The organism is Mangrovicoccus sp. HB161399, assembly GCF_013184745.1.
Lineage (GTDB): Bacteria > Pseudomonadota > Alphaproteobacteria > Rhodobacterales > Rhodobacteraceae > Mangrovicoccus.
This window is the reverse complement of sequence record NZ_JAATVU010000034.1, coordinates 1-53426: the sequence shown is the minus strand read 5'-3', so window position 1 is coordinate 53426 and position 53426 is coordinate 1. Positions and strand designations below refer to the sequence as shown.

At 67.1% G+C, this 53426-nt stretch carries 61 protein-coding genes and 1 tRNA gene (1 of these 62 running past the window's edge); 44 read left to right on the top strand and 18 right to left on the bottom strand.

What is annotated here, in order from left to right; translation table 11 throughout:
- A protein-coding gene (secY, locus tag HCC78_RS18580) for a preprotein translocase subunit SecY (RefSeq protein ID WP_172330292.1) crosses the window boundary here: on the top strand, positions 1-715 show its 3' portion. Its footprint begins 641 nt before the window's first position; 715 of the gene's 1356 nt are visible here — the last part of the coding sequence; its start codon lies beyond the left edge, outside the window; the stop codon is at positions 713-715.
- The gene (locus HCC78_RS18575; RefSeq protein ID WP_172330291.1) at positions 712-1293 is read left to right on the top strand and encodes an adenylate kinase; all 582 of its coding nucleotides are present in this window, start codon (positions 712-714) and stop codon (positions 1291-1293) included. The genes secY and HCC78_RS18575 overlap by 4 nt, the downstream gene beginning before the upstream one ends.
- Before the next feature lie 60 nt (positions 1294-1353).
- Here HCC78_RS18575 and HCC78_RS18570 read toward each other — a convergent pair whose 3' ends face one another.
- Positions 1354-1602: a DUF2798 domain-containing protein gene (locus HCC78_RS18570; protein ID WP_371743860.1), complete on the bottom strand. Its 249-nt coding sequence runs from the start codon at positions 1600-1602 to the stop codon at positions 1354-1356.
- A gap of 488 nt (positions 1603-2090) precedes the next feature.
- On the opposite strand from HCC78_RS18570, the gene rpsM reads away from it, so the two are divergent.
- From rpsM to HCC78_RS18495, 15 genes are all read left to right on the top strand, one after another.
- Positions 2091-2459, top strand: coding sequence for a 30S ribosomal protein S13 (gene rpsM / locus HCC78_RS18565; RefSeq protein ID WP_172330290.1), 369 nt, complete (start codon positions 2091-2093; stop codon positions 2457-2459).
- A gap of 15 nt (positions 2460-2474) precedes the next feature.
- A complete protein-coding gene (gene rpsK / locus HCC78_RS18560) occupies positions 2475-2870 on the top strand; it encodes a 30S ribosomal protein S11 (RefSeq protein ID WP_138469806.1) in 396 nt (131 codons plus the stop codon).
- Between the two features lie 116 nt (positions 2871-2986).
- A complete protein-coding gene (locus tag HCC78_RS18555) occupies positions 2987-4003 on the top strand; it encodes a DNA-directed RNA polymerase subunit alpha (RefSeq protein ID WP_172330289.1) in 1017 nt (338 codons plus the stop codon).
- A 142-nt stretch (positions 4004-4145) separates the two neighbouring features.
- Entirely contained in the window at positions 4146-4565 is a 420-nt protein-coding gene (gene rplQ, locus HCC78_RS18550) for a 50S ribosomal protein L17 (protein WP_172330288.1), read from the top strand.
- Positions 4566-4706: 141 nt separating this feature from the next.
- Positions 4707-6035, top strand: a complete 1329-nt coding sequence (locus HCC78_RS18545) for a replication-associated recombination protein A (protein WP_172330287.1) — start codon at positions 4707-4709, stop codon at positions 6033-6035.
- Between the two features lie 31 nt (positions 6036-6066).
- Positions 6067-6444 (top strand): fluoride efflux transporter CrcB, encoded by a 378-nt coding sequence (crcB, locus tag HCC78_RS18540; protein ID WP_172330286.1) that lies wholly within the window; start codon positions 6067-6069, stop codon positions 6442-6444.
- On the top strand, positions 6441-7490 hold the full coding sequence (locus tag HCC78_RS18535; protein WP_172330285.1) for an RluA family pseudouridine synthase: 1050 nt from the start codon (positions 6441-6443) through the stop codon (positions 7488-7490). Before crcB ends, HCC78_RS18535 begins: the two co-directional genes overlap by 4 nt.
- Positions 7487-8164 carry an HAD-IA family hydrolase gene (locus HCC78_RS18530; protein ID WP_172330284.1) on the top strand — a complete coding sequence of 226 codons (678 nt, stop codon included), beginning with the start codon at positions 7487-7489 and terminating at the stop codon, positions 8162-8164. The genes HCC78_RS18535 and HCC78_RS18530 overlap by 4 nt, the downstream gene beginning before the upstream one ends.
- A gap of 1 nt (position 8165) precedes the next feature.
- The gene (locus HCC78_RS18525; protein ID WP_172330283.1) at positions 8166-8879 is read left to right on the top strand and encodes an ATP12 family chaperone protein; all 714 of its coding nucleotides are present in this window, start codon (positions 8166-8168) and stop codon (positions 8877-8879) included.
- Between the two features lie 431 nt (positions 8880-9310).
- Positions 9311-10327, top strand: a complete 1017-nt coding sequence (locus HCC78_RS18520; RefSeq protein WP_172330282.1) for an amino acid ABC transporter substrate-binding protein — start codon at positions 9311-9313, stop codon at positions 10325-10327.
- 83 nt (positions 10328-10410) lie between these two features.
- Positions 10411-11664 carry an amino acid ABC transporter permease gene (locus tag HCC78_RS18515; protein WP_172330281.1) on the top strand — a complete coding sequence of 418 codons (1254 nt, stop codon included), beginning with the start codon at positions 10411-10413 and terminating at the stop codon, positions 11662-11664.
- A gap of 1 nt (position 11665) precedes the next feature.
- Complete coding sequence (locus HCC78_RS18510; RefSeq protein ID WP_172330280.1) at positions 11666-12964, top strand: amino acid ABC transporter permease; 1299 nt, start codon at positions 11666-11668, stop codon at positions 12962-12964.
- A gap of 9 nt (positions 12965-12973) precedes the next feature.
- Positions 12974-13756 (top strand): amino acid ABC transporter ATP-binding protein, encoded by a 783-nt coding sequence (locus HCC78_RS18505; protein ID WP_305848694.1) that lies wholly within the window; start codon positions 12974-12976, stop codon positions 13754-13756.
- A gap of 115 nt (positions 13757-13871) precedes the next feature.
- A complete protein-coding gene (locus HCC78_RS18500) occupies positions 13872-14234 on the top strand; it encodes a hypothetical protein (protein WP_172330279.1) in 363 nt (120 codons plus the stop codon).
- Between the two features lie 170 nt (positions 14235-14404).
- Positions 14405-14776, top strand: coding sequence for a 2Fe-2S iron-sulfur cluster binding domain-containing protein (locus HCC78_RS18495; protein ID WP_172330278.1), 372 nt, complete (start codon positions 14405-14407; stop codon positions 14774-14776).
- Between the two features lie 24 nt (positions 14777-14800).
- On the opposite strand, the gene HCC78_RS18490 is transcribed toward HCC78_RS18495, so the two are convergent.
- Both HCC78_RS18490 and argB read right to left on the bottom strand, forming a co-directional pair.
- Positions 14801-15304: a histidine phosphatase family protein gene (locus tag HCC78_RS18490; RefSeq protein ID WP_172330277.1), complete on the bottom strand. Its 504-nt coding sequence runs from the start codon at positions 15302-15304 to the stop codon at positions 14801-14803.
- Between the two features lie 34 nt (positions 15305-15338).
- Positions 15339-16205, bottom strand: a complete 867-nt coding sequence (gene argB, locus HCC78_RS18485) for an acetylglutamate kinase (RefSeq protein ID WP_172330276.1) — start codon at positions 16203-16205, stop codon at positions 15339-15341.
- A gap of 116 nt (positions 16206-16321) precedes the next feature.
- Between argB and HCC78_RS18480 the strand changes: the two genes are divergently transcribed.
- From HCC78_RS18480 to HCC78_RS18470, 3 genes are all read left to right on the top strand, one after another.
- On the top strand, positions 16322-17053 hold the full coding sequence (locus HCC78_RS18480) for an SDR family oxidoreductase (protein WP_172330275.1): 732 nt from the start codon (positions 16322-16324) through the stop codon (positions 17051-17053).
- A 96-nt stretch (positions 17054-17149) separates the two neighbouring features.
- Complete coding sequence (locus HCC78_RS18475) at positions 17150-17926, top strand: mannosyl-3-phosphoglycerate phosphatase (protein ID WP_172330311.1); 777 nt, start codon at positions 17150-17152, stop codon at positions 17924-17926.
- A gap of 1 nt (position 17927) precedes the next feature.
- A complete protein-coding gene (locus tag HCC78_RS18470) occupies positions 17928-19166 on the top strand; it encodes a glycosyl transferase (RefSeq protein WP_172330274.1) in 1239 nt (412 codons plus the stop codon).
- Between the two features lie 54 nt (positions 19167-19220).
- Here the strand turns inward: HCC78_RS18470 and yihA are convergent, their stop codons facing one another.
- The 9 genes from yihA to rpmH all read right to left on the bottom strand — a co-directional run bounded on the left by yihA (position 19221) and on the right by rpmH (position 27041).
- The gene (gene yihA, locus HCC78_RS18465) at positions 19221-19877 is read right to left on the bottom strand and encodes a ribosome biogenesis GTP-binding protein YihA/YsxC (RefSeq protein ID WP_172330273.1); all 657 of its coding nucleotides are present in this window, start codon (positions 19875-19877) and stop codon (positions 19221-19223) included.
- Positions 19874-20515, bottom strand: coding sequence for a CatB-related O-acetyltransferase (locus HCC78_RS18460; RefSeq protein WP_172330272.1), 642 nt, complete (start codon positions 20513-20515; stop codon positions 19874-19876). The genes yihA and HCC78_RS18460 overlap by 4 nt, the downstream gene beginning before the upstream one ends.
- A complete protein-coding gene (locus tag HCC78_RS18455) occupies positions 20512-21252 on the bottom strand; it encodes an MOSC domain-containing protein (protein WP_172330271.1) in 741 nt (246 codons plus the stop codon). Before HCC78_RS18455 ends, HCC78_RS18460 begins: the two co-directional genes overlap by 4 nt.
- Positions 21249-23069 (bottom strand): membrane protein insertase YidC, encoded by a 1821-nt coding sequence (yidC, locus tag HCC78_RS18450; protein WP_172330270.1) that lies wholly within the window; start codon positions 23067-23069, stop codon positions 21249-21251. Before yidC ends, HCC78_RS18455 begins: the two co-directional genes overlap by 4 nt.
- A 673-nt stretch (positions 23070-23742) precedes the next feature.
- Entirely contained in the window at positions 23743-25278 is a 1536-nt protein-coding gene (locus HCC78_RS18445; protein ID WP_172330269.1) for a bifunctional diguanylate cyclase/phosphodiesterase, read from the bottom strand.
- 51 nt (positions 25279-25329) lie between these two features.
- Entirely contained in the window at positions 25330-26214 is an 885-nt protein-coding gene (gene ttcA / locus HCC78_RS18440; protein ID WP_172330268.1) for a tRNA 2-thiocytidine(32) synthetase TtcA, read from the bottom strand.
- A 63-nt stretch (positions 26215-26277) separates the two neighbouring features.
- On the bottom strand, positions 26278-26499 hold the full coding sequence (yidD, locus tag HCC78_RS18435; protein ID WP_172330267.1) for a membrane protein insertion efficiency factor YidD: 222 nt from the start codon (positions 26497-26499) through the stop codon (positions 26278-26280).
- Positions 26496-26885 carry a ribonuclease P protein component gene (gene rnpA / locus HCC78_RS18430; RefSeq protein ID WP_172330266.1) on the bottom strand — a complete coding sequence of 130 codons (390 nt, stop codon included), beginning with the start codon at positions 26883-26885 and terminating at the stop codon, positions 26496-26498. The genes yidD and rnpA overlap by 4 nt, the downstream gene beginning before the upstream one ends.
- 21 nt (positions 26886-26906) lie before the next feature.
- Positions 26907-27041, bottom strand: coding sequence for a 50S ribosomal protein L34 (gene rpmH, locus HCC78_RS18425; RefSeq protein ID WP_108258245.1), 135 nt, complete (start codon positions 27039-27041; stop codon positions 26907-26909).
- A 243-nt stretch (positions 27042-27284) separates the two neighbouring features.
- On the opposite strand from rpmH, the gene HCC78_RS18420 reads away from it, so the two are divergent.
- The 4 genes from HCC78_RS18420 to HCC78_RS18405 all read left to right on the top strand — a co-directional run bounded on the left by HCC78_RS18420 (position 27285) and on the right by HCC78_RS18405 (position 30957).
- Positions 27285-28010, top strand: coding sequence for a VTT domain-containing protein (locus tag HCC78_RS18420; RefSeq protein WP_172330265.1), 726 nt, complete (start codon positions 27285-27287; stop codon positions 28008-28010).
- Positions 28010-29416, top strand: coding sequence for an NAD(P)/FAD-dependent oxidoreductase (locus HCC78_RS18415; protein ID WP_172330264.1), 1407 nt, complete (start codon positions 28010-28012; stop codon positions 29414-29416). The genes HCC78_RS18420 and HCC78_RS18415 overlap by 1 nt, the downstream gene beginning before the upstream one ends.
- A 7-nt stretch (positions 29417-29423) precedes the next feature.
- A complete protein-coding gene (locus HCC78_RS18410; RefSeq protein ID WP_172330263.1) occupies positions 29424-30830 on the top strand; it encodes a HAMP domain-containing sensor histidine kinase in 1407 nt (468 codons plus the stop codon).
- A 50-nt stretch (positions 30831-30880) separates the two neighbouring features.
- Positions 30881-30957, top strand: a tRNA-Arg gene (locus tag HCC78_RS18405).
- On the opposite strand, the gene HCC78_RS18400 is transcribed toward HCC78_RS18405, so the two are convergent.
- The 3 genes from HCC78_RS18400 to HCC78_RS18390 form a co-directional block, all read right to left on the bottom strand.
- Complete coding sequence (locus HCC78_RS18400; protein ID WP_172330262.1) at positions 30920-32311, bottom strand: recombinase zinc beta ribbon domain-containing protein; 1392 nt, start codon at positions 32309-32311, stop codon at positions 30920-30922. The two genes, HCC78_RS18405 and HCC78_RS18400, sit on opposite strands and share 38 nt — an antisense overlap.
- Positions 32312-32416: 105 nt before the next feature.
- Entirely contained in the window at positions 32417-32659 is a 243-nt protein-coding gene (locus HCC78_RS33240; protein WP_216671218.1) for a hypothetical protein, read from the bottom strand.
- A gap of 412 nt (positions 32660-33071) precedes the next feature.
- A complete protein-coding gene (locus tag HCC78_RS18390) occupies positions 33072-34412 on the bottom strand; it encodes a FliI/YscN family ATPase (protein WP_172330261.1) in 1341 nt (446 codons plus the stop codon).
- Positions 34413-34495: 83 nt separating this feature from the next.
- On the opposite strand from HCC78_RS18390, the gene HCC78_RS18385 reads away from it, so the two are divergent.
- From HCC78_RS18385 to HCC78_RS18305, 17 genes are all read left to right on the top strand, one after another.
- Positions 34496-34888, top strand: coding sequence for a FlgB family protein (locus HCC78_RS18385; RefSeq protein WP_172330260.1), 393 nt, complete (start codon positions 34496-34498; stop codon positions 34886-34888).
- A gap of 2 nt (positions 34889-34890) precedes the next feature.
- Positions 34891-35280 carry a flagellar basal body rod protein FlgC gene (flgC, locus tag HCC78_RS18380; RefSeq protein ID WP_172330259.1) on the top strand — a complete coding sequence of 130 codons (390 nt, stop codon included), beginning with the start codon at positions 34891-34893 and terminating at the stop codon, positions 35278-35280.
- Positions 35281-35303: 23 nt separating this feature from the next.
- Entirely contained in the window at positions 35304-35597 is a 294-nt protein-coding gene (gene fliE, locus HCC78_RS18375) for a flagellar hook-basal body complex protein FliE (RefSeq protein ID WP_172330258.1), read from the top strand.
- A 1-nt stretch (position 35598) separates the two neighbouring features.
- The gene (locus tag HCC78_RS18370) at positions 35599-35865 is read left to right on the top strand and encodes a flagellar biosynthetic protein FliQ (protein ID WP_172330257.1); all 267 of its coding nucleotides are present in this window, start codon (positions 35599-35601) and stop codon (positions 35863-35865) included.
- Position 35866: 1 nt separating this feature from the next.
- On the top strand, positions 35867-36583 hold the full coding sequence (locus tag HCC78_RS18365; RefSeq protein WP_172330256.1) for a flagellar hook-basal body complex protein: 717 nt from the start codon (positions 35867-35869) through the stop codon (positions 36581-36583).
- 11 nt (positions 36584-36594) lie between these two features.
- Complete coding sequence (gene flgG, locus HCC78_RS18360; protein ID WP_172330255.1) at positions 36595-37380, top strand: flagellar basal-body rod protein FlgG; 786 nt, start codon at positions 36595-36597, stop codon at positions 37378-37380.
- Between the two features lie 4 nt (positions 37381-37384).
- Complete coding sequence (gene flgA / locus HCC78_RS18355; protein WP_172330254.1) at positions 37385-37825, top strand: flagellar basal body P-ring formation chaperone FlgA; 441 nt, start codon at positions 37385-37387, stop codon at positions 37823-37825.
- On the top strand, positions 37822-38565 hold the full coding sequence (gene flgH / locus HCC78_RS18350; RefSeq protein ID WP_172330253.1) for a flagellar basal body L-ring protein FlgH: 744 nt from the start codon (positions 37822-37824) through the stop codon (positions 38563-38565). The genes flgA and flgH overlap by 4 nt, the downstream gene beginning before the upstream one ends.
- Before the next feature lie 9 nt (positions 38566-38574).
- Complete coding sequence (locus HCC78_RS18345) at positions 38575-39066, top strand: flagellar basal body-associated FliL family protein (protein WP_172330252.1); 492 nt, start codon at positions 38575-38577, stop codon at positions 39064-39066.
- Positions 39067-39091: 25 nt separating this feature from the next.
- The gene (gene flhA, locus HCC78_RS18340; protein ID WP_172330310.1) at positions 39092-41212 is read left to right on the top strand and encodes a flagellar biosynthesis protein FlhA; all 2121 of its coding nucleotides are present in this window, start codon (positions 39092-39094) and stop codon (positions 41210-41212) included.
- Entirely contained in the window at positions 41209-41970 is a 762-nt protein-coding gene (locus tag HCC78_RS18335; protein ID WP_172330251.1) for a flagellar biosynthetic protein FliR, read from the top strand. Before flhA ends, HCC78_RS18335 begins: the two co-directional genes overlap by 4 nt.
- Entirely contained in the window at positions 41970-43067 is a 1098-nt protein-coding gene (locus tag HCC78_RS18330) for a flagellar biosynthesis protein FlhB (RefSeq protein ID WP_172330250.1), read from the top strand. Before HCC78_RS18335 ends, HCC78_RS18330 begins: the two co-directional genes overlap by 1 nt.
- Positions 43054-43425: a hypothetical protein gene (locus HCC78_RS18325; RefSeq protein ID WP_172330249.1), complete on the top strand. Its 372-nt coding sequence runs from the start codon at positions 43054-43056 to the stop codon at positions 43423-43425. Before HCC78_RS18330 ends, HCC78_RS18325 begins: the two co-directional genes overlap by 14 nt.
- Positions 43426-43491: 66 nt before the next feature.
- Positions 43492-44268, top strand: coding sequence for a glucose 1-dehydrogenase (locus HCC78_RS18320; protein ID WP_172330248.1), 777 nt, complete (start codon positions 43492-43494; stop codon positions 44266-44268).
- A 130-nt stretch (positions 44269-44398) separates the two neighbouring features.
- Positions 44399-45724 (top strand): histidinol dehydrogenase, encoded by a 1326-nt coding sequence (gene hisD / locus HCC78_RS18315; protein WP_172330247.1) that lies wholly within the window; start codon positions 44399-44401, stop codon positions 45722-45724.
- Between the two features lie 3 nt (positions 45725-45727).
- Positions 45728-46714: a zinc-binding dehydrogenase gene (locus HCC78_RS18310; protein WP_172330246.1), complete on the top strand. Its 987-nt coding sequence runs from the start codon at positions 45728-45730 to the stop codon at positions 46712-46714.
- Positions 46715-46868: 154 nt separating this feature from the next.
- Entirely contained in the window at positions 46869-48029 is a 1161-nt protein-coding gene (locus HCC78_RS18305) for an alpha-hydroxy acid oxidase (protein ID WP_172330245.1), read from the top strand.
- A 15-nt stretch (positions 48030-48044) separates the two neighbouring features.
- On the opposite strand, the gene HCC78_RS18300 is transcribed toward HCC78_RS18305, so the two are convergent.
- From HCC78_RS18300 to HCC78_RS18290, 3 genes are all read right to left on the bottom strand, one after another.
- Entirely contained in the window at positions 48045-48299 is a 255-nt protein-coding gene (locus tag HCC78_RS18300) for a YjhX family toxin (RefSeq protein ID WP_172330244.1), read from the bottom strand.
- Positions 48300-48518: 219 nt separating this feature from the next.
- Entirely contained in the window at positions 48519-49040 is a 522-nt protein-coding gene (locus HCC78_RS18295) for a nucleoside 2-deoxyribosyltransferase (RefSeq protein ID WP_172330243.1), read from the bottom strand.
- A gap of 81 nt (positions 49041-49121) precedes the next feature.
- Positions 49122-49616 carry a fasciclin domain-containing protein gene (locus tag HCC78_RS18290; protein WP_172330242.1) on the bottom strand — a complete coding sequence of 165 codons (495 nt, stop codon included), beginning with the start codon at positions 49614-49616 and terminating at the stop codon, positions 49122-49124.
- A 355-nt stretch (positions 49617-49971) separates the two neighbouring features.
- Between HCC78_RS18290 and HCC78_RS18285 the strand changes: the two genes are divergently transcribed.
- The 3 genes from HCC78_RS18285 to msrQ all read left to right on the top strand — a co-directional run bounded on the left by HCC78_RS18285 (position 49972) and on the right by msrQ (position 53156).
- Positions 49972-51471, top strand: coding sequence for an FMN-binding glutamate synthase family protein (locus tag HCC78_RS18285; RefSeq protein ID WP_172330241.1), 1500 nt, complete (start codon positions 49972-49974; stop codon positions 51469-51471).
- Between the two features lie 163 nt (positions 51472-51634).
- Positions 51635-52555 carry a protein-methionine-sulfoxide reductase catalytic subunit MsrP gene (msrP, locus tag HCC78_RS18280; protein ID WP_172330240.1) on the top strand — a complete coding sequence of 307 codons (921 nt, stop codon included), beginning with the start codon at positions 51635-51637 and terminating at the stop codon, positions 52553-52555.
- Between the two features lie 31 nt (positions 52556-52586).
- A complete protein-coding gene (gene msrQ, locus HCC78_RS18275) occupies positions 52587-53156 on the top strand; it encodes a protein-methionine-sulfoxide reductase heme-binding subunit MsrQ (RefSeq protein ID WP_253949245.1) in 570 nt (189 codons plus the stop codon).
- Positions 53157-53426 lie beyond the last annotated feature (270 nt).

Sequence of the window (53426 nt, the reverse complement as noted above, 5' to 3'; positions counted from 1 at the left end):
CGTCAGCCCCGGCACGATCTTCCTGGTGATCGCGATGATCGTCGTCACGATCGGCTTCGTGGTCTTCATGGAGCGGGCGCTGCGCAAGGTGCACATCCAGTACCCGCGCCGCCAGGTCGGGATGAAGATGTATGACGGCGGCTCCAGCCACCTGCCGATCAAGGTGAACCCGGCAGGCGTCATCCCGGCGATCTTCGCCTCGTCGCTGCTTCTGCTGCCGACCACGCTGGCGACCTTCTCGGGCTCCCAGACAGGTCCGGTGATGTCGACGATCCTGGCCTATTTCGGTCCCGGCCAGCCGCTGTATTTACTCTTTTTTACAGCGATGATCGTTTTCTTCACTTACTTTTACACGCAGAATGTGGCATTCAAGACCGAAGATGTTGCGGACAACCTGAAGAATCAGGGTGGCTTCGTTCCGGGGATTCGGCCCGGAAAGCGGACCGCGGAATATCTTGACTACGTGGTCGTGCGACTTCTTGTCCTCGGATCCGCGTATTTGGCGCTTGTTTGCCTCCTTCCCGAAGTCATGCGGTCGCAGTTGAGCATTCCCTTCTACTTTGGGGGGACTTCCGTCCTTATTGTCGTCTCCGTTACGATGGACACGATCCAGCAGGTCCAGTCGCACCTTCTGGCGCACCAGTACGAAGGCCTGATCGAGAAGTCACAGCTCCGGGGAAAGAGGCGGAGCAAAAAAGGGACGAGACGCAAATGAACATCATCCTTCTTGGACCGCCGGGCGCGGGCAAGGGCACCCAGGCCCAGCGGCTGATTGACAGCCAGGGCATGGTCCAGCTTTCCACCGGCGACATGCTGCGCGCCGCCGTGAAGGCCGGGACCGAAATCGGCCTCAAGGCCAAGGCGGTCATGGATGCCGGCGACCTGGTCTCGGACGAGATCGTCATCGGCGTCGTGTCGGAGCGTCTTGACCAGGATGACGTCCAGGCGTCGAACGGCGTGATCTTCGACGGTTTCCCGCGGACTTCGGCCCAGGCCGAGGCGCTGGACAAGCTGCTGGCCGACAAGGGCATGAGCCTCGACGCCGTGGTCGAGATGCAGGTCCCGGACGAGCTGCTCGTCGGCCGCATCGAGAAGCGCGCCGCCGAGAGCGGCGGCACCCGCGCCGACGACAATGCCGAGACCCTGAAGAAGCGCCTGGTGAACTACCACAAGGACACCGCACCGCTGGTCGACTACTACCGCGGCACCGGCAAGCTGAAGACCGTCAATGGCGACCAGGCCATGGACGAGGTCACGGCCGCCATTCTGGGCGCACTGTCCGTCTCGGCCTGACGCGGCTCCGCAGGAACAGGATCAAGGGCCCTCCGGGGCCCTTTTTTTCATGGCCGCGGGTCAGAGCCGGAAGGTCAGGCGCCCGAAGGCCCGCATCGCCAGCCCGGCGAGCCGGAAGGCCAGCGGGCCGACGCCCAGCGAAAGCACGAACGCGACGGGCCAGGCGAGGGCGAAGCGCTGCATCCAGGCCGCGATCCAGCCGTCGCCGAAGCGCATTGGCAGGGCGGTGAAAATGCCGGTCATCAGGAAGGCCATCATCGTCGAGATGAAGACTTGGGCGGTGATCAGGGTGGCTTTCGTCGGTGGCACGTCAGGTCCTCGGGCAGGGGGCATGGCGGGCACGCGCCGCCGGGCCCCGGTTGGGGTGGGCAGCCGCGGGATCGACATCGCGTCTAGCTCCCGCCGAGGCGGGGGACCGGGATAACCGGACCGGTCCAACGTTTTCCGACTGCTGCCGGGGTAGTCGAACCGTCCGGTTCGGTCAAGCCTGCCGCCGCCGGCCGCGGTCCGGGGCCGGAAATCTCCGGTTTGCGTCGCAGCTTGTTTTGTGACACACTCTCCGGGTCGCCGGGCCCCATGCCCGACAGATCCCACAACTGGGCGGGGTGTCGCAGATCGACCCTTGACCTAGCCTGCGATTCTCCATAATTCACGCCATCTCAACTGAGAATCGGCTGCCGCATTGCGCCCCGGCGCAGCGGATTCGCCGAAGATCGCCGCGCTGCCTGCCTCCTGGCGGGTTTGCGTTGTGAAAAAAGGTTCTGGAACTACGGAACCGCAACGAAAGGAAGAACCACGTGGCACGTATCGCCGGCGTCAACATCCCCACGGCCAAGCGCGTTCCGATCGCGCTGACCTATATCCACGGCATTGGCCCGCATGTCGCTCAGCAGATCTGCGAAGCCGTCAAGATCGACGTGACCCGTCGCGTCAACGAACTCTCCGACGAGGAAGTTCTGGCCATCCGCGAACATATCGACGCGAACTTCACTGTCGAAGGCGACCTGCGCCGCGAAGTGCAGATGAACGTCAAGCGCCTGATGGACCTCGGCTGCTACCGCGGCCTGCGCCATCGCCGCAACCTCCCCGTGCGCGGTCAGCGCACCCACACCAACGCCCGCACCCGCAAGGGCCCGGCGAAGCCGATCGCCGGCAAGAAGAAGTAAGGGGAGACCGGAAACATGGCACGTGATACCCGCCGCAATGCCGGCAAGAAAAAAGAGCGCAAGAACATCGCCGCAGGCGTTGCTCATGTGAACTCGTCGTTCAACAACACCAAGATCCTGATCTCCGACGTGCAGGGCAACGCGATCTCCTGGTCGTCCGCCGGCACGATGGGCTTCAAGGGCTCGCGGAAGTCGACCCCCTATGCCGCCCAGATGGCTGCAGAGGATGCAGGCCGCAAGGCCCAGGAGCATGGCGTCAAGACCCTCGAGGTCGAGGTCCAGGGCCCCGGTTCCGGACGTGAATCCGCACTGCGCGCCCTCGCCGCAGTCGGCTTCAACATCACCTCGATCCGCGACGTGACCCCGATCGCGCATAACGGCTGCCGCCCGCCCAAGCGCCGCCGCGTCTGACCGATTTCGACAAGCTTTGAACCGGCGGCATCCGGCCGCCGGTTCGATCCGTTCACAACCTCGGGTGTCGCGGGCCTTTGGACATGGGGCAGGCGGCGAGCATGGAGGCCACAGGCATGATCCAGAAAAACTGGCAGGAGCTCATCAAACCGATGCAGCTCGACGTTAAGCCGGGAAACGATCCCACGCGCCAGGCGACCCTTGTCGCCGAACCTCTGGAACGCGGCTTCGGCCTGACGCTCGGCAACGCGCTGCGCCGGGTCCTGATGTCCTCGCTGCAGGGTGCGGCCATCACCACTGTCCAGATTGACAACGTGCTGCACGAGTTCTCCTCGGTGGCGGGCGTCCGCGAGGACGTGACCGACATCGTGCTGAACCTCAAGGGCGTCGCGATTAAGATGGATGTCGAAGGTCCGAAGCGGATCACCATCCAGGCCCGCGGCCCTGGTGCAGTGACCGCCGGCGAGATTTCCGAATCCGCAGGCATCGAGGTCCTGAACCGCGACCACATCATCTGCCATCTCGATGACGGCGCCGATCTCTACATGGAGATGACGGTCGATATCGGGAAGGGATACGTCGCGGCCGACAAGAACCGTCCCGAGGACGCCCCGATCGGCCTGATCCCGATCGACGCGATCTTCTCGCCGGTCAAGAAGGTCTCCTACGACGTCCAGCCGACCCGCGAGGGCCAGGTGCTGGATTACGACAAGCTGACCATGAAGATCGAGACCGACGGCTCGGTCACCCCCGAGGATGCCGTGGCCTTCGCCGCGCGCATCCTCCAGGACCAGCTGCAGATCTTCGTCAACTTCGACGAGCCGGAAGCGGCCCGCGCCGAATCCGACGATGACGGGCTCGAGTTCAACCCGCTCCTCCTCAAGAAGGTGGACGAGCTGGAACTGTCCGTCCGGTCTGCGAACTGCCTGAAGAACGACAACATCGTCTATATCGGCGACCTGATCCAGAAGACCGAAGCCGAGATGCTCCGCACCCCGAACTTCGGCCGCAAGTCGCTGAACGAGATCAAGGAAGTGCTCTCGGGCATGGGCCTGCATCTCGGCATGGATGTCGAGGACTGGCCGCCGGACAACATCGAGGACCTGGCCAAGAAGTTCGAGGACCAGTTCTGATTTGACGCGCCGGGCGGATTGCAGTATCCGCCCGCGCAAATCCGCGGTTCCGGGTGCTCCGGGCCGCATGGGCAATTCCGCCCCACAAAGGAGGTCCCCGCACGCATGGGGGCCGGACAAAGCACCTTGAAAGGATAGACACATGCGTCACGCCCGCGGATACCGCCGCCTGAACCGCACCCACGAGCACCGCAAGGCGCTCTTCTCGAACATGGCCGGCTCGCTGATCGAGCACGAGCAGATCAAGACCACCCTGCCGAAGGCCAAGGAACTGCGCCCGGTGATCGAGAAGCTGATCACCCTCGCCAAGCGCGGCGACCTGCACGCCCGCCGCCAGGCGGCGTCGAAGCTGAAGCAGGACGCGCTGGTCGCGAAGCTCTTCGAAGTGCTCGGCCCGCGCTACAAGGACCGCCAGGGCGGCTACGTCCGCGTCCTGAAGGCCGGCTTCCGCTACGGCGACATGGCACCGATGGCGATCATCGAGTTCGTCGACCGCGACGTCGATGCCAAGGGTGCCGCCGACCGTGCGCGCCTCGAGGCCGAGGAAGCAGCCGAAGCATAAGCTTCGCCTGGGCGATTTTCCGAAGGGCGGGCCGATTGGCCCGCCCTTTTCCGTTTCCGGGCCTCTCCCCTCTCCCCGCCGGGGAGAGGGGCCGGGGGAGAGGGGCTTGCGCTGCGCCCGCAGAACGCCAAGATCCCTGCCATGGCCGATCTCTTCGACTCCCTTCCGCAGTCCCAGCCCGCCCGTCCCGCCGCGCCGGAGGGGCCGCGGCCGCTCGCCGACAGGCTGCGCCCGCAGCATCTGTCCGACGTGCTGGGGCAGGAGGCTGCGCTCGGCCCCGATGCGCCCTTGGGCACCATGCTGGCGGCGGGGCAGATCCCCTCGCTGATCCTCTGGGGCCCGCCGGGCGTCGGCAAGACCACCATCGCGCGGCTGCTCGCCCGCGAGGCCGGGCTTCACATGGTGGAGATCAGCGCGATCTTCGCCGGCGTCGCCGACCTGAAGAAGGTCTTCGAGGACGCCCGCCAGCGCCGCCGCGCGGGGCAGGGGACGCTGCTTTTCGTCGACGAGATCCACCGCTTCAACAGGGCGCAGCAGGACGGGTTCCTGCCGCATCTGGAAAGCGGGCTGATCACGCTGGTCGGCGCCACCACCGAGAACCCCTCCTTCGAGCTCAACGCCGCGCTCCTGAGCCGCGCCCATGTCGTCGTTCTCGCCCGGCTCGGCCCCGAGGCGCTGGAAGGGATGCTGGCCCGCGCCGAAGGGGATCTGGGCGCCGTGCTGCCGCTGACCCCAGAGGCGCGGGCGCATCTGCTGGCCATGGCCGATGGCGACGGGCGCAGCCTGCTGAACATGGCCGAGGTGATCGCCAGCTGGAAGCCGGAGGCGCCGCTCGACCCGAAGCAGCTTGGTCGGCGCCTGCAGCAGCGGGCGGCGAATTACGACAAGTCCGGCGACGGCCACTACAACCTGATCTCGGCGCTGCACAAATCGGTGCGCGGCTCGGACCCGGACGCCGCGCTCTACTGGTTCGCGCGGATGCTGGAGGGCGGCGAGGATCCCTGCTTCCTCGCCCGCCGCCTGACCCGCATGTCGGTCGAGGATATCGGCCTTGCCGATCCGCAGGCCCAGGCGGTCTGCATCGATGCCTGGCAGAGCTACGAACGGCTGGGCAGCCCGGAGGGCGAGCTGGCGCTGGCCCAGGCGGTGATCTACCTCGCGCTCGCGCCGAAATCGAACGCTGGCTATGTCGCCTACAAGGCGGCGCGCGCCCTGGCGAAGAAGACCGGATCGGTGCCGCCGCCGAAGCACATTCTCAACGCCCCGACCGGGCTGATGAAGGAGCAGGGCTATGGCGCGGGCTACGCCTATGACCACGATGCCGAGGACGGATTTTCCGGGCAGGACTACTTTCCCGAGGACATGGCGCGGCCCGATTTCTATACACCTGCCGACCGCGGCTTCGAGCGCGAGCTGGGCAAGCGGGCGGAGTATTTCGCGCGGCTGCGCGCGAAGCGGCAGGGCGGTTGACTCCGCGCCCGCGCCGGGAAAAGAGGGGCGCATGATCGACAAACTCGCCATGGTCGCCCTGGGCGGCGCAATCGGTGCCTCGGGGCGCTATCTTTCGGGTGTCGCGGCCATGCGGCTGCTGGGGCCCGGATTCCCCTGGGGCACGCTCTTCGTCAACGTGGTCGGCTCCTTTGCCATGGGGGTCCTGGTCACCGTGATGGCGATGAAGGGCGGCACGAAATTCGCGCCTCTGCTGACCGTCGGCATGCTGGGCGGCTTCACGACCTTCTCCAGCTTCTCGCTCGACGCGGTGACGCTGTGGGAGCGGGGCCAGGCCGGCCTGGCGGCGACCTATGTCCTGTCCTCGGTGCTGGTGTCGCTCGCGGCGCTCTTCGCCGGGCTGACCCTTGCAAGGATGGCCTTCCAATGAGCGGCGTGCAGACCATTACCGTGAGCGACTCCGAAGCGGACCAGAGGATCGACCGCTGGCTGCGCCGGATGTTCCCGCATCTCGGCCAGGGCCGGATCGAGAAGATGTGCCGCAAGGGCGAGCTGCGCGTCGATGGCGGCCGCGTGAAGCCGGCCACCAGGCTGGAAGCCGGCCAGACAGTGCGCATCCCGCCGATCCCCGATCCCGGCCCCGAGCAGGACAAGCCGCCGGTGCCGCGCATCGCCGAGGCCGATGCCGAGATGATGCGCCGTGCCGTGCTCTACCGCGACGACCACATCATCGCGCTGAACAAGCTGCCGGGCCTTGCCTCGCAGGGCGGCTCGGGCCAGACCCGCCACGTCGACGGGCTGGCAGAGGCGCTGCGCTTCGGCCTCGACGAGAAGCCGCGGCTCGTCCACCGGCTCGACCGCGACACCTCGGGCGTCCTGATCATGGCGCGGACCCGCAAGGTGGCCGATGCGCTGACCAAGGCCTTCCGTTCTCGCGAGACCCGCAAGATCTACTGGGCGATCGTTGCCGGCGTGCCGCACCCGGCGATGGGCACGATCAAGTACGGGCTGGTGAAGGCCGGCGGCCACGGGAAGGGCGGCGAGGGCGAGAAGATGCGCTGCGTCCATCCCCGCGATGTCGAGAAGACCGAGGGCGCCAAGCATGCCACGACCGACTACGCCGTGCTCAGCCCGCTGGGCAAGCGCTGCGCCTGGGTGGCGATGGTGCCGATCACGGGCCGCACCCACCAGCTGCGCGCGCACATGGCCGAGCTCGGCCATCCGATCGTCGGCGACGGCAAGTACGGCGGGTCGGGCCAGGAGAACCTGGGCGACGGCTGGGGCGCGCAGCTCGGCGGCGAGATCAGCCGCAAGCTGCACCTGCATGCCCGCAGCCTGACCATCACCCATCCGGTGACCGGCAATCAGCTGACCATCACCGCGCCCCTGCCCGAGCACATGGAGCGCACCTGGAAGACGCTGGGCTGGGACCCGGCGGACGTTCCGGCCGACCCGTTCGAGGATCCCGAGTTTTGACCCGTCTCCGCCTTGCGCTTTTCGATGTCGACGGCACGCTGGTCGACAGCCAGCAGCACATAAAGATGTCGATGGCCGCGGCCTTCGGCGCCGAGGGGCTGGAGACGCCGGCCGTCCCCGAGATCCTGTCGATCGTCGGCCTGTCGCTGCCCAACGCCGTCGCCCAGCTGGCCCCGGATCTGGAGCCGCATCGGATCGACCGGATGGTGGAGACCTACAAGGACGCCTATGCCTCGCTGCGCGGCGCCGATGCCGCGGCCTCCTCGCCGCTCTACGACGGCGCCCTGGCCTGTCTCGACGCGCTTGCGGAGGACGATCATGTGCTGATCGGCATCGCCACCGGAAAGTCGCGCCGCGGGCTGACGCATCTGCTGGAGACGCACGGGCTGGCCGGCCGCTTCGTGACCACGCAGGTTGCGGACGACCACCCGTCGAAGCCGCATCCCTCGATGGTGCTGGCGGCGATGTCGGCCTGCGGGGTCGGGCCTGCCGACACGGTGATGATCGGCGATACCGCCTTCGACATGGAGATGGGCCGTGCCGCGGGCGCGCGCCGGCTCGGGGTGGCCTGGGGCTACCATCCGGCGGCGCGTCTGGAAGCCTCGGGCGCGGAGCGCCTGGCGACGGCATATGCGCAGGTGCCGGGACTACTGAAAGACCTCTGGGAGAGCTGACATGGCAGGCTGGGTGCCGAAACGGTTCTGGAAGGCGGCCGATGTGGCGCAGGCCGATGGCGGCTGGACGGTGCATCTCGACGGCCGTGCGGTGAAGACGCCGGCCAAGGCGGCGCTGCTGCTGCCCTCGCGCGCCTTCGCCGAGGGCGTGGCTGCCGAATGGGACGCCCAGGGCGAGGCTCTCGATCCGGCGACCATGCCGCTGACCAAGCTCGCAAATTCTGCGATCGACAATGTCGCGCTGAACCATGCGGCCGTGGCCGACATGCTGGCAGGCTACGGCGGGACCGACCTGCTCTGCTACCGCGCCGACAGCCCTGCGGATCTGGTGGCGCGGCAGCGCGCCGCCTGGGACCCGCTGCTGGTCTGGTCGGCAGGCCGCTTCGGCGCGCCCCTGAATACCGGGGCGGGGATCATGCACGTCGCCCAGCCCGAAGCCAGCCTTGCCGCGCTGGCTGCCGAGGTCCATGCGCTCACGCCCTTCGAGCTGGCTGCCTTCCACGACCTGGTCGCGATGTCCGGCTCGCTGATCCTCGCGCTGGCGGCCGTCCATGGCGAGGCCGGGGCCGAGGCCGCCTGGGATGCCTCGCGCATCGACGAGGACTGGCAGGCCGAGCAATGGGGCGTCGACGAGGAAGCGGCGGAGACCGCCGCCCTGAAGCGCGGCGAATTCCTGACCGCCTACCGCGCCTTCTGCCTGATCCGCTCCTCCTGAGCATTGGATCCCGGCTCTCCCGGCGTGACGGCGGGGGAGGTCCGGACATCCGGCCTTGCCGGGGCGTCTGCGGAAGCCCGCCACTCCTCGTCCGTTGCTGTCCGAAAGCTGGCCGCCGGAGACGGTCCCGCGGTGCGATTCCACTTTGCCCACTTGCCGGGCATTTGCCCGAACACTCTGGCGCGACCCGATTCCGAGCGGTTGTCCTGCCGAAAAAGTGCTTGGCTCCATGCCCCTTTTTCGCCCGCGTTCGAAACATCTGCTGAAAAAGTCATCGTTTTCGCTGGGGGAAGGGGGGGCAGCCCCTTGACCCACGGCTGTTAAACTGCACGAATTCCGGCGGTGAGGGGCTCACCAAGACTAATAGGGACTGAAGCCGGAAGAGTGCACCGGCGAAAAACCGCTCAAGGCGGTCACAGGAAGAGGTACACATGACCAAAAAGGTATTTTGGGGCGCGCTGGCAGTTGCCGGCGTCGCGGCAGGTTTCGCATCTGCCGATACGCTCGACGACGTGAAGGCCCGCGGCGAACTGATCTGCGGCACGTCGACCGGCCTGGCCGGCTTCTCGGCGCCCGATGCCAATGGCCGCTACGAAGGGTTCGACGTCGCCTATTGCCGGGCTCTGGCAGCCGCCATCTTCGGCGACCCGGACGCGGTCGAGTTCAAGCCGCTGACCACCACCAACCGCTTCTCCGCGCTCTCCGCGGGCGAGATCGACATCCTGTCGCGCAACACCACCTGGACGCTGACCCGCGATGTCGACCTGAAGACCACCTTCGTCGGCGTCAACTACTATGACGGCCAGGGCTTCATGGTGCCGAAGGAACTGGGCGTGTCCTCCGCGCGCGAGCTCGACGGCGCCACCGTCTGCATCCAGAAGGGCACCACCACCGAGCTGAACCTGTCGGACTTCTTCCGCAAGAACAACATCAGCTACGAGCCGGTCCCGATCGAGACCAACGCCGAGGCCCAGCAGCAGTACCTGGCCGGTGCCTGCGACGTCTACACGACCGACGCCTCCGGCCTGGCCGCGACCCGCGCCTCCTTCGAGAACCCGGGCGACCACATCATCCTGCCGGAAATCGTGTCGAAGGAGCCGCTGGGTCCGCTCGTCCGCCACGGCGACGACCACTGGGCCGACATCGCCCGCTGGACTCTGAACGCGCTGATCACCGCCGAGGAACTGGGCGTGACCTCCGCGAATATCGAGGAGCTGTCGGCGTCGACCGAGAACCCGGAAATCGCGCGCCTGCTGGGCACCGAGGGCAACCTGGGCGAGATGCTGGGCCTGTCCGCCGACTGGGCGAAGAACGCGATCATGGCCGAGGGCAACTACGGCGAGATCTTCGAGAAGAACATCGGCGAGAGCACCCCGATCGGCCTGGCGCGCGGCCTGAACGCGCAGTGGACCGAGGGCGGCCTGATGTACTCCCCGCCGTTCCGCTAAGGCAATCGAGGGCGCGGTTCATTCCGCGCCCTCAGTCCATCCGGAGATCCGTTCCGGCAGCCTTACCCCCCGAAGGAGTACCAATGGCCACTGTCAGCGAACCGCCGCAGGGCGGATTCCAGCTTTCCCAGCTGATCTACGACACGCGCTACCGCTCGATGACGATCCAGATCGTCACCCTGATCGCGGTCCTGTCGCTGATCTTCTGGCTCGGCGCCAATGTCGCGTCGAACCTCGCCGCTCTCGGCAAGCCGATCGATTTCGGTTTCCTCGGAGAACCGGCGAACTACGACATCAACCAGATGCTCATCAAGTACACGAGCCAGGACACCCATGCGCGCGCGGCCTTCGTCGGCCTGCTGAACACGCTGCTGGTGGCCTTCCTCGGCTGCATCCTGGCGACCGTGGTGGGCGTCGTGGTGGGCGTGCTGCGCCTGTCCTCGAACTGGCTGATCGCGCGGGTGATGACCATCTACGTCGAAACCTTCCGCAACGTGCCGGTGCTGCTGTGGATCGTTCTGGCCATGGCGATCCTGATCGAGGCGCTGCCGCAGCCCCGCGACTTCCGCGGCGACGATCCGGCGGCCTCGATGTTCCTCGACTCGGTAGCCCTCACCAACCGCGGCATCTACATGCCCGAACCGCTGTTCTCGCGCAGCCTCGGCGAATTCTCGTTCTTCGGCATCTTCGACATCTCCAACGACCTGCTGGTGCTGCTGGCCGTTCTGGCCGCGGGCATCTTCGCGGCCAAGCAGATCGGCAAGCGCGCCGACCGCATCCAGAACGCCACCGGCGAGCGGCCCAAGACCTGGTACATGTCGCTTGGCGTGATCGCGGTTCCGCTCATCGTGGTGCTAGTGCTGCTGGGCTTCCACCTGGGCTATCCCGAGCTCAAGGGCTTCAACTTCCAGGGCGGCATCTACATGCGCAATTCCTTCATTGCGCTCTGGCTGGCACTCAGCCTCTATACCGCCGCCTTCATCGCCGAGATCGTGCGCGGCGGCATCATGGCGATCTCCAAGGGCCAGTCCGAGGCCGCGGCCGCGCTCGGCCTGCGCCCCAGCCGGACCATGCGCCTGGTGATCCTGCCGCAGGCGCTGCGGGTCATCATCCCGCCGCTGATCTCGCAATACCTGAACCTGACCAAGAACAGCTCGCTGGCGATCGGCGTCGGCTACATGGATCTGACCGGCACGCTGATGGGGACCTCGCTGAACCTGTCCGGGCGGGAGCTGGAATGCGTGATGCTGACCATGCTGATCTACCTGGCGATCTCGCTGTGCATCTCGGGCGTGTTCAACATCTACAACCAGCGCGTCAAGCTGAAGGAGCGGTGAGATGGCTTTCGAACCCTATGTCCGCACCCAGATGCTCGACCCCAAGCCCGCGCCGGTCACCTCGGTTGGCCCGGCAGGCTGGCTGAAGCGCAACCTGTTCGACGGCCCTGGCAATTCGGTCCTGACGCTGGTGACGATGGTGGCGATCTTCCTGCTGCTGGCGCATCTGCTGCCCTGGATGTTCCTGTCGGTCTGGAATGCCGACAGCCTGGCCGAATGCCGCCAGATCATCGACGAGACCTACGGCCTCGACCATTCCGGCGCCTGCTGGGCGGTGATCCACGACCGGTTCTTCCAGCTGGTCTACGGCTTCTACCCGTCCGAGCTCTACTGGCGGCCGAACCTGACCTTCGTCCTGATGCTGGTTGCGCTGGCGCCGGTGCTGTTCACCCATCTGCCGCGCAAGATGATGATCTTCTCGGCGCTGTTCCCCTTCATCGGGGCCTGGCTGCTCTGGGGCGGCTCGATCTGGACCCCGCTGGCGGCGCTGGCGGGCTTCGCCCTCGGCGGCGCGGCCTACCGCTACGGCTCGGCGGTCAACGGCATCCTTGCCATTGCCGCGGCCGTCCTGGTGCCGGTCATCTGGTGGATCTTCCTGATGGGACCGATCGCGCGCGGGCTGCACGCCGTCATCCCGCTGGGCATCGAGGTGGTGGAGTCCAATCAGTTCGGCGGCTTCATGGTCTCGATCGTGATCGGCATAACCGCCATCACCCTGTCGCTGCCGCTCGGCATCATGCTGGCGCTGGGACGGCAGACGAACCTGTTCATCGTGCGCGCCTTCTCGGTCGGCTTCATCGAGTTCATCCGCGGCGTGCCGCTGATCACGCTGCTGTTCGTCGCCTCGACGCTGCTGAACTACTTCATGCCGCCGGGCACCAATTTCGACCTGGTCGTGCGCGTCATCATCATGGCGACGCTGTTCTCGTCGGCCTATATTGCCGAGGTGATCCGCGGCGGCCTCGCGGCGCTGCCCAAGGGCCAGTACGAGGCGGCTGACAGCCTCGGGCTGGACTACTGGCAGGCGCAGCGGCTGATCATCATGCCGCAGGCGCTGAAAATCGCCATCCCGGGGATCGTCTCGACCTTCATCGGCCTGTTCAAGGACACGACGCTGGTCTCGATCATCGGCATTCTCGATCCGATCGGCCTGTCGAACGCGATCCGCGCCGACAACGCCTGGAACGGCATCTACTGGGAGCTGTTCGTCTTCATCGGCTTCGTCTTCTTCATCTTCTGCTTCTCGATGTCCCGGTACTCCATGTACCTGGAACGCAAGCTCAACACCGGCCACCGCTGAGGAAATCCCATGACCGACACTGCCGTGAACACCGCCCCGGGCATGACTATCTCCGACGAGGTGGCCATCTCGATCCAGAACATGAACAAGTGGTACGGCCAGTTCCATGTCCTGCGCGACATCAACCTGACCGTCTACCGCGGCGAGCGGATCGTGATCTGCGGGCCCTCCGGGTCCGGCAAATCCACCATGATCCGCTGCATCAACGCGCTGGAGGAACACCAGGAAGGCAGGATCACCGTCGACGGCACCGTCCTGTCCTCGGATCTGAAGAACATCGACAAGATCCGCTCTGAGGTCGGGATGTGCTTCCAGCATTTCAACCTCTTCCCGCATCTGACGATCCTGGAAAACTGCACGCTCGCCCCGATCTGGGTCCGCAAAATCCCGAAGAAGGAAGCGATCGAGACCGCGATGCACTACCTGGAAAAGGTCAAGATCCCCGATCAGGCCAACAAGTATCCCGGCCAGCTCTCGGGCGGCCAGCAGCAGCGGGTCGCCATCGCGCGCTCGCTGTGCATGCGGCCCAAGATCATGCTCTTCGACGAGCCGACCTCGGCGCTCGACCCGGAGATGATCAAGGAGGTGCTCGACACCATGATCCAGCTCGCGGAGGAAGGCATGACCATGCTCTGCGTGACCCACGAGATGGGCTTCGCCCAGGCCGTGGCGAACCGGGTGATCTTCATGGATGCGGGCCAGATCGTCGAGCAGAACGAGCCGAAGGCCTTCTTCAACAACCCGCAGAGCGACCGCACCAAGCTGTTCCTCAGCCAGATTCTCGGGCACTGACGCCCGCGCAGGGGGCGGTCCGCCGTCCCCTGCCATCCGCGCCCGCGGAAATCCTCGCGCTGCCGCCCGGGCCGGGTAACATGGCACCGCAAGGAGTCCAGCCCGGAGCGCCGCCATGAACGTCTTCCCCTTTTCCGCCATCTTCCGCGCGCCCCTGTCGGGGGATGTCGCGCAATCCATCGCGCCGGATTTCGCCGGGGTGCCCGAGGTAGAGCGCCGCATCGTCGAGGATGTCGCCAGCTACGGCAGCCAGCTCGGCACGCTGTTCGATGCGCTGAAGGAGCTTGCCGACCGGGACCCGGCGCTGCGGCAGGAACCGAAGATGGCGAAGGCGCTGGAATTGCGCGGCAGGATCGAGGCGGCGAAGGCCGCCGAGGCCGCAAGCATCCGAGACCGTGCCGAGCGGCTGATGGACAGCCTGCACGAGCTTGCGCCCGAACTGCATGCCGAGCTCCTGGCGCGCGAAAGCGCCCGCTGATCCGTCGCGGATCCGACAATTGTCGGTCCCGGGCCCCGCAAACGGGCCGGAAGCGCGGAATTTCCCTTGGCCTGGTCCCTGCTTCGACAGGGTACCGGAGGATTGTCTTCCGGCACGTGACCTGGCTCGCCCGGCCTCCCGCCCGGCCAGCCGCAAGAAGGGGACCAATCATGGCCAACGTAACTTTCTCGTCGCCGATCATGCACCAGGACAAGACCGTCTATGCGATCGCCGGCAACACCAAGACCGTGCTCGGCCTGGCGGAAGAGCACAACATCCCGATTCCGTTCGAATGCCAGAACGGCAATTGCGGCTCCTGCCTGATCGAAGTGGAGTACTACAGCCCCGAGAGCAAGATGAGCCTCGCCCTGACCGAGAAGGAGAAATCCAAGCTGAAGGAGCTGGGCAAGCTGACCGCCGCGGAGATCGAGGCGGCCGAGGTGAACGACATGCCGCCGCGCTGGCGCCTGGCCTGCCAGTTCGTCGCCCGCGCCGAGGACGTGCGGATCATCTTCTCGGGCGAGCCGGGCGGCGCCGTCTGAGCCGGCCCAGCTGAGCCGATGCGCTCAGGGATGACCGGGCAGGTCGCGGGGGACGAAGAAATCGACCAGCCGCGCCCTGCCGCTTTCCAGTCCGGCCCAGTCCTCGATCTCGGCGATCAGCGTGGCGCCGGTCGGGTAGATGCCGAATTTCGGATGGGCGGGACCTGCCGCCAGCAGCCGGTGCGCCAGCGCGCCGATGCCGGGATTGTGCGCGACCATCGCCACCAGCTGGCCGGTGGCGCCGTGCAGCACCGACAGCATCGTCTCGGGCGAGGCATGGTAGAGCGAGGGCAGGATCTCGGCCGCGGCCGCGCCGGGCAGCTCCGACGAAATGCCGGCCCAGGTTTCCTGGGTGCGGCGCGCGGAGGAACAGAACACCTGGTCCGGCACCAGCCCGCGCGCGGCGAGCTCCTGGCCGATCAGCGGTGCCGCGGCCCGGCCGCGGGCATTCAGCGGCCGGTCATGATCGCTGGGCACCTCGTGCGACCAGTCGGACTTGGCGTGGCGGGTGAGGATCAGGCGGGGCATGGAGGTCTGTCCTGCTTGCAGCGCGGGCCGCGGCTCAGCCGCGGCGGATCATCGAGCCGACGCCGTGATCGGTGAACAGCTCCAGGAGGCAGGCATTCGGCACGCGCCCGTCCAGGATCACCGCCGCCCGCACGCCGCGGGCCAGCGCGTCGAGCGCGGTCTCGGTCTTGGGGATCATCCCGCCGGCGATCACGCCGGAATCGGTCAGCTCGCGGATGTGGGTCGCGGTCAGTTCGGTCATCACCTCGCCGGCCGCGTTCTTCACGCCCGCCACGTCGGTCAGCAGCAGAAGCCGCCGCGCCTGCAGCGCGCCGGCGATGGCGCCCGCCGCGGTGTCGCCGTTGATGTTCATCGTCTCGCCGTCGCGGCTGACGCCGAGCGGCGCGATGACAGGGATCAGCTCGCCCGCGGTCAGCGTTTCCAGCAGGCGCGTGTCGACGGTCTCGGGCGTGCCGACGAGGCCCAGCGAGGGATCGTCCTGGCGGCAGATCATCAGCCCGGCATCCTTGCCGGAGATGCCGACCGCGCGGCCGCCCTGATCGTTGATCGCCTGCACGACGCGCTTGTTGATCAGGCCCGACAGCACCATCTCGACCACCTCGACGGTGGCGGCGTCGGTGACGCGCTTGCCGTTGACGAATTCCGACTGGATGTCGAGACGCTTGAGCATCGCGTTGATCATCGGCCCGCCGCCATGGACGATGACCGGATTCACGCCGACCTGGCGCATCAGCACGATGTCGCGGGCGAATTCTTCCATCGCCTCGTCCGAGCCCATGGCGTGGCCGCCGAGCTTGATGACGATCGTCGCGCCTTCGTAGCGCTGCAGATAGGGGAGGGCTTCGGACAGGGTCCGGGCGGTTGCGATCCAGTCGCGGGTCTGGGACATCTGTTTCTTCATCTCGCGCACCTCGGGGGACGTCCCGTCCTAATCCGTCGCGCATGATCACTCAAGGGCAGCTTTCAAACCCGGGGGACTGCGCCTAGATTGCGCAGGTAACGAGGAAGGAACGTGCCATGGCATCCCAGAAGACCCTGCTCCTGACCGGCGCGAGCCGCGGGATCGGACATGCGACGGTGAAGCGCTTCTCCGCCGAGGGCTGGAGGGTGCTGACCTGTTCGCGCCAGCCCTTCGATCCGCGCTGTCCCTGGCCGGGCGGCGAGGAGAACCACATCCAGATCGACCTCGGCGATCCGCAGAGCACGATCGAGGCGATCGAGGCGATCCGCGGCAAGCTGGAAGGACGTCTCGACGCGCTGGTCAACAATGCGGGGATTTCCCCGAAGGACGGAGAGGGCGGGCGGCTGAACACGCTGGAAACCGACCTGCGGACCTGGGGAAAGGTGTTCCACGTGAACTTCTTCGCGCCGATTGTGCTGGCGCGCGGGCTGAAGGACGAGCTGTCGGCCGCCAAGGGCGCGGTGGTCAACGTGACCTCCATCGCCGGCAACCAGATCCATCCCTTCGCGGGGGCCGCCTATTCGACCTCCAAGGCGGCGCTGAAGGCGCTGACCCGGGAAATGGCGCATGATTTCGGGCCTATGGGCGTGCGGGTGAACGCGATCGCGCCGGGCGAGATCGAGACCTCGATCCTGTCTCCGGGAACCGAGAAGATCGTCGAGACCCTGCCGCTGCGCCGGCTCGGCCAGCCCTCGGAGGTCGCCGACGTGATCTTCTTCCTGTGCTCGCCGGAATCCTCCTATGTCACGGGCACCGAGATCGAGGTGAATGCCGGGCAGCATGTCTGAGCCTTGCTGCGACGCAGCACTTGGCAGCGCTACCATTTTCGTGTTCCCTGACCCGGCCGGCTTCTTCCGCCGGCAGCAGCGGAACGGAACAGCGCCCTGACCTGGATTGTCTTCACCGATCTCGACGGAACGCTCCTCGACCATGCAAGCTATGACTGGTCGCCGGCCCGCCCGGCGCTTGCGCGGCTGAAATCGCTGGGCATCCCGGTCGTCCTGGCCAGCTCCAAGACCGCGGCGGAAATCGCGCCGCTGCATGGCGCGCTCGGCCTCGGCGATGCGCCCGCCATCGTCGAGAACGGTGCCGGGCTCTGGAAGCCCGGGACGGAGGACGGCGCGGACGATGCCTATCGCCGGCTGCGCTGGCTGCTGGACGAGGTGCCGCCCGCGCTCCGCGCGCGGTTCTGCGGCTTCGGCGACATGACGGACGCCCAGGTCGCGGCGATCACCGGCCTTGCGCCGGATGCCGCGCGGCTGTCGCGGCAGCGGCATTTTTCCGAGCCGGGGCTGTGGCAGGGAACCGATGGGGACCGTGCCGCATTCCTCGATGCGCTGGAGCGCCTGGGTATCGCCGCGCGCTCCGGCGGGCGGTTCCTGACGCTGTCCTTCGGCGCGACCAAGGCCGGGCGGATGGCGGAAATCGCCGCGCGCTACGGCGCGGAGACCACCGTGGCGCTCGGCGATGCGCCGAACGACCGCGAGATGCTGGAAGCCGCCACCCATGGCGTCGTCATCCGCAACGACCACGGCCCCGGCCTGCCCGAGCTGGCAGGCGAGGCAGAGGGGCGCATCCGCCGCACGGAGGCCGCAGGCCCCGAAGGCTGGAACGCCGCAATCCTGGATCTGACCGCGGGCCTCGTGCCGCAGGAGAGCTGACATGGCTGACTTCCACCAGAACGGCAACATCGCGCAGTTCCACAACCTCCGGTCCCGTCCCTTGGAGGAGATGCTCTACGAGATCGAGACCTATGCCCAGACGCGCAAGATCAGCCTGATCCTGCCCTCGCTCTATTCCGAGCTGGAAGGACCGGCGCTGGCCAACATCCTCGCCGAGCTGGGCAAGGTGCGTTACCTGCACCGGATCATCATTGGTCTAGACCGCGCCGACGAGCGCCAGTACCGCATGGCGAAGGACTTCTTCGCGCGGCTGCCTCAGAACCACGTGGTGATCTGGAACAGCTCGCCCAGGATGCTGGACATCGAGGAGCGGCTTGCCGCGCTCGGCCTCGCCCCGCCGGAGCCGGGCAAGGGCAAGAATGTCTGGACCTCGATGGGCTACCTGATCGCCTGCGCCGATTCCTCGATCATGGCGACGCATGACTGCGATATCGTCACCTATGACCAGGAGATGCTGGCGCGGCTGATCTATCCGGTGGCCAACCCGAATTTTCCCTACCAGCTGTCGAAGGGGTTCTATCCGCGGATCGGCGACGGCAAGCTGAATGGCCGGGTGACGCGGCTGCTGGTGTCGCCCCTGCTGATCGCGCTCAAGAAGGTGATCGGCGACCGCGACTACATCGACTACCTGCGCAGCTTCCGCTATCCGCTGTCGGGGGAGGTCGCGCTTCGTACCGGCATCCTGCCCGACCTGCGCATTCCGTCCGACTGGGGGCTGGAAATCGGCGTGCTGTCCGAGGCATGGCGCAACTTGGGTCCCGGCGCGGTCTGCCAGGTGGAGATTTCCGACGCCTATGACCACAAGCACCAGGAGGTCAGCGCCGATGTCGCCAATGACGGGCTGAACCGCATGTCGACGGACATCTGCAAGGCGATCTTCCGCAAGCTTGCGGTGGACGGCACGGTCTTCACCACCGACACGTTCCGGACGCTGAAGGCGGTCTATTACCGCCGCGCGCTCGACATGGTCGAGGTCTACGCCCATGACGCCAAGATGAACGGGCTGAGCCTCGACCGGCACCGCGAGGAGCTGACCGTCGAGCTGTTCGCCGAGAACATCACCCGGGCCGGGCAGATTTTCCTGGAAAGCCCGCATGGCAGCCCGTCGATGCCGAACTGGAGCCGCGTCCATGCCGCGGATCCCTCGCTCATGCAGGACCTGCGCGCTGCTGTGGCGGCGGACGAGGCGGAATTCGCGGCCGAGCCCTTCGTGGCCTGAGCCGGGCGGGCGAGGGGCGCCCCCCTCTCCCGCACCCTCTCCCCCGGGACGGGGTCAGTCGGCGAGGAGGCTGTTGATGGTGCTGCGCAGGGTGGGGATGCCCTCGCCCTTCTCGGAAGAGGTCAGGATCAGCTCGGGATAGGCGGCCGGGTGCTTCGACAGCGCCTTGGCGACCTGCTCCAGAAGCTTGGGATATTCCGAGGTCTTGATCTTGTCGGCCTTGGTCAGCACCACCTGGAAGGTGACGGCCGACTTGTCGAGCAGCGTCAGGATCTCGTCATCGACCTTCTTGATGCCGTGGCGGCTGTCGATCAGCACGAAGGCGCGGCGCAGCGTCGGGCGGCCGGACAGGTAGTTCTTCATCAGCTCCTGCCATTTCGCCACCGTCGCCACCGGCGCATTGGCGAAACCGTAGCCGGGAAGGTCCACGAGATAGAGCGCGTCGCGCTCGAAATAGTTGATCTCCTGGGTGCGGCCCGGGGTGTTCGAGGCCCGCGCCAGTCCCTTGCGCCCGGTCAGCGCGTTGATCAGCGAGGATTTCCCGACATTCGAGCGCCCGGCGAAGCAGACTTCGACCCGGTCGGCAGGCGGCAGGCCGGACATGGCGACCACGCCCTTCACGAAATTGGTGTCGCCGGCGAAGAGCTTGCGCCCCGCCTCGCGGGAGATGTCGTCCGGTTCCTCGGCGAGCGGGAAGGGGAGCTGCGTCATGTGGCGGCCTCCAGTGCCTCGATATCTGCGCCGCGAATGGCGTTCAGGTTGCGGGTGATCTTCTCCGCCGGCCAGTCCCACCAGGCAAGGGCCAGAAGGCGCTCGACCGTGGCGTCGTCGAAGCGGCGGCGGATCTCGCGGGCCGGGTTGCCCGCTGCGACCGCATAAGGGCGCAGGTCGCCGGTGACAACCGCCTGCGCGCCGATCACCGCGCCCGCGCCGATCGTGACGCCCGGCATCAGCACAGCGCCGCGGCCGATCCAGACATCCGGGCCGATCACCGTGTCGCCGCGATGCTCCGCCGTCCAGGTCTCCGGATCGAACCCCTCTTCCCAGCCATGGCCGAAGATGTTGAAGGGAAAGGTCGAGAAACCCGACATCGCGTGGCTGCCGCCGTTCATCACGATCTGCACCTCCGCGGCGATCGCGCAGAACGGGCCGATCTCCAGCCGGTCGCCGATGAAGCCGTAGTGGTAGAGCACCTGGCGGCCGAAGAAATCGCCGTGGCCGGCCGCGTCGTCCCAGTAGGAGAAGCGACCGGCGGAGACATTTTCCCGGCCTGCGGCCAGCGGCGCAAGGAAGGTCACCGCCGGAGCATGGGGCATCGGGTGCAGCGCGTCCGGATCGGGTCCGGTCATAGCACCGCGACCGCGTCGCCGACCGAGATTTCGCCCTTGGCCACCACCTTGGCGTAGACGCCGAAATCGCGGTGGCCCCAGCTGCTGCTGAGGGTCGGCAGGATGTCGAGATCGCGGATCCCGGTCTCGGGATTGGCATGGGTGGCCAGGCAGCGGGTGTTGCGTTCCACCACCTGGAGCACGGCCGAGCCGATGGCGATGCGCTTGCCGACCCAGGTCCATTCCTCCCAGGGCTCGGCGCCGTCGATCCACAGGTTGCCGCGGAACCGGCGCATGTCGATCGCGGGGACGCCCGCCACCCGGGCCAGATCCCGCAGCGAGGCGAGGTTCAGCACGGAGACCGAAGGATAGTCCATGTCGGACATGCCCTCGGCGGGCGCCTTCACCAGCTTGGCGGGACGCGGCAGCCCCTCGGGCCAGAGGTTGCCGATCCAGTCGATCAGCCGGCCGCCCTCGGTCGCGGGGTCGAAGCTGAGCGGCGTGCGGGCCGGGTGGCGCAGGTCGATGCCCTGCGTGGTCGTGGTGGCCTCGACTGCCATCAGCGCCGGGCCGTTGGCCCCGCGCAGGAAGTTCGAGCATTTCTGCCAGGCGCCGGTATCCTCGCTGCCCTCGCGAAGGAGCGCCCATGCGCGGTCCCCAGAAACAGGAAGACCCGGCTCAAGATGAGCCGAGTCCAGTCCTTCGGTACCGATTCCCTTGATCGGGTGCCGCCATATATGGGCGAGCGTCAGGGTCATTCGGCGTCCTTCTTCTTGCGCTTCAGGAACTTGAAGCCGTCCTTGATGTTGCCGAAGATGTCCGGCTTGTACCCGTGCCGGCGCATGATCGTGTACTGCTGGATGAAGGTCAGCGAGTTGTTGGTGATCCAGTAGAGCACCAGGCCGCTGGCGAAGTTGCCCAGCATGAACATGAAGACCCAGGGCATCCAGGCGAAGATCATCTGCTGCGTCGGGTCGGCGGGCGCCGGGTTCAGCTTCTGCTGCAGCCACATCGAGATGCCCAGCAGGATTGGCAGGACGCCGAGCGAGAGGATCGCGAAGATGCTGCCGGCTTCCGGCACGCCCCAGGGCAGCAGCCCGAACAGGTTCAGGATCGAGGAGGGATCCGGCGCGCTGAGGTCGCGGATCCAGCCGATCCAGGCGGCGTGGCGCAGTTCCAGCGTGACGAAGATCACCTTGTAGAGCGAGAAGAAGATCGGGATCTGCAGGAGGATCGGCAGGCAGCCCGCGGCCGGGTTGACCTTCTCCTTCTTGTAGAGCGCCATCATCTCCTGCTGCATCTTCATGCGGTCGTCGCCGGCGCGTTCCTTGATCTTCTCCATCTCCGGCTGGAGTTCCTTCATCTTCGCCATGGAAGCGTAGGACTTGTAGGCCAGCGGGAAGAGCAGGACCTTCAGGATCATGGTAAGGACGATGATCGACCAGCCCATGTTGCCGATGATCGCGTGCAGGTGGTGCAGGAGCCAGAAGATCGGCTTGGTCAGGAAGAAGAACCAGCCCCAGTCGATCGAGTCGATGAAGCGGTCGACGCCTGCGGCCTGGTAGTCGCGGATGGTTTCCCATTCCTTGGCGCCGGCGAAGAGCTGGGTGGTGACCTCCTGGGTCTGGCCCGGCTCGACCGTGACGGTCGGCAGGCGCGCCTCGGTCTGGTAGATGTCGGCGCTCGGGATGTACTTGGCCACCGAGGAGAAGCTCTCGCCCTGGGCCGGAATGAGCGTGGTCATCCAGTACTTGTCGGTGAAGCCGATCCAGCCGCTGTTGGTGACGTCGATGACCTCGGCGGGAGCCTGCTCGCGCGGCACGACCTCCAGATCGGGCATCTTGGCGTACTTGATCTCTTCCAGCGCGCCGTCGCTCATTCGCACGACGCCTTCGTGGAGGATGAAGAACTTCTTGGTGTCGGGTTCGCCATGGCGCGCGACCAGGCCGTAGGGGGCAAGGCGCTGCGCGGTGTCCGTGGTGTTCTCGACGCTCTGGGTCACGGAGAACATGAACTTGTCGTCGACCGAGATGGTGCGGCGGAAGATCAGGCCGTTGCCGTTGTCCCAGGCCAGGGTGACGGGCTTGCCGGGGGCGAGGGTGCCGCCGCTTTCCTGCTGCCAGGGCGTGGTCGCGCCGGGAACCTGGTCGAAGTCCAGAGAGCCGCCCGGCGCCCAGCCGTAGAGCGCGTAATAGGCCTTCGGCTTGCCGACCGGCGAGAGCAGGTTGACCAGCGGGCTGTCGGGATCGAGCGTCTCGCGGTAGTTGCGCAGCGACAGCTCGTCGATCCGGCCGCCGGCCAGCGAGATGGAGCCGGTCAGGCTGGGCGTGTCGATCTCGATGCGCGCGGCATCCGCGACGGCGGCCGCGGCGGCATCGACGCGCTGCGCGGCGACGCCGTCCTGCACGCCGGGCGGGGCCGGTGCGACGCTGTCGCCGGCGCTGTCGGCGGTCTGTTCTGCGGCCGGGGTCTCTGTCTGCGGCGTTTCCTGTGGCGGGAACAGGAAGAACCAGCCCATCAGGACGACAAAGGACAGCACCGTTGCTAGAATCAGGTTCTTGTTTTGATCATCCATCGCACACGCAGCCTTCGGGGTTACCAGGTTGGGCCGGTTCAACAGGCGGGAGGTGGAAAGGTCAAGCGGATATAGCCGAATCCGCATGGAAGGGCCGCTTCCGCCGCGGTTCCGGGCGGGTCTGCCGCTGTCCCCGGCGGCGGTCCGCACTGCAGCATGCGCGATCTCCGGGGCAGTCCGCCCTGTGGCGGGATTTTCCTTTTCCGCGGCGCATTTGTTTCTGGTCGCGGGCCGCGTGCGGGCGGCCCATGGCAATGCCGCATTGCAGCACCCGTTGCGCGGCTGCCGGGTCGGCGCGTGCCGGAGGAAAGAGTGGCCGGCCGGCATTTTCTTCCGGAGAGCGCGGACTTTGGCGGTGCGGCGAGCTCCGTTGTCCCGTTTCGGGATGCAGGCGCGAGCGGGGCTGGTGCCGTTCCGGCGCCCTGGCTGGTCCTTCGGCAAGTGGCGCGGCTGCGCTGGCGCAGCGGGCCGGCCCCGTCAGCGGGCTGAATAGGGAGTCGAACGCGCCCCGCCGTTTGGCGGGGCACCATTGTTCTGCTGCAGAAGAGCCAGCCGGCCATGGCAACGGCCAGCTTGCGGGCCATGCATCGCACCGGCAAGCATGCTGTCTTGGGGAAAAGGGCGCCTGGCGTGTCCGGGACTGCCGAAGCGGTTCCGGCACGCGGCAGGGGAGTCAGCCGGTCTTGCGGCCGATTTCCGGCGGGGCGACCAGCTTGGCATTGTGATCGGCAAGCCAGCCGATGGTATCCTCGAACGGCATGGGACGGCCGATGCCGTAGCCCTGGACATGGCCGCAGCCCAGCTGGGACAGCATCGTGTGTTCGCCCACCGTTTCCACGCCCTCGGCGAGCGTGTCGAGTTCCAGCCGCTCCGCCATGGTGAGAATTGCCGCCACCATGCGCTGCTGCTCGCGGTCCTCGTCGACCCGCATCACGAAGGAGCGGTCGATCTTCAGCCGGCTGACGGTGAAGCGGCGGATATTGGTGATCGAGGAATGGCCGGTCCCGAAATCGTCGAGATCGATGCGGCAGCCGAGCCGGGACAGCCCGGTGACGTTGCGGCTGACGCTGTCATCGGCACTGTCGGAAATCACGTTTTCCAGCACTTCGACGGTCAGGCGGTCCGGCGCGAGGCTGAACCGGTCGAGCTCCCAGGCGATCCGGTCGACGAGGGTCGGGTTGCGCAGCTCATCAAGCGAGAAGTTGACGCCGATCGTCGGGACGTCCACCTGGGCGCGGTCCCAGGCCTTCAGGGCCGAGAGGCTGTTGTAGAGAATCACCTCTCCGAGCCGCTCCAGCAGCCCGGCCGCCTCGATCGCGGGCAGGAAATCGGCCGGGGAGACCATGCCGCGATCGGGATGCGACCAGCGCGCCAGCGCCTCGAACCCGGTGACCCGCCCTGTATCGGTGCTGATCTGCGGCTGGAACCAGGGGCGGATCTGCCCCTGTTCCAGGGCTTCGCGGACCTCCTCGATAAGCTTCGACTGGGACATGCGGCGGCGGTGGAGCTCGACCGAATAGGCACGGACGGAGCCGGGGCCGCGGGAATGCGCCTCGCGCAGCGCCGCCTCGGCGGTTTCCACCAGGCTGTGGCCGGTGACGTCGGGGACGCGGTCTGGCTGGCTGAAGCCGGCCGAGACCGAGACATGCACCCGCGACCCTTCAAGCAGCACCGGTTCCGACGCGGTTCTCTGCAGCCGGGCGCAGATCTGGAGCAGGGATTCGAGATCGGCGCGGGCGGAGGGCGTCAGCACGATGCCGAAGACGCCGTCGCCGAGACTGCCCACCGTGTCGGTCTTGCGCATGCCGCCCTGCAGGCGCTGCGCGACCTGGGCGAGGATCTCGTCCGTGGCCCGCATGCCCAGCCGGTCGCGCATCAGGCTGAAATCGTCGATCGACACCAGGATGCAGGCCGTCGTCCTGCCGCTCTCGGCGCTTTCGCGCAGGATCTTCTCGGCGGTGTCCTCCAGACGGGTGCGCTCGATGTCGAAGGGGGTCTTCCACGGACCGGAGACCGTGCTCCGTTGAGACCGCAGCAGCGCGAGGAGGGCGGTCGCGAGCGGCACGCCTGCTGCGGCAAGGTAGAGCCCCGCCTCGCCGAACAGCCAATAGGCCCCGAGGGTCAGCGCCGGAACTGCAACCATCAGGTTCGGCAAGGTCATCGCCTCGGAGCGCCAGTCGCGCCGCAGGCCGGGCAGGGGCCACTTCATGTCTCGTCATCCATCCCATCGGTGCCGCAGGGGCAGCCTAGGGACAGGAGGTCATTCAAATGTTAATCGCGGCACGCCAGATTGTGCGGAATCTTCGTCCAATTCGACGGAACGACGTTCCAGTCCCATGAAATCGAAGAGCTTCGGGTCGAGCAGATGCGAGGGCCGCGCATTCATCAGGGCGCGGAACATCTTCTGGCGGCGCCCCGGCGCGTTCTTTTCCCAGCCGTCGAGAATCGCCTTCACCTGCTGGCGCTGCAGCCCGTCCTGGCTGCCGCAGAGATCGCAGGGGATGATCGGATAGTTCATCGCCTTGGCGAAGCGCTCGCAATCGGCCTCGGCGACATGGGCGAGCGGGCGGTAGACGAAAAGATCGCCCTCCTCGTTCACCAGCTTCGGCGGCATCGTCGCCAGGCGCGAGCCGTGGAACAGGTTCATGAAGAAGGTTTCGAGGATGTCGTCGCGGTGATGGCCGAGCACGACGGCGGAACAGCCCTCCTCGCGCGCGATCCGGTAGAGGTTGCCGCGGCGCAGGCGCGAGCAGAGCGCGCAGTAGGTCCGGCCCGCGGGGACCTTGTCCATCACGATGGAATAGGTGTCCTGGTACTCGATCCGGTGCGGAACGCCCATCTTTTCAAGGAATTCCGGCAGGACCGTGGCCGGGAATCCGGGCTGGCCCTGGTCGAGGTTGCAGGCCAGGATCTCCACCGGAAGGAGCCCGCGCCACTGCAGTTCGTGCAGCACGGCAAGCAGGGTGTAGCTGTCCTTTCCGCCCGAAAGGCAGACCAGCCACCGTGCGCCGCGCTCCACCATGCCGTATTGCTCGATCGCCTCGCGGGTATCGCGCACGATCCGCTTGCGGAGCTTCTTGAACTCCGTGGTCGAAGGGGCGCCGTGGAACAGCGGGTGGATGTCGTCGGCGTCGTCGTCGAACATGGCAGGGCCTCCGGTCATGGGGCGGTACAGGGCCTCCCGCCGGGTGCGGGAAAGCCCGGAGCGTCACTCGGGGACGTTGTCGATGCCCGATCCGCCCCAGGGATGGCAGCGCAGCAGCCGCCGGATCGTCAGCCAGCCGCCTTTCAGGCCGCCATGCTTTTCCAGCGCCTCGAGCGCATAGGCCGAGCAGGTCGGCTGGAAGCGGCAGCCATGGCCGACCCAAGGCGAGCCGACGAGCCTGTAGGCCCGCACAGGCAGCGCCAGCAGATGCGCCAGCGGAGTCATGCCTTCCGTTCCCGCGGGCGGTGCACCTTCTCCAGCGCGCGCGCCAGATCCTTGAGCATCGCATCGAAGGGATGCGTCGCAGTCACGCCGGGCCGGCCGATCAGGACATAGTCCCAGCCGGGCTGGCCGAGCTGCGGCAGCACCTCGGCGGCAACGGCCCGCAGCCGGCGCTTGGCGCGGTTGCGCGCCACGGCGTTGCCGACCTTTTTCGAGCAGGTATAGCCCACACGCACCAAGCCCGCCGCGGAACTGTCGTTCCGCTGGCGGGCCTGAAGGGTGAAGGCATCCGTGTGAGCGCGCCCTGCACGGGCGGCACGCAGGAAGTCAGCCCGCTTCCGCAGGATCTGCGGATGCGGCAAGGTTGGTCCGCTGGGCGCCTCTGGCATCAAAGGACCGCCCGGCAGCCATTACGCGCAGAGCGACTTGCGGCCACGCAGGCGGCGAGCGTTCAGGATCTTGCGGCCGGCCTTGGTGGCCATGCGCGCGCGGAAACCGTGACGGCGCTTGCGCACCAGGTTGGACGGCTGGAAAGTGCGTTTCATGTGTTCTACTCCGGCAAGGCCCCGCAGCAGGCGGCGCCGAATTCTTATGAGACGCCGCCCATAAGCCGTCCACGGCAGCGAGTCAATTGCCTCTCCCGGGAATCTGCCACATTTGCGCAACAGCTGCCCCGATCTTCGCCCAGTCGGCAGGTCACTCGGCATCAAGCGGCCGTGACATGGCTGTCACGTGGCTGCGGCGGCAGTCCGTGCTAGGCTATCCCGGCCGGGAAAGGATGCCGACACGTGACAAAGAACACTGCTTCCCGGGCAGCCGCAAGGCGCCTTCCGCTGATTCTCCTGGCGCTCGGCGGGGTCGCCGGGAGCTTCCTGCTGGGCGACCGACTGAGTTTCGAGAGCCTGGCCGAGCACCGCGAGGAACTGCTGGAGCTGCGCGACAGCCATTATCTGGCCGCAGCGGGAGGATTCGTCCTTCTCTATGCTCTGGCCGTGGCCTTCAGCCTGCCCGGCGCGACGGTGGCAACGCTGACCGGGGGATTCCTCTTCGGCACATTTCCGGGAGTCGTCTTCAACGCGGCGGCGGCGACGCTCGGGGCCTGCGCGATCTTCCTCGCTGCGCGCGCCGGTCTCGGCGCGCGGCTGGCGGCGAAGATGGACGCTTCGGAGGGGCGCATCCGCAAGATCAAGGCCGGGATCGACGCCAACCAGTGGGAGATGCTGTTTCTCATTCGCCTCCTGCCGGTGATTCCGTTCTTCGTGGCGAATCTGCTGCCGGCGCTGGTCGGCGTGCCGTTCTTCCGCTTCGCCGTGACCACCGGCCTGGGCATCCTGCCCGGCGCGCTGGTTTATACCTCCCTCGGGGCCGGGCTGGGCGAAATCTTCGTCCGCGGCGAGACGCCGGATCTGGGAATTATCTTCGAGCCGCGGATCCTGCTGCCGCTTCTCGGTCTCGCGGCGCTGGCGGCGCTGCCCATGGCGATCCGCGCGCTGCGCGGGAGGGAGCCGGTATGATGCAGCGGATCAAGTGCGATGTCTGCGTGGTGGGGGCAGGCTCGGGCGGGCTGTCCTTCGCGGCGGGTGCGGCGCAGATGGGGGCCGACGTGGTCCTTCTGGAGCGCGGCGAGATGGGCGGCGACTGCCTGAACTACGGCTGCGTGCCGTCGAAGGCGCTGCTGGCGGCGGCGAAGCTGGCGCAGGCGCACCGGACCGGCGGGATGGGAATCGCGCCGGGCGAGGCGCAGGTCGATTTCGCGGCGGTGAAGGATCATGTCCGGGCGGTGATCGCGCAGATCGCGCCGCATGACAGCCAGGAGCGTTTCGAAGGTCTCGGCGTCCGGGTGATCCGCGAAAGCGGGCGCTTCGTTTCCGGGGGCCGGATGCAGGCGGGCACGCAAGAGATAGAGGCGCGCCGCTTCGTCATCGCCACCGGATCGCGGCCGATGGTGCCGGACCTGCCGGGGATCGGCGGCGTCGACGTGCTGACCAACGAGACCGTTTTCGGCCTGCGCGAATGTCCGCGGCACCTGCTGGTGCTGGGCGGCGGGCCGGTCGGCGCCGAGATGGCGCAGGCGCATCGGCGGCTCGGGGCGGAGGTGACGCTGATCGCCCGCAGCCGCTTCCTGCCGCGCGAGGACCCGGAGCTGGCCGCCGTGGTGCGGGACCGGCTCGCGGCGGAAGGCGTGCGGATCCTGGAAGGGGCCGCAGTGAGGGCAGTGCGGCCCGGTCCGGTTCTGGAAATGGCCGATGGCACGGAGATCGCCGGCTCGCACCTGCTTGCCGCGACCGGACGCCTGCCGAATGTCGAGGATCTGCACCTGGAGGCAGCGGGCATTGCCGCCGGTCCGAAGGGAATCGGGATCGATGCCGGGCTGCGCACGGCGAACCGGCGGGTCTATGCCATCGGCGACGTGGCGGGGCAGGGGCAGTTCACCCATCTGGCAGGCTACCATGCGGGGGTGGCGATCCGCCCCATCCTTTTCGGCCTGCCCGCGAAGGCCGCGGCTTCGCACATCCCGCGCGTCACCTATACCGAGCCGGAGCTGGCGCAGATCGGCCTGGCCGAGGCAGAGGCCCGCGCGGCGCATGGCGGGCGGCTGGAGGTGATCCGCGTGCCCTATTCGGGCAATGACCGGGCGCTGGCGGCGGGTGCCGGCGCGGGCATGCTGAAGCTTATGGTCGTCCGCGGCCGCCCTGTAGGGGCCGGGATTGCTGGGGCGGATGCCGGCGAGCTGATCGCGCCCTGGGCGCTGGCCATCGCCTCAGGGTTGAAACTCAAGGCCATGGCCGGCACGGTCCTGCCCTATCCGACCCTGGGAGAGCTTAACAAACGCGCCGCAGGGGCTTATTTCTCCCCCAGACTCTTCGGCAGCGCGGCGGTGAAGCGCGCTGTCCGATTCATCCAGCGCGTGGTGCCCTGACCCGACGATGCCTTTTCTCAACTCCCTCTCCGGCCGCTTCCTTGTCCTGACCGTCATCTTCGTGATGCTGGCCGAGATCCTGATTTTCGTGCCCTCCGTCGCGCGGTTCCGCGAAGACTACCTTCTGGCGCGGCTCGAGCGGGCGCAGATCGCCTCGCTTGCGTTGCTGGCCGACGATGCGCTCGACGAGGACCTGGAGAAGGAGCTGCTGAAGAACGCCGGGGTGTTCAACGTGGTGTTGCGGCGGGACGAGATGCGGCAGCTGATGCTGTCCTCGCCGATCCCGGCGCCGGTGGCCGCGACCTACGACCTGCGCAACCCTTCGGTGCTGACGCTGATCGGCGACGGGCTGCGCTGCCTGCTCGACGACGAGGATTCGATCATCCGCGTGATCGGTGCGCCGACCCAGGATGCCGGGCTGCTGATCGAGGTCACGATGGAATCGCAGCCGCTGCGCAAGGCGATGCTGGATTACGGCGAGCGCATCCTCGTCCTGTCGGCGATGATCTCCGCGGTGACGGCAGCTCTGCTGTTCTTCGCGGTGCGCCGGATTCTCGTGGTGCCGATCCGCAAGGTCGTCGCGCACATGCAGAGCTATGCCGACGCGCCCGAGGACGTGCGGCGCTTCATCGAGCCGAATGCGTCGCTGACCGAGCTGCGCGCGGCCGAGGATGCGCTGCGCTCGATGCAGCAGCACCTGACCGCCGCGCTGAAGCAGAAGGACCGGCTGGCCCAGCTCGGCGGCGCGGTGGCCAAGGTCAGCCACGACCTGCGCAACATCCTGACCTCGGCCCAGCTTTTCGCCGACAGCATGGAGAACAGCGACGACCCGCGCATCCAGCGGATCGCGCCGAAGCTGGTCGGCTCGATCTCGCGCGCGGTGAATCTGTGCGAGTCCACCCTGGCCTTCGGCCGCGCCGAGGAACCGCCGCCCAGCCTGACCCGGGTCGAGGTCTGCACCATCGTCGAGGACGTACTGGAGGGCGAGCGGCTGGCGCTGGACGGGCAGGCGTGCCGGCTCGAGGCAGAGGTGCCGCAGGGCATGCTGCTGCGCTGCGATCCCGAACAGATGTACCGCGTGCTCGGCAACTTGGTCCGCAATGCCCGCCAGGCCATCACCGCCACCGGCAGCGAGGGCGCGGTCACCGTCCGCGCCTCGGAGACCGAGGAGGCCTGGATGATTTCGGTAGAGGATACCGGCCCGGGCCTGCCGCCCAAGGCGCGCGAACATCTCTTCACCCCGTTCCAGGGCGGTGCGCGCAAGGGCGGCTCGGGCCTCGGCCTCGCGATCGCTTCGGAACTGGTGCGCGGCCATGGCGGCCGGCTGGAGCTGACTCGCACCGACAGCCGCGGCACGGTTTTCACCATTTGGCTTCCGAAATCGGAAATTTTGGAAAATTCGCCTCCGGCGTGATTTTTCCGCTTGCAGCCACCCGCCGCTCACTTTAGGACGCACTCCACAAGGCGCTGGTAGCTCAGTTGGATAGAGTACTTGACTACGAATCAAGGGGTCGGGGGTTCGAATCCTCCCCAGCGCGCCATTTCCCAATGTCCAACTGAAAACGAACCTAAGGCCCTGAACGGAAACGATATTTCCGGGGTTCCAACACCCTGTTTTCGGCTGTAGGCAAGTGGCTTCAGGAAGACCAGTCTGAGCACCGTACGGCGCACCTCTAGGCTTCCACTTTCCCATATATTACAAGGGCTTGCTAGAAATCGGCAGGCGAGTTCGAACGACTCCTCGAAGGCCTTCTGTGGACGGCCGATTTGGGCCAGCTTTTCCTCTGCCAGTATCTTCTGGCGTTCATAGTCGGAAATCCGCTTCTCATAGGCCGCGATTACTGTCGCGTTGCTGGCTTCCACAATGCGGTCGAGCAGTCCTTCGACGTCCTTCTCGATCTTGGCAATCTCCCGTTTCACCGTGGCTCTGGTGTCGCCGCTTTGCGAGAGACGCTGATTCCAGGCGTCGGCGAACATTGCCTTGGCGATCTGGAACAGGCCACGTCGCGGCTGGACGGATTGCAGCACGTCTTCAAAGTCGCCGTGCAGCTGGTCGCGCCGGATAGATTTCCGGTAGCTCTCGCAGCCCTTGGTCTTGCACATGTAATAGGGATGTTTTTGGCCGGTCTTGGATGTTGACCAGCAGGCTGTGAGTGGCTTGTCGCAATCATCGCAGAGGATGAAGCCGCGTAGAGGGAAATCAGCGCTGATGTCCTTGCGCGCGGGAGCCTTGGCGCCGCCGCGCAGGCGCTCCTGAATGCGGCCGAAGGTCTGGAACGTGATCAGGCCGTCATGCTGCCCCTTGCGCAGCGAGACGCCCCAAGAGGGTGCCTCGACGTATCCCGCATAGGTCGTATTACTCAGAAGCTCTGGAATGCGCTGGTTGCGGATCGTGCCGTCCGGCAGGTCCTTTGGGTAGAGCGGTTGGGCTTCCAGAAAGCGCTTCACCTCCACCTGCGTCTCGAAGCGCCCGTTAGCGAAGCCTTCCAGTGCTTCTGTGAGGATTGAGGCAACAGGTTCGTCGCGCACCAGTACCTTGCCTTCGTCGCGACGTGCCTCGTACCGAAGCCCGCGCGGCGGCGTGTTCCAGACATAGTAACCCTTTTCAACGCGGGCCTTCATCTTCTGGATCGTTTGGCGGCGGTTCTGTTCGCGCTCCAACTCGCCCTGTGCGGCCATGATCGTCTCAACGAAGGTGCCCTCGGGCGTGTCTTCGAAACGAAAGTTCAGGCACTCGACGCTCGCGCCGCGCGCCTTGAACTCCTGTCGCAGCTTGATGTGGAAGACTGTCAACGGCGGAGTAAAAACCGGCCACTTGGCGGCGCAAAACCAGGCCAGTGTCGGGGTTCCGAGCGCCATGGCGCGCACGCTCCCCAAATAGCTGGCGCGTGCCATGGCGCTTTGGCCCGCAGGGCCAATCCTCCGACGGGCGATCAGGTGGCGGCTTTGGCGTTGCGGGCGCGGCTCTGGCCTGGTTTTGCGCCGCCAAGTGGCCGGTTTTTACTCCGCCGTTGACACCCGCAAGGCATTCACATCCGCGGTGCGCTGATAGACCAGCCGCCCCCGGCTGCGGAAAACCGCCGCGCGGGACTCCTGCTCAACCGATTTGGGGTCCACGAAGCGCATCTCGGGCTGGCAGGCCGCGATAACGATTGCCTCGGCACCTGCATTTTCTTGGCGCTTCATGAACGGGCGGACATACTGAGGCGCGATCAGTTTCACTTGGTGGCCAATCGCTGCCATCTGATGCGCCCAGCAACTCGCGCTGCCGCAAGCCTCGAAGATGACAAGGCAAGGTCCTTGCCGGCCCATGACCGCGAGACAATGCGCGCGCAAGTTTCTTGCGAAACTGCACCTCTCCTGCCCGCAACGCGCCGTGGACCTGGAAAACATTCTTTGCCAGATCGACTCCGGTCATCATATCCTTCTTATCGTCGTCCTCGCCGTTATGTGGCGTTCCACACCACGGCCTTGGCACATTGCGATGCCGTCTGGGGAGCGCGGCAACCAATCCATCTGGTCTGAAGACTGAAGCCTGCGCATCCAGGTTTGCAAGGCGGTCATGATCGACAAGCGTCAGTTTCGGTTGTCTTGCGGCGCCTTGCAAAGTCGAAATGGAATCGAAAGGCCGCAGGAAAGCGTTCTGAAACGGTTTTCAAGGTTTCCCCAGGCAGCGCCGCAACGTGGCGAAACTGTCCGCGACCTTACCCGGTTCAGATTCCGAGATGAAGGCATCGAGCTTGGGAAACAGTGAGATCGCCCGGTCGATTACCGGATTCGATCCCTGGGTGTAGAGACCCGACTGGATCATCAGCTCCGCACGGTCATAGACGCCCAGCATCTCCCTTGCTTCCTGGATCAGCACGTTTTCTTCGGGGCCCGCCGCGCCGGGCAGGCTGCGCGACACGGATTTCAGCAGGTTGATCGCCGGGTAGCGGCCGCGTTCCGCGATCTGCCGCTCCAGCACCACATGGCCGTCGAGCACGCCGCGCAGGATATCGGCGACCGGTCCGTCCATGTCGGAGCCGGCGACCAGCACGCTGAACACTGCGGTGATGTCGCCCTGGCCGTCCTCGCCCGGGCCGGCCCGCTCGGCCAACGTCATGATCGCATGGGCGAGCGAAGGCGGATAGCCGCCGAGGGTCGGCGGCTCGCCAAGGGCGAGGGCGACTTCGCGATGGGCCTCGGCAAAGCGGGTGATCGAGTCCGCGAGGAACAGCACATGCTTGCCCTGGTTGCGGAAATGTTCGGCCACCGCCATGGCGGTCCAGCCGCAGCGCCGCCGGGTCAGCGGCGACTGGTCGGAGGTGGCCGCCACGACGACGGTGCGCGCCATGCCCTCCGGTCCAAGCACGTCCTGCACGAAATGGCGCAGCTCGCGGCCGCGCTCGCCGATCAGCGCCAGCACCACGACATCCGCCGAAATGCCCTTGGCCATGCTCGCCAGCAGCGAGGATTTGCCGACGCCGGAGCCGGCAAATAGACCGATGCGCTGTCCCCGGACGATCGGCAGGACCGTGTTGAAGGCGCAGAGCCCGGTCTCCAGCCGCTCGCCCAGGGACTTGCGGCGGGCAGGGGCGGGCGGCGGCGTGTCGACCGGGCGCGCGTCCAGTCCGGGCAGCAGGAACGAGCCGTCGATCGCATTGCCCAGCGGGTCGACGACATGTCCGAGCCAGTCGTCGTCCGGGGCGATCAGCGCCTCGCCCAGAAGCAGGACCGGATCGGCGAGCGACACGCCGGTCAGCGGCCCGTCGGCCAGAACGGTCACTTCGGAGGCGCCGATGGCGCGGATCTCGCCCGCCAGCGTCCTTCCGTTGCGCAGTTCGACCTCGACGCGGTCGCCGAGCGCGGCCACCCGGGCGAGACCCGATACGGCCATGCCTGTCTGCCCCAGGGAGGCAACGCGGCCGACATGGTACGAGATCTTCACCTGGCGCATCGCAGCGAAGATGCGCTTGATCGTCCGGTCCGCCGGTTCAAGTGATCGTTCGGTCATCTTCCTTCCCGAGCTCTTTCGCAAACCGTTTCTAAACGAATCGCAGTTAAGCCAAGGTTGAAGAAATTCTGTGGAGAATCCGCATGTTCTCGTCTTTGGAGATCTTTAGGACGGCGTCCGCCCTTGCCGCGCATTCCAGCTCGCGGCAGACGATACTTTCCCAGAACATCGCGAATGCCGATACGCCCGGCTACCGCGCCCAGGACATCCGTCCCTTCGCCGAAAGCTATGACGGCCTGTCCGAACCGTTCCAGATGAAGGCCACCCGCGCGGGCCATATCCGCACCACCGGCGATCCCTATGCCTTCGGGCAGGGCGCGGTGGACCGGCCCGGGGATGCCTCTCCGAACGGCAACACCGTCTCGCTGGAGCAGGAGATGCTCAACGCCGCCGAGACGAAGTATTCGCATGATGTCGCCCTCACCGTCTACCGCAGCGGCCTGAACCTGCTGCGCACCAGCCTGGGACGGAGCTGACCATGGGAAGCCTGAACGATTCCATGTCCGTGGCGGCGACCGGCCTGAGGGCCCAGGCGACCCGCCTGCGCCATGTCACCGAGAACGTCGCCAATGCCGACACGCCCGGATACCACCGCAAGCTCGTTCCCTTCGAGGTCGAACGCCTCGGCGACGATCTTGCGGGGGTGCGCACCGGCCATGTGGAGCTGGACAGGACCGACCTGCAGCGTGTGTACGACCCCTCCCACCCGCTGGCCGACGGCACCGGCAGCTATGACGGCTCGAACGTGAAGCTCATCTTCGAGATCGCCGATGCCCGGGAGGCGCAGCGCAGCTACGAAGCCAACCTCCAGATGTTCGACCAGGCGCGGAAGATGGCGAGTGCCGCGCTCGATATTCTTCGCCGCTAACAGCCAGAAGCAGGAGATCCAGAATGGATATCAGTTCATCGCTCGCGGCCGGTTCCTACGGCAAGATCCGCGAAATCGCGGATCCCGGCGGGTCCGCCGGGCCGACGATCGGCGAGAGCCTCGAAACTTTCGCGCGCGACTTCAGCGAGACTCTGCAGCACGCCGACTCGGCCGCCAAGGATGCCATGATGGGCAAGACCGACCCGCAGTCGATGGTCGAGGCGATGGCCCAGGCCCAGCTGGCCGTCGAGACGGCCGTGACGTTGCGGGACAAGGTCGTCGAAGCCTACCAGGAAATCATGCGGATGCAGATCTGACATGAACGAGGGCATCATCTTCGACACGGTCCGAGAGGCGCTCTGGGTGGGGGTGGCGATCTCCACGCCCATCCTCGGCGCGGCCCTCTTGACCGGCATCGTGATCGGCCTGTTCCAGGCGCTGACCTCGATCCAGGAAATGACCCTGACCTTCGTGCCGAAGATGGCCGCCATGCTCGCCGTGTTCTGGGTGAGCATGAACTTCATGTCGGGCAGTCTCGTCTCTTTCTTCCACGAGACCGTGGTCCCGCTCATTTCGGAGCACTGATTTGGACAATGCGATTTACACCAATCTGACCCGGCTCGATGGACTCAAGGCAGAGCTGCAGGTCATCGCGAACAACATCGCGAACATTTCGACGGCGGGATTCAAGCGCGAGGGCGTGATCTTCTCCGAGTTCATCGTGGCGACCGAGGACCGGGACCACTCGCTGTCGATGGCCGATGCCGAGATCCGGCGCACGGATTTCAGCCAGGGACCGCTGACCCAGACGGGCAGCGAGTTCGACTTCGCCATCGACGGCGAAGGATATTTCCCGGTCGAGTACAATGGCGGCCAGGCAATGACGCGGGCCGGCAATTTCGCCCAGAATTCCAATGGCGAACTCGTCACCGAGAACGGGCACCGGGTGCTGGATGCCGGCGGTGCCGCGATTGCCATCCCGCCGGATGCGCGGACCCTGACCTTGTCGCGGGACGGGACCCTCAGTGCCGACGGGCAGTTCATCTCCACCATCACGCCCGTGGTGCCGGCCCCCGGCGACGTGCCCACGCGGGTGGGCGGGACCATGTTCACCACGCAGCAGCCGACCGTCCCCGTCGAGAATCCCGTGATTCTCCAGGGCTTCAAGGAAGACTCGAATGTCGAGGCCGTTCTGGAGCTCGCGCGGATGATCGAAGTGCACCGCGCCTATGAGCAGGGCGCCAACCTCAACAAGTCCGAAGACGAACGGATCCGCAATGTCCTGCGGACCCTAGGTGCCTGACAGGAGCAACCATGCGCAGCCTGAAGATTGCAGCGACCGGGATGAGCGCCCAGCAGATGCGGGTCGACACCATCGCCAACAACCTCTCCAACATGAACACGACCGGCTACAAGGCCCGGCGCGCCGAATTCGCGGACCTGCACTACCAGCAGCTCGCACGGCCCGGATCGATCAACGCCGCCGACGGCACCGTGCTGCCAACCGGCATCCAGTTGGGCCTGGGCGTGCGGCCCTCCGCCATTTCCTTCGATCTCAAGCAGGGCTCGCTGGAAATGACCGGCAATGACCTCGATGTCGCGATCGAGGGCCGCGGCTATCTCGAGGTGACCCTGCCCTCCGGCGAGTCCGGTTACACCAGGGACGGGTCGCTCAAGCTCAATGCGGACGGCGCGATCGTGACGTCGGACGGCTATCCGGTGGTGCCAGACATCGCGGTGCCCGCCGATGCGCGGTCGGTTTCGATCAATGCCGACGGCGAGATCTACGCCTATTTCCGCGGCCAGGTCGCGGCGCAGCTGCTCGGCCAGTTCTCGCTGGTCGGCTTCGCCAACCCCAAGGGGCTGGAGGCGATCGGCAGCAACCTCTTCATCGAGACCGAGGCATCCGGCCAGCCCAACGCCACCACGCCCGGGCTCGACGGGCTCGGCACGCTGAGGCAGGGCTTCCTCGAGGATTCCTCCGTCGATGCGGTGGCGGAGATCACCCAGCTGATCGAGGCGCAGCGCGGCTACGAGCTGAATGCCAAGGTGCTGACTGCCGCGGACCAGATGCTGGCCGCGACCACGCAGATCCGCTGACGCCATGCGCAGCCTGCTCCTCGCCATGATCCTCGTGTCCGCAACGCCGGCGGCCGCACCGCTCCGGGCGGATGTCGTGGTCACCGCCCGGCCGGTCCGGTCGGGGACCGTGCTCGGGCCCTCCGACATTCTGCTGCAGGAAGGCGACATGGGCGGCGCCCTGTCCGATCCGGGCGCGGCCATCGGCATGCAGACCGTCCGCAACCTGTTTCCGGGCAGCCCGATCGCGCCGGAAGATCTGCAGCGCCCGCATATCGTGACCCGCAACCAGGAAGTGACCATGATCTTCGAGAACGGCTTGCTGAGCATCTCGACCGAGGGCAGGGCCCTCGACGGCGGCGCGGCCGGCGACACGATCCGGGTCACCAATGTCAATTCCCGCAAGACCGTCACGGGCAAGGTCATGCCCGACGGCTCCATCTCGGTTTCCGGAGCAGTGCGATGAAGCGTCCCACGCATATTCTCGGCGGCAGCCTGCTGGCCTGTGCGCTTGCCATCGGCGGCTGCGGCCGGTTCGACCATTTCGGCAAGCCGCCGAGCTTCTCGGATGCCGATGCCGGGCGGGAGCACCTGGCCATGTCGGTGCCGGGCCTGCCGCAGCGGCTGGAGAAGGTGAAGCCGGTGGACCAGGCCTCGCTCTGGAGCGGCGCGCGCAACTCGCTGCTCGGCGACCGCCGGGCCGGCGAGCCGGGCGACATCCTGACGGTCGTGATCGAGATCGACGAGAAGGCGGAGATCTCGAACACCACCGACCGGTCGCGCTCCGCCAGCGAGAGCTTCTCGATGGGATCGCTCTTCGGCCTGCCGGAAAACCTGCAGCGGGTCATGCCGTCCGGATCGGATGCAAAGGAGCCGGTCTCGGTCGACAGCTCGTCGAGCCATTCCGGCGACGGATCGGTGAAGCGCAACGAGAAGCTCGAGCTGAGGATCGCCGCGACGGTCACGGATTCGCTGCCGAACGGCGTGCTGCGCATCCAGGGATCGCAGGAAATCCGGGTGAACTTCGAGATCCGAGAGCTGCTGGTGACGGGCTATGTCCGGCCCGAGGATATCTCGCGGCTCAACGAGGTTCCCTACGACAAGATCGCCTCGGCGCGCATCTCCTACGGCGGCCGCGGCCAGATAACCGATGTCCAGCAGCCGCGCTACGGCCAGCAGCTCTCCGACATCCTCCTGCCCTACTAGGTCCTGCCCATGATGAGATTCCTGATACCGCTCGTGATCGTCCTCCTGGGGGTCGGCATCGGCAGCGGTGCAGGCTGGTTCCTGGCGCCGAAGCCGCCCGAAGTTCCGGAATGCGCCTGCGACCAGCCTGCCGACGGAACGGCGGCGGGCGAGGCCCCCGCGGACGAGACGCCGCCGGACTACGAGTACGTCGACATGAACGGCCAGTTCGTGGTGCCGATCATCGAGAACGATCAGGTGACCGGCATGATGGTCATGTCGCTGAGCCTCGAAACCGAGATGGGCATGCGCGAGGCCGTCTACGCCAAGGAGCCGAAGCTGCGCGACGAATTCCTGAGCATCCTGTTCGGGTATTCGTCGATCGGAGGCTTCGCGGACAACTATCTCGATCTCGACAACCTCAAGGTCATCCGGAACGACCTGACCGCGAAGGCCCAGCAGATCGCCGGGTCGATCGTCAATGCGGTGCTCATCGTGGACATGATCCGGCAGGACATCTGAAGAGGGGAACAAGGTGGCGGACACGATGGCGGAGGCGGTCCGGCGCGGGCTGGGCGGCGGGTTCCGGATCAAGGGGATTCTGACCCCGGCCACGGCCCTGGCACTGGGCCTGATGGCGATGATCATCATGATGCTGCTGCCGGTGCCGGCCTGGATGCTGGATGTCGGCCTGGTGCTGAGCTTCGGCATGGCGGCGCTGGTCTTCACGATCGTGCTCTTCATCGAGCGGCCGCTGGATTTCTCGTCCTTTCCGACGGTGCTGCTGGCCTCGCTGATCCTGCGGCTCTCGCTCAACATTTCCTCCACCAAGCTGATCATCGGCCAGGGCCATACCGGCCCGGATGCGGCCGGCAACGTGATCGAGGGCGTCGCCATGTTCGTCATGGGCGGCGACCCGTTTCTCGGCGTGGTGATCTTCTTCATCCTGCTGATCGTGAATTTCGTCGTGGTGACCAAGGGCGCGGCGCGGATGGCCGAAGTCGGTGCGCGCTTCGCCCTGGACGGGATGCCGGGGCGGCAGCTGGCGATCGACGCGGACGTGTCCTCCGGCGCGATCACCCATCTGGAGGCCAAGGAGCGGCGCGAGCGCGAGCAGGCCGAGGCGACCTTCTTCGGCTCGCTCGACGGCGTGTCGAAATTCGTCAAGGGCGACGCCATTGCCGGGCTGCTGATCACGCTGCTGAATCTCGTGGTCGGGCTGTCGATCGGCGTCTTCGCGCACGGGCTGGATTTCGGCGAGGCGCTGACGACCTATGCGGTGCTGACCGTCGGCGACGGGCTGGTGACCCAGCTGCCGGCCGTGATCATCTCGGTGGCCTCGGCGCTGCTGCTGTCGCGCGGCGGCATGAACCACACCACCGACACCGCCATCGCCGAGCAGGTCGGCCGCCATCCCGCCGCGCTGGCCACGGTGGCCGGGCTGATGATGATCTTCGCCATCGTGCCGGGCTTTCCGTTCCTGCCTTTCCTGGTGGCGGCCTCGGGGCTTTCGGGCCTGGCCTTTCTGGCGATGCGGCGCCGGCAGCAGGCCGGCGAGAAGGTCGCGGCGGCTGCGACGGAGAAGGCCGAGACGCGCGCCGCGGAGGAGCTGATCGGCGATCTCATCGACCTCGATGACATCCACATCGAATTCTCGCCCGACCTTGTCCACATGATCCTCGACCCGGGCACCGGGCTGGATGTCCGGATCGAGGGCATGCGCAAGCATGTCGCCACCACCTACGGCATGATCCTTCCGGAGGTCCGCCTGACCGACCAGCCGCAGCTGGCGGCCGGGAGCTACCGCATCCTGATCCAGGGCGTCACGGTCGCCGAGGCGCGGCTGCAGCCGGGCCGGGTGATGGCGCTCAAGGGCGATTCCGCCGGAGACAAGCTGCCGCCGGGCGACGACGTCAAGGAACCGGTCTACGGCGCCCCGGCGCGCTGGGTGGACCGCAGCCACCAGGACGAGCTCCTGCTGTCGGGGACGACCGTGGTGACCGCTGCGGAGGTGCTGGCCACCCATCTGCTCGAGGTCGTCAAGGGCAACCTTTCGCGGCTCCTGTCGCTCAAGTCGCTGTCGCGGCTGCTCGACGAACTGACCCGGCTGTCGGACAAGCGGCGGGCGGAGGCCAACCGCCGCCTGATCGACGATCTGATCCCCGACAAGGTGCCGATGGACGCGGCGCTGATGGTGCTGCGGCTTCTCCTGGAAGAGCGGGTCTCGATCCGCAACCTGCCGCTGATCCTGGAGACCATCGCCGAGGCCCGGCCGGCAATCGGCAGGCCGGAAAGCCTGTGCGAATACGTCCGCCAGCGGCTGGGCTTCCAGATCGTCTCCGAGCTCAAGGGCCCCGACGGCCGGGTGCCGCTGGTCCAGCTTTCGCCGGAATGGGAGAAGCGCTTCCTGCAGTACCAGGTCGGCACCGAGGGCGGCACCGAGGTCGCCCTGCCGCCGGACGAGTTCAACCGCCTGGCCGAGCGGCTGGCCTCCACCTTGCGGGACGCGGCCGAAACCGGCGCCGAGCCGGTGCTGGTCACCTCTGCGCGGCGGCGGCGCTTCGTCAAGACCGTGGCGATGGCGAAAGGGCTGACGACCCCGGTGATCTCCTACGAGGAGCTCGGCATGCAGGCCCAGCCGCTGGTTCTGGGAATCGTTCCGGCATGAGCGAAGCCGTCAACATGATCCTCGCGATGCTGCCGCTGGAACAGGCCTTCCTGGTCCTGCTGCGGATCGGGACGGCTTTCTTCCTGCTGCCGGTGCTTGGCTCGCGCAGCGTGCCGCCGACGGTGCGGCTGGTTCTGGCGCTCGCGCTCACCTATGTCGTCGTGCCGCTGTCGGGCGCGATGGAAGCCGGGCTGGGGCGCAGCGGATACGTCGCGGCCTGCGGCCACGAGGTCATTGCCGGGCTGGTGATCGGCTTCCTCTGCCGCAGCCTGTTCTGGAGCATCCAGATCGCCGGCACGATGGCGGCGCAGTCGATTTCTCTGGCGCAGATCCTCGGCAACCAGGTCGAGCAGCCGCAGGCGGCGATCGGCCAGTTCCTCTATTTCGCCGCGCTGGCCCTGGCGATGGCGCTGGATTTCCATGTCGCCGTCGTCAAGGCCCTGGTGGAGTCCTACGACCTGATCCCGATCGGAACCGCGATCGATCCGGGCATAGCCTCCCGCCTGATCATCGAAACGCTCGGCCGCCTCTTCGACATCGCGCTTGGTCTGGCGGGGCCGTTCCTGGTCATCGCGGTTCTCTACAACCTCTGCCTGGGCGTTGTGAACAAGGCGATGCCGCAGCTGATGGTCGCCTTCATCGGCGCGCCGGCGATCTCCTGGCTGGGCCTCGTGCTGCTGCTGCTGTCCGCACCGATCCTGCTGTCGGTCTGGGCGGACCACCTGATGGACTTCTCGCTCGCCAGCGGGCTGCGCTGATGGCCGAGGAAAGCGAAAGCGAGGAAAAGCCCTACGAGCCGTCGCAGAAGAAAATCCAGGATGCCCGGAAGAAGGGCAATATTGCGCGCTCTTCGGATCTGAACACGACGGCGGCCTATGCCGGGCTCGCGCTGTCGCTGGTCGTCTGGGGCCGGGACATCATGGCGAATTTCGGCGGCGCCCTCGCAGGGTTCTTCTCCAGCCGGCTTTGGGAGGCGGCGATTCACCCCGAAGATGCCAACGGCGCCATCCTGGCCAAGCCAGTGATCGACGTGGTGGTGCCGGTCCTGCCGGTCTTCCTGGTGCCGGCGCTCTTCGTGCTGCTCTCGCTGGCGGTGCAGCGGGCCTACATCTTCTACGGCGGCAACATCGAGGCCAAGCTGTCGCGCATCTCGGTCATCAGCAACTTCAAGAAGAAATTCGGCCGCCGCGGCCTGTTCGAGTTCTTCAAGAGCTTCGTCAAGCTGCTGCTCTATGCCGGGGCGCTGATCTGGTTCCTGGTCAACCGCGAGGACGAGATCCTCGCCTCCCAGATGCTGGAGGCGCGCCAGGTCGTGGTGCTGATGATGGATGTCGCGCTGCGCTTCCTGCTGGTGTCGCTGGTCATCTCGGCGCTGGTGGGCGTGGTCGACTACCTGTTCCAGCATGCCGAGCACCAGCGGACGCTGCGGATGTCGCACCGCGAGCTGATGGACGAGATGAAGGAATCCGAGGGCGATCCGGCGATGAAGCAGCGGCGGCGGCAGAGGGCGATGGACATCGCCCGCTCGCAGATGCTGCGCGACATGAAGAAGGCAGACGTAGTCATCGTCAATCCGGAGCATTTCGCCGTGGCGCTGAAATGGTCGCGGACCAAGCATGCGGCACCGGTCTGCGTGGCGAAGGGCGTCGACGAGATGGCGGCGACGATCCGGCGGCTGGCGGCGGATTTCCGGATCCCGGTCTACAGCGAGCCGCCGACCGCCCGGGCGCTCTATGCGGCGGTGGAGGTGGGCGACGAGATCGGGCACGAGTTCTACCGCGCGGTTGCGGCGGCGATCCGGTTTGCCGACGATCTGCGCATGAAGCGGAGGCACAGTCCCTTTGGATCCTATTAGGGCCCTTGCCGAACTGAAGGCGCTGGCCGGGGTGAAGCGCGACGCGGATGTCGCGGTGCTTCACCGGCTGCGCGCCGAGATCCGGGCGCTGGAACGGCAGATCCAGATGCTGGACCAGGCCTCGATCGACTGGCTTGCGGGAGAGGGCGGACCGACGGCCTACCAGATGTCCGGGCGGGACGGGCTGTGGAACCTGTGGCGGGTCGACCGCACGCGCGAGATCCGGATGCGGATCGCGCAGCTCAGCGCCGACCTGGAACGCCAGGGGCAGGTGGCGCGCCGCTCGGTCGGCAAGCACCAGGTGGTGGAGAAGCTGCTGGAGCGCCACGGCCAGGCCCCGAAGTCCCGCGGCTACTGACCCCCTTGCATCGGCGCGGCGCTGCGGGAATTGTCTAGGCAAAACCGCAGATCAGGGGAATCCCGCATGCCGACCGCTCCGGAGGCCTATCTGGGCCAGCTCTTCTCGCTTTCCGGCCGCCGCGCCATGGTCACGGGCGCGAGCCGCGGCATCGGCGCTGCGCTTGCCGTGGCGCTGGCCCGCGCCGGAGCCGACCTGGTGCTGACCGCGCGCAGCGCCGGAAGCCTGGCCGAAACGGCCGCCAAGGTGGAGGCAGAGGGCCGCCGCGCCGAATGCATCGCCTGCGACCAGAGCGACGTGGCCGGGATCGCCGCCGCGCTGGCCGGGATCGCCCCGGTCGACATCCTGGTCAACAATGCCGGCACGGAGGAGGTCTGCCCCTCCACCGAGGTGACCGAGCAGCTCTGGGACCGGATCGTCGACACCAACCTGAAGGGCGCCTTCTTCGTCACCCAGGCCGTGGCCAGGCCGATGCTGGCCCGCGGCCATGGCGCGGTCATCAACCTCGCCTCGCTGACCTCCTTCGTCGGGGTGCCGACCGCGGCGCCCTACGGCTCGTCCAAGAGCGGCATTGCCGGGATGACGCGGGCGCTGGCGACCGAATGGGCCGGGCAGGGGGTGCGGGTGAACGCGATCGCGCCGGGCTATTTCCGCACCGAGCTGACCGAAGTGTTCTACCGGGATGCCGACTGGTGCGCATCGATGGAGGCCAGGATCCCGATGGGCCGCTTCGGGCGGCTGGAGGATCTTGAGGCGGCGGTGCTCTATCTGGCCTCCGATGCCTCGCGCTACGTCACCGGCCAGATTCTGGGCATCGACGGCGGCTATCTGGCGTCGATCTGAGCAGAGTGCGAAGGCGTCCGGGGAATTCCGGGCGCTGCGGCTCAAAAGTATATACATTATGTCCTGCCAGCCGGTAGCCCGGCGGCAGCAGACGATCCTCCCGGCCCGGCCGGGAAGCCAGAGGTGGACCATGACCGACGTGACCTTCAAGGTGCTTGCAGAGCTCGGCGCGGACGAGCGCGCGAAACTGTTCCGGCGCTCCGAGACAGACCTGAGCTTCTTCCTCGACAAGGCGGGGCCGATCATCGAGGCGGTGAAAGCCGAAGGCGATGCCGCACTGGTCCGCTTCGGCGTCGAGTTCGACAAGGCCGAGGGGCTGACCGCGGGCGGGCTGAAGGCGACCGAGGCGGAGTTCGACGCAGCCTTCGGCGAGGTCGAGCCGGAGGTCATCGAGGCAATCCGCGCGGGCATCGCCAACATCCGCAGCTTCCACGAGGAGCAGGCGCCCGAGCCGATGTGGCTGAAGGAGGTCCGCCCGGGCGCCTTCGCCGGCGACCGCTTCCTGCCGATCCGCTCGGTCGCCCTCTACGTGCCGCGCGGCAAGGGGGCGTTCCCCTCGGTGGTGATGATGACCGCCGTTCCGGCCGTGGTGGCCGGCGTGCCCGAGATCGCGATCTTCACTCCGCCCGCGCCGGGCGGCAAGGTCGATGCTGCGACGCTGGTCGCGGCGCGGCTGGCCGGGGTCGAGACGGTCTACAAGGTCGGCGGCGCGCAGGCCGTGGCGGCGGCGGCCTATGGCACCGAGACGGTGAAGCCCTGCCGCAAGATCGTCGGTCCGGGCAGCCCCTGGGTGGTCGCGGCGAAGCGGCTGCTGTCGGGCGTGATCGACCCGGGCCTGCCTGCGGGTCCGTCGGAATCGCTGATCCTCGCCGATGACACGGTGCATGGCGGGCTCGCCGCGCTCGACCTGCTGATCGAGGCGGAGCACGGGCCGGACAGCTCGGCCTGGCTCGTCACCCATTCGCGCCGGGTCGCCGAGGAGGCGCTGGCGGCGCTGCCGGAGCACTGGGCGCAGATGGCGCCGCAGCGGGTGGAGTTCTCGAAGGCGGTGCTGTGCGGGCCCTGCGGCGGCATCGTCCTGACCGGGTCGCTGCAGGAGAGCTACGATTTCGTCAATGACTACGCTCCGGAACACCTGGAGCTGCTCTCGGCCCAGCCGTTCGAGCATCTGGGCGAGATCACCGAGGCGGCCGAGATCCTGATGGGACCGCACACACCGGTCTGCATCGGGAATTTCGCGCTCGGCCCGAACGCGGTGCTGCCGACCTCGGGCGGTGCGCGCAGCTGGGGGCCGCTGTCGGTGTCGGATTTCGTGCGCCGCTCCTCCGTCGGATATGTCACCGCGAAGGGCTATCCGGAACTGGCGAAGAACGCGAAAATCCTCGCCGATTACGAAGGCTTCTCCTCCCATGCCAATGCCGTCGGGCCGATGCGCGACGCCTATCTGAAGGGCTGAGCCATGAAGGCGGTGCGGCTTCACGGGGTGCAGGACCTGCGGGTCGAGGAGATCGCGGCGCCCGTCGCGCCGGGACCGGAAGAGGTGCTGGTCCGAGTGTCGATGGCGGGGATCTGCGGGTCGGACCTGCACAATTTCCGCACCGGCGCCTGGATTAGCCGCGCGCCCTCGGTGGCGGGGCATGAATTTACCGGCACGGTCGGGGCCGCCGGCGTCGGCGTCTCCCATGTTGCCGCCGGGGACCGGGTGATCGTCGACAGCCGGGTGACCTGCGGCAGCTGCCGCAACTGCCGGGCGGGGCTGGCGCAGGTCTGCGAGACGATGGGTTTCGTCGGCGAGGCGATCGACGGCGGCTTTGCCGAGGCGGTGCTGCTGCCTGCGGAGAACGTGATCGCGGCGCCCCCGGGCGTGCCCGACCGGCACCTGGCGCTAGCCGAGCCGCTGGCGGTCGCGCTGCATGCGCTCGACCGGCTGGGTGTCCCGGATGGCGCGCCGCTGGTCGTGGCGGGCTGCGGTCCGATCGGCGGGCTGGTTGCGCTTCTGGCCGCGCGGCGCGGGCACGGGGTCCATGTCATCGACCGCCAGGCAGCGCGGGCCGAGCTGGTGGCCGGGGCAACGGGGGCGGCGGTGGCCGCGCTCGACGCCTTGCCGGATGCGCGCTTTGCCATGGATGCGACCGGCGCGCCCGGCGTGATCCGGGCGCTGGCACAGGGGCTGCTGCCCGGCGGCGCGGTCGGCCTGGTGGGCATCGGCCATGGCGCGCTGGATCTCGATCCGGTGCTGCTGGTGGAGAAGGAGATGGCACTGGTCGGGTGCCATGCCTTCGGAGACGAATTGCAGCGGATCGGCGCGGTGATCGCGGAGCTGGGAACGGCGCTCGACCCGCTGATCGATGCCGAGATCGCGCTGGACGAGGTGCCTGCCGCCTATGAACGGCATCTTGCGGGCGAGGTGGCCGGGCTGAAGACCCTGATCCGCTGCGGATCGTGAGCGGGGCGCCGGCCCGGCTGCCCGCGCGCGCCTTCCCCGGCCGGTCGCGGCCGGCCCAGCCCGCCGCCCTGCCGTCGCGCCAAGGGGGCCGGTGTCTTGCCCCTGCCGCCCGCGGGTGGCAGGGCAGGCGCGAGACTATTGCCGGAGCAGACTCATGAGCTTTTCCCGCCGCTACCAGAATGTCGAGGATTTCGCCGCGGCCGCGCGCCGCCGCCTGCCGCGCATCTTCGCCGACTACATCGAGGGCGGGGCGTTCTCCGAGACCACGCTGCGCCGGAACCGCGAAGGCTTCGACGCCTGGGCGCTGCGCCAGCGGACCCTGCGGCCGCTCGGCCCGCTGGACCTGTCGGCCGAGGTGATGGGCCAGCGCCATGCGCTGCCCTTCGGGCCGGGGCCGGTGGGCTTTCTCGGGCTATACCGCCGCGACGGCGACGTGCTGATCGGGCAGGAGGCGGCGGCGCGCGGCGTGCCGATGGTGCTGTCGACCTTCTCGATCAACGGGCTGAAGACGATCGCGCAGCGCAGCGGACAGGTGCCGCAGTTCCAGCTCTACATCGACATCGACGCCGACTGGACCGACAGCTATGTCGCCGCCGCCGAGGAGGCCGGGTCGGACACGATCTACGTCACGGTGGATACGGCGATCACCTCGAACCGCGAGCGCGACGGCAGGAACGGCTTCCGCGCGGTGACCAAGATCACGCCGCAGCTGTTCTGGCAGTTCGCCACCAAGCCTGTCTGGTCGCTGGATCTGCTGCGCAACGGCTTTCCGGAGGTGGAGCTGGTCACCGGGCGGCCGGAATACGGCAAGGGCGCGCTGGCGCAGGCGGCGGCGCTGTCGGGGCGGCTCGACAAGGACCTGACCTGGGAGAAGATCCGGCGGCTGCGCCAGCGCTGGAAGGGCAAGCTGGTGATCAAGGGGATTTCCGATGCCGAGGATGCGGCGCTTGCCGCGGCCGAGGATGTCGACGGGATCGTCATTTCCAACCATGGCGGGCGGCAGCTGGACCACGGCCTATCCACGGTCGAGCTTATCCCCGAGATCCGCGCGGCCTTCGGGCCGGAGCGAGCGATCTATGCCGACAGCGGCTTCCGGCGCGGCACGGATATCGTCAAGGCGCTGGCGCTGGGGGCGGATTTCGTGCTGCTGGGGCGGCCCTTTGCCTGGGCGGTGGCGGCGGAAGGCCGCCGCGGCGTGGCGGCGGCCTTCGACATGCTGGCAAACGAGATCGGCATCACGCTGCAGCTGATGGGCATGAGCTCCATCGACGAGCTGAAGGCGGCCGGGCCCGAGGTGCTGCGCCGGGCGGGCTGACCCCGCCCGGACCGGTCAGCGGTTGTCTGGCTGGGCGCGCACGGCGTCCAGCCCGCGGCGGCTGATGCGGTAGGCACTGCCGGATTGCGAGGCGATCAGCCGCTTGCGGCGCAGCCGCGAGAAGACCTCGAGCGTACAGTCCGACAGGACCGCATGGTCGCGGGTGAAGCAGGTGACGCCGGTGACCTTGGCGCCGGTGCGGTCATGGAGGATGCGGCCCCCCTGGGCCAGGACGTGGAGAACCCGTTGTTCCGGGCGGGAGATGTTCATGGAAATGTCCGGAATTCGCGTGACGGAAAGTCCGGCAGGCCATGGGGCCGCCGGGGCTTGCGTCTGTCCCGCGGAGCAGGGCTCCGGGGACGCGGTTACCGGGTCTCCGACATCACGTCTCCATCAGCGGCGCGAGTCGCCGCCGCGCAAGAGGGTATCCGCCGCGAGGGCGGGACTCCAGCGGAGCCGGACGGCACCGCGCGGACCGTGGCGGGAAGATCACTTCAGGTGGAAGGCGAGCGCCTGGACGGCCATGCGGAACGGTCCGAGATCCTCGAAGGCGCAGGGCGTTTCCGGAAGGAGCACGCGGCCGCCGGTCGCGGCGATGGCGCCTTCGACCATCAGGTTGTCGCAGAGGCCGAAATTCTCGCCGCGCCAGTCCGGCCCGGGCAGGGCAGAGGCGGCGCGGGCCTCGAACGGGCGGGGATCGCAGGAATAGCCGAAGGCCGGGAGGCCGAGCGCAGCGATCAGGCCGAGCTCCACCGCGGTGCCGGCATCCATCGAGGCGCCGAGATAGGGAGAGAGATTCACGAGCGCGGCGCCGCAGCTGCGGATCAGCCGCATGTCCTTGGCGGCGATGGCAAGCCCGTGCTCGCGCGGAGAGAGGCCCGTGCCGGGGACGGTTTCGTCGAGAGGGAAGACTCCGGCCAGCCCGCATTCGGCGCAGATGGCCTTCTTTTCCGTGCCGAGGGTCCCGGCATCGGGATGGAAGACGTCAGGTCCGGCGAGATAGATGCGCATGGCGGCTCCGTGGTTTGACCGAAAGGTGGCCGGTGCGGCCGCCATGCGCAAGCCCCGGCAGGACGCCGGGGCGGGCCTGGATCAGCCTTCGGGCATCAGCACCGTGTCGATCGCGTGGATCACGCCGTTCGAGGCCTCGATATCGGCCTTGACCACGGTGGCGTCGTTGACCATGACGCCGTCATCCTCGGTCGGCATCACGGTCACGGTCCCGCCTTCCACGGTCTCGGGCATCATCTCGCCGTCGATGTCGGCGGACATCACCGCCGCGGGCAGCACGTGATAGGTGAGGATCTGGGCCAGCTTTTCCTTGTTCTCCGGCTTCAGCAGCTCTTCGACGGTGCCCTCGGGCAGCTTCTCGAAGGCGGCATCGGTCGGGGCGAAGACGGTGAAGGGGCCGTCGCCGGAGAGCGTCTCGGCCAGCCCGGCAGCCTCGACCGCGGCGAGGAGCGTGCTGAACTCGCCGGCGGCGGCTGCGGTCTCGGGGATCGTCTTGGGACCCATGTGGCTTTCGGCGAAGGCCGGCATGGCGAGAGCTGCGGCGGCGGTGGCGGCGAGGAACGTTCTGCGGATCATGTTTCGTCTCCTTTGAGGTGTCTCGGACATCGTCGCTGGATGTCGCAGGAGCTACGGCGGACGGGACCGCCCCGGATCAGCCGGATCAGGAGAAAAAACGGGGCTTTCCAAGCTTGAAGCCGGAAAGCGGCGGGCTAAGCCGCGGACGCGCCGTCCGTCAAGCAAGTTCCCGTGACCCCATGTGACCCAGGCGTGACCGCCCGGGGCGGCGGAATTCCGGCGGCAGGCGTCCGATTTGTCATCATCCCGTCGCCCCGGGCGTGCAGATGCTGCACGGGGATGCAGGACATGTTGCCATCGGCGGACGGATTCTGCTCAGATGGCGGCAAGTGCAAAGGGAAGGAAAAGTCCGGACATGGAACTGATCGAACGCGTGCTCTTCATCCTGCAGCTGCTGCTTGCCGTGACGGCGATCACGGTTGTGGCCCTGGGCGTGACCTTCTTCTTCATCGACCGCTACAAGAGCCCGGACGCGGTGCGGCGCAACTATCCGGTGCTGGGGCGGTTCCGCACGCTCTTCACCAAGCTGGGCGAATTCTTCCGCCAGTACTTCTTCGCGATGGACCGCGAGGAATATCCGTTCAACCGGGCGCAGCGCGACTGGGTCTACCATGCCTCGGACGACCGGATCTCCAACATGATCGCCTTCGGCTCGACCCGGAACATCGAGGTGCCGGGCACGCCGATCTTCGTCAATTCCGCCTTCCCGCCGCTCGACGAGGAAGCCTCGGCCGCGGCGCCGCTGGTGATCGGGCCGGGCGCGGCGCAGCCCTATATCGCCCGCTCGATCTTCAACATCTCCGGCATGAGCTACGGGGCGATCTCGAAGCCCGCGGTGCGCGCGCTGGCCGGGGGCGCCAAGAAGGCCGGGATCTGGATGAACACGGGCGAGGGGGGCTTGAGCCCCTACCATCTCGAGGCGGGCTGCGACATCGTCTACCAGATCGGCACGGCGAAATACGGGGTGCGCGACGCGAAGGGCAACCTGGACGATGACAAGCTGCGCCGGATCGCCGGGCACGAACAGGTGCGGATGTTCGAGATCAAGCTGAGCCAGGGGGCGAAGCCCGGCAAGGGCGGCATCCTGCCCGGCGACAAGATCACCCCGGAGATCGCCGAGATCCGCGGCATCCCGATGGGCATGGACAGTTTCTCTCCGAACCGCCATGCCGAGGTCCACAACTGGGACGAGATGCTGGATCTGATCGTGCGGGTGCGCGAGGTGACCGGCAAGCCGACCGGAGTGAAGATGTGCATCGGCACGGCGGACGGGATCCGGCCGTTCTTCGACGCGGTGCTGCGCCGCGGTCTGGACTGCGCGCCGGATTTCATCACCATCGACGGCGGTGAGGGGGGCACCGGCGCGGCGCCGGCGCCGCTGATGGACCTGGTGGGCATGCCGATCCGCGAGGCGCTGCCGCGGCTGGCGGACATCCGCGCGGAATACGGGCTGAAGAATCGGATCCGGCTGATCGCGGGGGCCAAGCTGATCACCCCGGCCGATGTCGCCTGGGCACTTTGCGCGGGGGCGGATTTCGTGGTCTCCGCCCGCGGCTTCATGTTTGCCCTGGGCTGCATCCAGGCGCTGAAATGCAACAAGAACACCTGTCCGACCGGGATCACCACCCACAAGAAGGACCTGCAGCGCGGACTGGTCGTGGCCAACAAGATCGAGCGCGTGGCCACCTATGCGCGGGTGATCACCCACGAGGTGGAGATCATCGCGCATTCCTGCGGGGTGTCCGATCCGCGCAAGCTGACCCGCGGCCATGTCAGGATCGTCCAGCCCAATGGCCGGTCGAAGCGGATGGACGTGCTGTTCCCGGAGCCCGACGCGCAGATCAGCGCCGCGTGAGCAGGCCGGGGGAGAGGGCGGACCCTCTCCCCCGGTCCCCCTCTCCCCGATGCCCGGAGGCCGAATGTTTCGGCGCAGCGACGGGATCGTGAGAGCATATGTTTTGGAAACGCGGCTCCGCTCCGCTAGCTTGTGGGGCGAACGCAATGCGGAGGAGCCCGATATGCGCTTTCGACCCGACCTGGGCTGGGCCGATGTCACGCCCCGCGCGGATTTCATCAACCGCCGCCAGCTGATGTCCGGCGCGGCCGCACTGGCCGGAATCGGCCTCGGCCTGCCGGCAGCCGCCCTGGACGCGGCGCCGAGCCGCTATTCCACGGACGAAGAGAAGAACACGCTGGAGCAGATCTCCGGCTACTGCAATTTCTACGAATTCGGCACCGGCAAGGAAGACCCGGCGCGCAATGCCGGGCAGATGACGACCGATCCCTGGTCGGTGAAGATCGACGGGCTGGTGGAGAAGCCCGGCACCTATGATCTGGCCGACCTGGTCAAAGGGCAGCCCCTGGAGGAGCGCATCTACCGGCTTCGCTGCGTCGAGGCCTGGTCGATGGTGGTGCCCTGGATCGGATTCCAGCTTTCCGGCCTGCTCGACCGCGTCGGGGTGAAGCCCTCGGCCAAGTACGTGGCCTTCGAGACGCTCTACCGTCCCGACGAGATGCCGGGCACCCGCCGCCCCGTCATTCCCTGGCCATATGTCGAGGGGCTGAGGCTCGACGAGGCGATGAACCCGCTGACCATCCTCGCCACCGGGCTCTACGGCGAAGAGCTGCCGAATCCGAACGGCGCGCCGGTCCGTCTGGTCGTGCCGTGGAAATACGGGTTCAAGTCGATCAAGTCGATTGTGCGGATCACCTTGGTGGACGAACAGCCGCCCGCGACCTGGAACATCGTCAATCCCCGCGAATACGGGTTCTATTCCAACGTGAACCCGGAGGTGGACCATCCGCGCTGGAGCCAGGCCAGCGAGCGCCGGGTCGGCGGCGGCTTCTTCGCGGCGAAGATCCCGACGCAGAAATTCAACGGCTACGGCGAGTATGTTGCCGGACTCTACGATGGCATGGACCTCACCAAGCATTTCTGACCGCCCGCCCATGCGCGCCCGGCTGAACCGCATGCTTGCCAGGCTGCCGGCCTGGCCGATCTATCCGCTGTCGGTGATCCCGGTGGTCTGGCTGTTCTGGCAGGGGGCGACGGGACGGATCGGGATCGAACCGGTGGAAGCGGTGGAGCACCGGCTCGGGCTCTGGGCGCTCTGGCTGCTGCTGTCCGGGCTGGCGGTCACGCCGCTGCGCCGCTTTGCCGGGATCAACCTGATGCGCTACCGGCGGGCGCTCGGCCTCACCGCCTTCTTCTATCTCTGCTGCCACGTGCTGACCTGGGCCGTGCTGGACGTGCAGGGGATGGCCGCCGCCTGGGCCGACATCTTGAAGCGCCCCTATGTCACCATCGGGATGGCCGGGTTCCTGCTGCTTGTGCCGCTGGCGGCGACTTCGTGGAACGGCGCGATCCGCAGGATGGGAGGGCCGGCATGGCGCCGGCTACACCGGCTGGTCTATTCGGCGGTCATCCTTGGCGCGGTGCATTTCGCGATGCTCCGCAAGGGGTGGCAGGACGAACCCCTCCTCTATCTGGGAATGGCTGTGCTTCTGGTGGCGACCCGGGCACTGCCGCGGCGGATCTGACGCCGTTGCAGCGGGGCAGGCCGGGGATCGTTCCCGGCTTGGCGCGCCACGGGACGATCTGCAAGGCGAGTTGCTGACTAATCCATTGAAACCCCCTCGATAACCGGCCCACGTGAAAAAAATGCGACGTTTTCCGAAAAAAGCCCTTGCAGCTCCCGGCCGGGAACCATAGATACGCCTTCACCGACGGGGCGGCGACGCACCGGGGCGCTTGAGGGTCTGCGGATGCAGTCCGGAGGGCGGACAGATCAGGAAGGTGTTGCGATCAGG

What these genes read in the sequence shown, in the direction of transcription:
- HCC78_RS18575 (WP_172330291.1), top strand. Translation starts at nt 712, where the DNA reads ATGAACATCATCCTTCTTGGACCGCCGGGCGCGGGCAAGGGCACCCAG.
- rpsK (WP_138469806.1), top strand. Translation starts at nt 2,475, where the DNA reads ATGGCACGTGATACCCGCCGCAATGCCGGCAAGAAAAAAGAGCGCAAG.
- HCC78_RS18555 (WP_172330289.1), top strand. Translation starts at nt 2,987, where the DNA reads ATGATCCAGAAAAACTGGCAGGAGCTCATCAAACCGATGCAGCTCGAC.
- rplQ (WP_172330288.1), top strand. Translation starts at nt 4,146, where the DNA reads ATGCGTCACGCCCGCGGATACCGCCGCCTGAACCGCACCCACGAGCAC.
- HCC78_RS18545 (WP_172330287.1), top strand. Translation starts at nt 4,707, where the DNA reads ATGGCCGATCTCTTCGACTCCCTTCCGCAGTCCCAGCCCGCCCGTCCC.
- crcB (WP_172330286.1), top strand. Translation starts at nt 6,067, where the DNA reads ATGATCGACAAACTCGCCATGGTCGCCCTGGGCGGCGCAATCGGTGCC.
- HCC78_RS18535 (WP_172330285.1), top strand. Translation starts at nt 6,441, where the DNA reads ATGAGCGGCGTGCAGACCATTACCGTGAGCGACTCCGAAGCGGACCAG.
- HCC78_RS18525 (WP_172330283.1), top strand. Translation starts at nt 8,166, where the DNA reads ATGGCAGGCTGGGTGCCGAAACGGTTCTGGAAGGCGGCCGATGTGGCG.
- HCC78_RS18520 (WP_172330282.1), top strand. Translation starts at nt 9,311, where the DNA reads ATGACCAAAAAGGTATTTTGGGGCGCGCTGGCAGTTGCCGGCGTCGCG.
- HCC78_RS18515 (WP_172330281.1), top strand. Translation starts at nt 10,411, where the DNA reads ATGGCCACTGTCAGCGAACCGCCGCAGGGCGGATTCCAGCTTTCCCAG.
- HCC78_RS18510 (WP_172330280.1), top strand. Translation starts at nt 11,666, where the DNA reads ATGGCTTTCGAACCCTATGTCCGCACCCAGATGCTCGACCCCAAGCCC.
- HCC78_RS18505 (WP_305848694.1), top strand. Translation starts at nt 12,974, where the DNA reads ATGACCGACACTGCCGTGAACACCGCCCCGGGCATGACTATCTCCGAC.
- HCC78_RS18500 (WP_172330279.1), top strand. Translation starts at nt 13,872, where the DNA reads ATGAACGTCTTCCCCTTTTCCGCCATCTTCCGCGCGCCCCTGTCGGGG.
- HCC78_RS18495 (WP_172330278.1), top strand. Translation starts at nt 14,405, where the DNA reads ATGGCCAACGTAACTTTCTCGTCGCCGATCATGCACCAGGACAAGACC.
- HCC78_RS18490 (WP_172330277.1), bottom strand. Translation starts at nt 15,304, where the DNA reads ATGCCCCGCCTGATCCTCACCCGCCACGCCAAGTCCGACTGGTCGCAC.
- argB (WP_172330276.1), bottom strand. Translation starts at nt 16,205, where the DNA reads ATGAAGAAACAGATGTCCCAGACCCGCGACTGGATCGCAACCGCCCGG.
- HCC78_RS18480 (WP_172330275.1), top strand. Translation starts at nt 16,322, where the DNA reads ATGGCATCCCAGAAGACCCTGCTCCTGACCGGCGCGAGCCGCGGGATC.
- HCC78_RS18470 (WP_172330274.1), top strand. Translation starts at nt 17,928, where the DNA reads ATGGCTGACTTCCACCAGAACGGCAACATCGCGCAGTTCCACAACCTC.
- yihA (WP_172330273.1), bottom strand. Translation starts at nt 19,877, where the DNA reads ATGACGCAGCTCCCCTTCCCGCTCGCCGAGGAACCGGACGACATCTCC.
- HCC78_RS18460 (WP_172330272.1), bottom strand. Translation starts at nt 20,515, where the DNA reads ATGACCGGACCCGATCCGGACGCGCTGCACCCGATGCCCCATGCTCCG.
- HCC78_RS18455 (WP_172330271.1), bottom strand. Translation starts at nt 21,252, where the DNA reads ATGACCCTGACGCTCGCCCATATATGGCGGCACCCGATCAAGGGAATC.
- yidC (WP_172330270.1), bottom strand. Translation starts at nt 23,069, where the DNA reads ATGGATGATCAAAACAAGAACCTGATTCTAGCAACGGTGCTGTCCTTT.
- HCC78_RS18445 (WP_172330269.1), bottom strand. Translation starts at nt 25,278, where the DNA reads ATGAAGTGGCCCCTGCCCGGCCTGCGGCGCGACTGGCGCTCCGAGGCG.
- ttcA (WP_172330268.1), bottom strand. Translation starts at nt 26,214, where the DNA reads ATGTTCGACGACGACGCCGACGACATCCACCCGCTGTTCCACGGCGCC.
- yidD (WP_172330267.1), bottom strand. Translation starts at nt 26,499, where the DNA reads ATGACTCCGCTGGCGCATCTGCTGGCGCTGCCTGTGCGGGCCTACAGG.
- rnpA (WP_172330266.1), bottom strand. Translation starts at nt 26,885, where the DNA reads ATGCCAGAGGCGCCCAGCGGACCAACCTTGCCGCATCCGCAGATCCTG.
- rpmH (WP_108258245.1), bottom strand. Translation starts at nt 27,041, where the DNA reads ATGAAACGCACTTTCCAGCCGTCCAACCTGGTGCGCAAGCGCCGTCAC.
- HCC78_RS18415 (WP_172330264.1), top strand. Translation starts at nt 28,010, where the DNA reads ATGCAGCGGATCAAGTGCGATGTCTGCGTGGTGGGGGCAGGCTCGGGC.
- HCC78_RS18410 (WP_172330263.1), top strand. Translation starts at nt 29,424, where the DNA reads ATGCCTTTTCTCAACTCCCTCTCCGGCCGCTTCCTTGTCCTGACCGTC.
- HCC78_RS18400 (WP_172330262.1), bottom strand. Translation starts at nt 32,311, where the DNA reads ATGGCACGCGCCAGCTATTTGGGGAGCGTGCGCGCCATGGCGCTCGGA.
- HCC78_RS33240 (WP_216671218.1), bottom strand. Translation starts at nt 32,659, where the DNA reads ATGGCAGCGATTGGCCACCAAGTGAAACTGATCGCGCCTCAGTATGTC.
- HCC78_RS18390 (WP_172330261.1), bottom strand. Translation starts at nt 34,412, where the DNA reads ATGACCGAACGATCACTTGAACCGGCGGACCGGACGATCAAGCGCATC.
- HCC78_RS18385 (WP_172330260.1), top strand. Translation starts at nt 34,496, where the DNA reads ATGTTCTCGTCTTTGGAGATCTTTAGGACGGCGTCCGCCCTTGCCGCG.
- flgC (WP_172330259.1), top strand. Translation starts at nt 34,891, where the DNA reads ATGGGAAGCCTGAACGATTCCATGTCCGTGGCGGCGACCGGCCTGAGG.
- fliE (WP_172330258.1), top strand. Translation starts at nt 35,304, where the DNA reads ATGGATATCAGTTCATCGCTCGCGGCCGGTTCCTACGGCAAGATCCGC.
- HCC78_RS18370 (WP_172330257.1), top strand. Translation starts at nt 35,599, where the DNA reads ATGAACGAGGGCATCATCTTCGACACGGTCCGAGAGGCGCTCTGGGTG.
- flgG (WP_172330255.1), top strand. Translation starts at nt 36,595, where the DNA reads ATGCGCAGCCTGAAGATTGCAGCGACCGGGATGAGCGCCCAGCAGATG.
- flgA (WP_172330254.1), top strand. Translation starts at nt 37,385, where the DNA reads ATGCGCAGCCTGCTCCTCGCCATGATCCTCGTGTCCGCAACGCCGGCG.
- flgH (WP_172330253.1), top strand. Translation starts at nt 37,822, where the DNA reads ATGAAGCGTCCCACGCATATTCTCGGCGGCAGCCTGCTGGCCTGTGCG.
- HCC78_RS18345 (WP_172330252.1), top strand. Translation starts at nt 38,575, where the DNA reads ATGATGAGATTCCTGATACCGCTCGTGATCGTCCTCCTGGGGGTCGGC.
- flhA (WP_172330310.1), top strand. Translation starts at nt 39,092, where the DNA reads ATGGCGGAGGCGGTCCGGCGCGGGCTGGGCGGCGGGTTCCGGATCAAG.
- HCC78_RS18335 (WP_172330251.1), top strand. Translation starts at nt 41,209, where the DNA reads ATGAGCGAAGCCGTCAACATGATCCTCGCGATGCTGCCGCTGGAACAG.
- HCC78_RS18330 (WP_172330250.1), top strand. Translation starts at nt 41,970, where the DNA reads ATGGCCGAGGAAAGCGAAAGCGAGGAAAAGCCCTACGAGCCGTCGCAG.
- HCC78_RS18320 (WP_172330248.1), top strand. Translation starts at nt 43,492, where the DNA reads ATGCCGACCGCTCCGGAGGCCTATCTGGGCCAGCTCTTCTCGCTTTCC.
- hisD (WP_172330247.1), top strand. Translation starts at nt 44,399, where the DNA reads ATGACCGACGTGACCTTCAAGGTGCTTGCAGAGCTCGGCGCGGACGAG.
- HCC78_RS18310 (WP_172330246.1), top strand. Translation starts at nt 45,728, where the DNA reads ATGAAGGCGGTGCGGCTTCACGGGGTGCAGGACCTGCGGGTCGAGGAG.
- HCC78_RS18305 (WP_172330245.1), top strand. Translation starts at nt 46,869, where the DNA reads ATGAGCTTTTCCCGCCGCTACCAGAATGTCGAGGATTTCGCCGCGGCC.
- HCC78_RS18300 (WP_172330244.1), bottom strand. Translation starts at nt 48,299, where the DNA reads ATGAACATCTCCCGCCCGGAACAACGGGTTCTCCACGTCCTGGCCCAG.
- HCC78_RS18295 (WP_172330243.1), bottom strand. Translation starts at nt 49,040, where the DNA reads ATGCGCATCTATCTCGCCGGACCTGACGTCTTCCATCCCGATGCCGGG.
- HCC78_RS18290 (WP_172330242.1), bottom strand. Translation starts at nt 49,616, where the DNA reads ATGATCCGCAGAACGTTCCTCGCCGCCACCGCCGCCGCAGCTCTCGCC.
- HCC78_RS18285 (WP_172330241.1), top strand. Translation starts at nt 49,972, where the DNA reads ATGGAACTGATCGAACGCGTGCTCTTCATCCTGCAGCTGCTGCTTGCC.
- msrP (WP_172330240.1), top strand. Translation starts at nt 51,635, where the DNA reads ATGCGCTTTCGACCCGACCTGGGCTGGGCCGATGTCACGCCCCGCGCG.
- msrQ (WP_253949245.1), top strand. Translation starts at nt 52,587, where the DNA reads ATGCTTGCCAGGCTGCCGGCCTGGCCGATCTATCCGCTGTCGGTGATC.